A 57,671-nucleotide genomic window follows, 5' to 3' on the forward strand; every position below is an offset into this window, starting at 1 on the left:
GGTGATGGGCAGCACCTGCTCACTCCCCTTGCCCAGCTCCACCTTCTGATTCGCCTCGGCGGGCTCGAGCACCCCCGCCGCCGCGAGCCGCACGTCCAGCAACTGGCTGCCCTTGGCCGCCTCACCGGCCGACAGGCGCACCGACGCGAGCGCCTCGTCCCCCTGGCGGAGGAACTGCGGCAGCGCGGCGTACAGGTTGAGCCCACCGCGCGTGGCGAACTCGGCGGTGGACTCGCCGAAGCGGCCCGAGGTGTCCGCCGCCACGCTCGTCACCACCCAGAGCGTCTGGTTGGCCGGCAGCTTGAAGCGCACCGTGGCCCGCCCGTCCCGGTCCGTCACCACGTTGGGGCTCCAGTACGCGGTGTCGCGCTCCAGGTCCTTCGCCTGCCGCGTGGGCGGCTTGATGGAGGCGAAGGCATGGTCCGGCAGCCCCGCCATCTTCCGCGCGAGCGCCTCGCCATAGCCGTAGCCCTGGAACTCGGAGGAGAAGAAGGTGGCCACGTTGTCGCGGCCCGGCGGGTAGAAGAAGTCCAGCACCTTGGGGCGGAACTCGCTCTGGATGGCGTAGACGGCCTTGTCCACCACGCCCACCGACAGCTGCGCCACCACGCCCTGGCCCTCGTGGTCCGTCACCCGGACGTCGATGACCTGCTCGGTGAGCGGCGTGGCCTCGGCGCGCCGGGGCTGCAGCGTCACGGTGAGGGTGCGCTCGGCGGGGATGATGCGGAAGCCCACCATGCGCTCCTCCCAGCGGCCCTCGGCCGTCGGGTACGCCACCGACGCGTACACCGCGCTGCCGAAGCGCTTCTCCACCTCGAAGGAGTGCACCAGCGTGCGGCCCTTCAGCTCCACCAGCTGCGTGCCGTACACCCCCGAGCCGGAGAGCGTCACCCACACCGGGCCCGCATCCGCGCCACCCGGGCCCCAGCTGTCCGGAAGCAGCGCCACCAGCTGCGCCGAGTCCCCCGGCGCCAGCGTGCCGGAGAGCGACGCCAGCGTGAGGTTGGGCACCCGGGCCACCGGCTCGTCGGCGTCGCCGATGACGAGCGTCTGGTCCTCGCCCGTCCAGGCCTGTCCGTTCTTGTCCTTCACCGTGACGCGAGCCACCACCGCGCCCACGTCCGAGGTGGGCACCTTCTCGCGGTGCACGCCATCCGCGCCCGTGGTGAAGCTCCGCTTGCCCAGGCTCTTCTCGGCGCCATCGGCCTTGCGCAGCACGAACTCCACCTCGCCCGGCGTGGCCCCGTAGGGCTTGCCGCCCAGCGTGGTGGCGCGGATGCTCAGCGTCGCCTCGGAGCCCTTCTTCACCACCGCCGCCGAGTAGCGCGTGGCCCCCAGCACCTCCACCTTGGACAGGAAGAAGGCGGCGCTCGCGTTGGCGAACGTCTGCTGGTCATCCCGCGCGCGCACGGTGAGCGTGTAGCGGTACGGCAGGCGCTCCTCGCCCGGCTTGAGCGCGGGCACGGGAATCTCGAGCTCCGCCTCGCCATTGGCGTCGAAGGTCGCGGCGCTCGCCCAGGGATCCTCCTCCACCCCGCGCTGGGCCACCGTGGAGAACAAGCGCTCGGGGACGCTCAGCTTGCCCTCCGTGGTGGACGCCGAGCCGTACGTCACCGCGCTCCCCTGCCCGCCCAGGCCCGCGTCATCCACCCAGGCCGGAGCGTCCAGCAGCGTGCGGTAGAGGAACACCTCGTACTTCGCGCCCGCGGGCACTCCGCCCGCGTACCGGCGCGCCCGCACCGTGGCCCGCACCGTCTCGCCCGGCACCACCGTCTCCTTCTCCGGCTGCAGTTCCAGGTAGAAGGTGGGCTTCACGTAGTCCTGCACGCGCGCCTCGCCCTGGTGCGGCTGCGAGTCCAGCTCGGCCATCACGCGCAGCACGCCGGTGCCCAGGTCCGTCGGCACCGACATGTTTCCAGAGAAGCTGCCGAACTCGTCCACCCGCGCGCGCGTCTGCACCTCGCGGCCCTCGGCCGAGACGAGCTTCACCGCCACCTCGCGCCGGCGCGGCGTGAAGAGGCGCGCGAGGAAGCTGTCCGGCTGGCGCACCAGGCCGCGGAACTTCACCTCGTCGCCCGGCTTGTAGATGGGCCTGTCGCTGTAGATGAACACGTCGGGCGCCACCGCCAGCGACGAGTAGAAGTCCGTGTCCACGATGGCGGTGTCCCCGCCCACCGTGGCCGTGGCGATGAGGCGCGGCTCCTGGACGGCCAGTGTCACCTCGCCCTTGTCATCCGTGGTGCCGGCCGGACCCTTGCCCGAGGCCAGATACACCTGCACCTGGGCGCCCGGGCGCGGCTTCTGATCCCTCCCCGCCACGCGCACCAGCACCTGCCCATCCGTCTGCTTGAGCTGCACGGTCAGGTCGGTGACGACGAGCACCACCTGCCCCTCCACGCGGCCCTGGACGAGTTGGAGGATGTACATGCCGACGGGCAGCGGCGGGAGCGTCACGCGGCGCTCCTCGTAACCGCTCGAGTAATAGGAGGTGTCGAAGCCCGGGACGCTGAACTCGCGATCGGAGCCACCGAGGTCCAGGTTCAGCCACTGGCTGCGCACCACGGTGAAACCGGGAGGTACGCCCACGAGCTTCTCGGGACCCTCGGACACGCGGGCCAGCGGGCGGCCCGGAGGCGGAGGCGGACGCGAGGGCAGACCCGGCGCCACGGCCTTGCGGAAGTCCTCGTTGAGGGCGAACAGCAGGAACGAGCCCGGCGAGTGCGCGGCGTTGAGGCCGCGGCTGAGCGCGTTGCCGGGGTTCGCCGTGGTGGGGGGCTGCTGCCAGGCGCGCCGGATATCCCCCTGCGCGCGGATGAAGGAGTCGACGTCCGCGGGCTCGAGCACCCGCAGCTCGACGGGCCCCTTGCTCTCGAAGGCCACGTCCACGGCCACGGGCTCGCCGCTGCCGTAGGCACGGGGGACGGTGATGTAGAGCGGCTTGGCCGCCGCCACGCTGGCGGACACCAGCGCGGCCAGTACCGCGATGCGAGCGGAGTACCTCATGAACCAAACCCTCCCGGAACCAGCTTGTCGCCATCCACCGTGCCGCGCAGGCCGATGTACGGCAGCGTCTCCAATTCACGCCGTGCGGCTTCGATCTCCGGCGGGGCCGCGTTCGGCCGCGGCTTCTGCGAATCCGTCTGCTGCTGCGACCAGTACCCATCCGCCATCAACGTCCCGAGCAGCCGCCCGGTGTTGACGCCGAAGGACACCGAGCCCTGTGCGCGCAACCCCTGCACCACCGGGGCCGCCGCGTTGAGCATGTTGGGACCCTGGCCCTCGCACGCCCGGCGCACCCGCGTGAGCACGTCCGGGCTGGAGGCCAGCACGTGGTGGCCGCACAGCGTCGCGGTCTCCATCTTGTTGGGCCCGGAGAAGAGCTGTCCGAGCGCCTCGGCGTCCTCGGGCTGGCCCCACAACAGGGCCACCTCGGAGGGCAGGTTCGCATCGCCCCGAGGCGTCCACACCATCGCCACCTGGCGCGTGCGCAGGGCCCCCACGCCACCCTTGCCAGACCAGAAGGCCTTGAGGGTGTTCTGATCCAACTTCTCGGGCAGCTTGAGCTGGAGCGCGAGCAACACCGGCGTCTCCGCGGGGACGAGCTTCAGCAGCGACTCGGAGAACGGCGCGCTGTCCAACCGGGGCTCGTCCGCGACGGGCCCGGAGATGCCACGGCCCACCAGCCGGTTGCCCTCGACGGCGAACTGCAACCGGATGCCATTGGCCACGCCCACCACGTGCGTGAGCAGCTGCATCTCACGGCCGAGCGGCTCGGGAGCGAAGCCCAGCTCCACGTCCACGTTCTGCGGCGCCTCGAGCTCCAGGTGCGGCTCGCACAGGCCCTGGAGCACCACCGCCGGGTGCCGGGCGAACACCATCCGGTCGTCCGTGCGCGCGGCCCACAGCCCCTGCTCGGCCACGAGCCAGCGCTCCAGCTTGAAGCCACCCGAGGGCACCTCGGCCTCCCCACCCGGGCAGGAGTCGGCCGTCATCTCGGCCCGGCGCACCACGCCGTGCATCGACTCGAAGGCCGCCACGGCGGCGTTGCCGGGCTCGGGGATGATGATGGCGGGAGTGCCCGCGCGGGTCTCACCGGAGAACCACACCACGCGGAACGGCGCGGCCAGGAGCTGCCCGGCCATGACGTCGAACACGGCGCCCTTGAAGGAGGCGCCCAGTTCCTCGCCCCGGGTGTCGAGGAACGCGGCCCAACCGCCCACGAAGCCCTTGCCGAGCGGCTTCTGGAGCTCGTCCTTCAACCACGCGTTGCCGGTGAGCGCCTCGCGCACCTTGCCCGGCGAGTAGACGTCCACCCAGAAGGCCGGGGCGACGGGCTCGGTGGGCACCTCCATCTTCGTCGGCTTGTCGGGCGCGGGAGGAAGGGCCTGCAGGACGGAGCCCGTGGACGAGCCCGTTCCACCGGACACGGTGGGGCCCGTGGTGGCTGGACCCGACGAGGGCCCCGAGCGGCGGCCGATGAGGTAGGCACCCGCGGCCACCGCGACGAGCACGGCGACGCCCACGCCCACGAGGACGGCCCGGGGAGGTCCGCCCCGGGGAGGCGGTGCCGGGGGCGGAGCGCCCGGCGGAGACGAGGGAGGGTTCATCGCATCCACTCCTTGAAGCGGAAGAAGCCGAGGAAGGCGGTGTTCTGGGGCACCGGGCGCCACTCCAGGGGCGCCTCGGTGACGAGCGACTGGAGGACGCCGGTACGGACCGAGGCCCCCTTGTCGCCCGGGTGGTAGACGACGCGCGTGGGGGCATGCGCCTTGTCCTCCGGGCGCACCACGAGCATCAGGTGGAAGATGGGGCCCGAGTCCCGCTCCAGCCGGAAGGCGACGAGGTCTCCGGTGCGAAGCGACTCGCGCGTGGCCTCGTCGCGGCCGAGCGGCGCGAAGCTGTGCGTGAGGAGCGTCTCGGCATCGGCGAAGTCGCCGGGCTGGCCCTTGTCATCGCGCCACAGGGGCGAGTCGAGCCGCTGGGGCTGGAAGCGCCGGTACGCGGCGCGGAAGACGAAGCGCACCAGGCCGGCGCAGTCGCGCTGGGCGGGGTTCCACTGGGAATCCATCCGGCGCACCTGGGCGAGCGCCACCTGGGCCACCTCGCGCCGGAGCAGCACGTCGAGGGGCTCGGGAGCGGGCGAGGCCGCCTGGAGCGACAGGAGCAGGAGCAGCAGGGGCATGACGTCGAGGGAGCCTCAGTACTCCGAGTCCACGCCGCCGCTGGTGAGCGTCTTGACGGCCTCGTCGAGGTTGCGAGGCCACTCGGGGGACTTGGGGGCGGGATCCTGCGAGGGCACGTAGATCTCGGCCTTGCCATCGCCGAGCACGTTCACCCAGGCGAGCACGCGCGTGGTGCCGGGAGTGGCCAGGGGGATGCGCACCATGCGCCGCATCTCCTGGGGCGTGCCACCGTAGAGGACGACGTTGAGGGTGGCCACGGTGTGGGCCTTGTCCCCGCTGGGCCAGTAGTTGGTGGCGATGAGGTAGAGACCCTTGGGGGGAGCGCGGTGGACGTAGAGGTAGGGCCCGTAGGCGGGGTCGTCGAAGTCACCGCCCTGCTCGTTGAGATAGAAGGTGCCGCCGCTGGGGCTCTCGGTGTTGGCCCAGTAGACGTGGGCCATCTTCTTCAGGTCGAGCACCTGACCCGAGCCATCCTGGGCCTGGGAGAGGCTCTCCTGGGTGGGCTCGTAGATGTGGAGGTCGGTGTAGACGCCCTCGGTGTCGCTGGTGAGGATGGCCTTGAGCGGGACGGGAGGGATCTGCGCGTAGCTGGTAGCCTGGGCGCGAGTGGTGCCGGCCTGATTGGTGGCCAGGACGGTGACGACGTTCTTGCCGCTGGCGGCGGGGAACTTGCGCTTGAAGCGCCCGCTGAAGGTGCGCATCAGGTAGCGGTCGCCGTTGATGGAGATGACCACCGGGTCGATGGTGGTGTCGCTGAGGGTGCCCTCGACGAGCAGCATCCGGTCCACCGTCCAGCCGCCAGAAGGAGCGGTGAGGCGCACGGTGGGCAGCGTCTTGCCCTTGCCGATGGGAACACCCTGCTGGCGGGGATTGGCGGTGGGGGCCGGGGCCTGCGTGAGCAGCACGGCCAGGAGTACGGGCAGCATCGAGGGCTCGTCCTGTCGAGAAGAGGATGGACGGCACCCAGCCTGCGGCAGATGGCCCGCGCTTTCAAGCCGATTGGGCCCCCAGTGGGTCACCTTTCGAGTCAGACCCTATAAACATGACTCCGTGGGTTGAGTATGTCAGACGGCTGAGGTAGGGTGGTACCCGTTGACGTCGCGGAGCGACCGGCGGGCAGGAGGGCGAGGGTGGGAAGAGAAGACGCGTACAAGTCCCGGATCAAAGCGATGGGTTGGGCCCGGCTGAGGACCTTCCATGAGCGACTCATTCAGGGGCGAGTGGAGGGATGGGAACCTGGAAAGGCATTCGAGTATTTGGTGCTCCGCGCATTCGAACTCGAGGGCGCCGAAGTGACCTGGCCCTACATCATCGCTCTCTCACCTTTGGAACCGGGTGGAGAGACGGAACAGATCGACGGTGCCGTCTTCGTGGACGGGCTTGCGTGCATCGTGGAAGCCAAGGACACCACCCAATCCACGAGCATCGTTCCCATCGCCAAGATGCGAAACCAGTTGCTCCGCAGGCCAGCAAGCACCATTGGACTGATCTTCAGCCGCGGTGGCTTCTCCCGCTCGGCCACCACACTCGTCAGGTTCGTCGCCCCGCAGACGATCCTCCTGTGGAAGGGCGAAGAGGTCGCTCACGCGCTGAAGCACCGGGCATTCCGAACGACATTGCACCGCAAGTAAGCGCACCGTCGAGCTGGGCCTCGGCCTGCATGACCTCTTGGAGACAAGCGCATGAGAGCCTATGTCGTGGCAGAGAACGAGTTTGACAAGGAACTGGTTGAATCGCTTCTGGCCAGGCGCTTCGGCAAAGGTGCTCGCGAGATCCTCGTTCGTGCGGCCAGCGGCAAGCAGGATGCCTGGTCAAGTGCGCTCTCGCTGCTCTCTGGCAGGATGATACCGACAGCGCTCATCGTGGACGCGGACACCATCGATCACGACCTCACGGAGGAGCAGCGCACGGACCTCGAGTATCTCTTCGGCACGAGCGCACCCAGACACATGTGGCTCATCGTGCTCGCTCAGCCCGAAGTCGAAGCGGTCTTCTTCTCTGAGCGCGCGCTCCTGGAGCGAGCCACGGGCAAGAAGGTCTCGGAGCTCGACATCGCCCGGGCCGCGCTGGGTCCCCGGGCCGCGCTCCAGAAGCTGTTGCCCAGGACGAAGTCGGGTCATGGCGCGAAACAGTTGGTAAAGAAACTATCGGAGTCCGACTTCGAGAAGCTCCTCTCCTCCGAGGTCTTCCGGCCGCTCATCGAGTTCGTCCAGCGCCAGCTCTCGGCCAAGGAGCCGCCCCGAGGCATCCAGCGGTCTTGGGAGGACCCGCGGACCTTCTCTTCCTGAACGACCTGCCAGGTGGCCCCCCTTCCCTCGCTCCATATATTCCTGGCCTCCGGAAGGAACGCGGCTAGATAAAGAGCGGGAGCGGCGGGGACGACATCTTGGAACTGTACGAACGAGCGGAGCTGTACGACATCGCGTTTTCCTACCGGGACATCGGTGCCGAGGTCGATGTCGTGAAAGCCTGGTACGAGGGAATGACCGGCCACCCCAGGCCAGCGCGAGTACTCGAGCTGGGAGCCGGGCCCGCGAGGCATGCCCGCGAGCTCGCGCGGCGGGGCTCGGAGGCCTGGGCGCTGGATATGTCCCCCGCCATGTCCGACTACGCCCGCGCACAGGCGGTCGCGGACGGAGTCCGGCTCGAGGTCGTGACCGCGGACATGACCGCGTTCGAGCTGCCTCGCCGTTTCGACCTGATCCTGTTGATGATCAACTCGGCGGCGCACCTGCTGACGGAGTCGGCCATGGTGCGCCACCTGGAGTGCGTCGCCCGTACCCTCACTCCGGGCGGTGTCTACGTCATGGAGGTGGCCCACCCGGCGGACGACGAGAAATACCCGAACGGTGAGCCCCCTCGGCAGTGGACGGTGCAGCGCGGGCAGACGACCGTCGACATCCGCCTGGGTACACCCGGGGACCCCATCGACCAGCAGAGCCGCGTGCGGACCACCACCGTGGAGCTGAAGGCGAACATCGCCGGCCGCCACGTGTCCTTCGAGGAGAAGCTGCCGATGCGCGCCTGGAAGAAGCAGGCCATCGACGAAGCCATCCAGCGCGCCGGTGGGTTCGGCGCCGTCCGTGTCTACGGTGATTTCGCCCCGGACGCGGCGTTCGAGCGGCCGGACGCCTGGCGGATGGTCTACGTGATGCAACGCGCGGGCGGCCCCCAGCGCTGATCCAGCTACTTCACCAGGGCCCGGTCCTCGGGAGCCAGCAGCCCGAGGCACGTCGCGCAGTAGTGCCCCGTGCTCTCGTCCGCGGACTTGATGGCCTTGCCCTTCGCGTCCGACATCACGCAGCCCTTCACCTCGCAGTGGGGGAAGCCCAGCGTGTGGCCGAACTCGTGCACCGCCACATCTCCCAGCCGGCGCAGCAGCGCCTCCTTCGTCCTGCTGTGCTTCTTGTACAGGTAGGCCGAGAGCACGCAGTTGCGGCCCCCGATGGTCCCCAGGCCCGCGATGCCCCAGTCGGGGATCTTCCCCTTCGTGGTGGAGAGCTCCGCCTCCGTCACCGCGATCACCTTCCAGGCGCCCTCCGGCGGAGTCTCGTCCAGCCAGTCCAGGATGCGCTCTGCCCTCCAGCGGCGGCGCGGCGCGTAGTACGCCGCCTTCGGAAGCTCCCGCCGCGCGTCAATGCGAACCCGCACGTTCATGCGGGCCTGGAGCTCCTGGGCGATCCGCTCCAGGTACTCCTGCTTCACCCTGCCCAGGGGAACGATCGCCACCACGCGCTCCGGTGACGCGGGCGCTTCGGCCGCGACGGCCAGCACTCCTCCCAGCAGCACCGCGACGGCGAACAGGGGACCCAGGCCCCGAAGGTGTTGAGCACGCATCCCCTCAGTGTAGCCTCAGGTGCCGTCCTCTTCTTCCTCGGTCCCGTCCGGCTTCTTCCCACTGAGGATCTGATCGATCTCCGCGTGAGCCGCCCGCGCCTGCTCCGCACCGAGCCGCTTCACCGCTTCCATCTGATCGATGATCCAGTGCGCCCGCTTCTTCAGCGCCTTGGAGCCCGAGGCCGGTGAGCGCTTGCGGGGCGCCGGGAGCATTGACGCGAGGATCGCCCCCTGTGCCGCCGTCAGCTGCGAGGCCGAGATGCCGAAGTGTTCCCGCGCTCCCGCCTCGATTCCGTAGACCCCGTTCCCCCACTCCACCACGTTCAGGTACAGCGTGAGGATGCGGTTCTTCGGCAGCGACGTCTCCAGCCGGTGCGCCAGGATGAGCTCCTTGCCCTTGCGCAGCAGGCTCCGGTCCGTCGACAGCCAGAGGTTCTTCGCCAGCTGCTGGGTGATCGTCGAGGCGCCTCGCCCCAGCTTCCCCTTGCGCATGGCGTCTTCCAGCGCGTTCTCCAGCTCCTTCGTGTCCACGCCCTCGTGCAGGTAGAAGCTCGCGTCCTCCGAGAGCAACACCGCGTCGATGGCGTACTTCGACACGTTCGACAGCCCCACCCAGGACTGCGTCCGCCGCGCCTTGCGGCCGGCCTCCCTCGCCTCCTCCGCGCGCTGCTCCATGAGCGCCGTCGTCTTCGGGTTCTGCTTCAGCAGCGGGACCGCGTCTGGCAGGCGTGCGTACTCGTAGGACACGAACACCACGAGCCCCAGGAAGCCCACCATCAGCAGCGTGCGCAGCAGCCCGCCGCCTCCGCCCTTGCTCCCCTTCCCGAGCTGCTTCGCCTTGCCCGTGGTGGCCAGCTTCGTCTTGCCCGTCGCTGGCTTCACCTTGCTCGTACCGCTCTGACTCAATTTCATCGTACGGCTGGCCATGTGGGCGATCCATCTACATCGAAGATCCCCTGGAGGAAACTTCGTTTCCAGCGGTGCTACTCCCCGTGCGATCACGGCGGGGCTCGCCTCCTCGCCACTCTCCTACCCGATGGAATCCCCACGCCCGATTCCTTCCCTGAAGGAGGGGTTCATGTCCATTCGACTGATGTCCTGGGGTGTCCTCGCCGCGGGTGCCGTCCTCCTCGGTTCGGCCTGCACTCGCACCGCTGATGCCCAGGAGTCGTCCACCGAGTTGCAGGAGAAGACCGGCACCTTCTGCGGGGGCTTCGCCGCCATCCCTTGTGCCGAGGGCTACGTCTGTGTCGACGACCCCTCGGATGATTGCGATCCCAACCAGGGTGGCGCCGACTGCGGCGGCATCTGCCAGAAGGCTCCGAAGAAGCAATGCGAGGATCCGAACCGGACTTACGTCTCGAGGGATCCTGAGCAGTGCGCGGCCATCCGGTTCTTCTGCGAGCCCGGTCTGGCCCCGTTCTTCGATGACTGCGGCTGCGGCTGCGAGCCCGCTCCGTAGTCCCGCGGGTTGGGGGTCAGGGGGAAGACCCTCACCCTGACCCTCTCCCAGAGGGAGAGGGGATTGCTACGGGATGACCTCCACCGCGCTGCCCGAGAGCCGCACCTTCACGTCGACCGAGTCCGGCCGCACGTCCTGCTCGTCGACGATGCCGCTCTTGTTCACCCCCACGCGCAGCGTGTACGTGCCATCCGGAACGTCCGTGATGTCCAGCCACTGGCACGGATAGTCCGCGGAGTACACGTCCGCCCAGCCCGGCGAGATGCCCTGCGACTCATCCTCGGGAACGACCTGTGGCCCCGCGTCCCCGCAGGAGGGCGTCAGGTCCACCAGGAAGAAGCCCTGCTTGCGGCCCACCGCCACCACCTCGCTCCTCACGTCGAGCAGCTCGTAGCTGGCGAACCCGCTGAGGTGATGGTGCTGGTGGCACGAGTCGAACTCGTAGAGGTCCGGCCGCGCCTCGGGGGACGGGATGTGCACCGCGCCGGAGCCCAGGTTCTGGATGGAGACGCCGAAGCGCAGCAGGCGCCGATCCCCCGGAGCCCCCACGCACCGCTCCGTCACCTCGCACGCCTGCTCCGAGAAGCTCCGCGGTTCCACGTACAGCGTGCGCGAGAGCACGTCCGCGTCCACCGTCACGTCCGGCTTGCCTCCGCTCGACAGCCCGCAGGACCTGGGCTCCTTCAGGTACGGCGCGGGAGAGCCGGACGGCACCTTGCCTCCGCCGAAGGCCACCACCCTCCCCGGCCGCGTCGCCAGCGTCGGTGTCAGCTGATCCTGCGGTGGAGCCAGCCCCGCGAGGAGGTCCGCATGTCCGTCTCCGTTGAGATCCCCGGCCCCCACCGCCGCGTAGCGCACGTACCCGGGGAAGCCCGGCCCCAACGTGTCGCTCCTCGGCCAGGCCCACGCCGGGCGCAGCTCGGCGGAGAGCGCCTTCTGGGGGAAGAACGCGTACAGGCGCCCCATCGCCCCCAGCAGGAACTCCGTCCGCTGGCCATCCCCGTCCAGGTCTCCCACGAACACGGCGGGACCCCCGAAGCCCGGAAACACCGCGTCCCCGAGGAGGTTCCAGATCGGCGTCGGCGAGACACCGCCCTCCGGCTGGAACAGGTGAACCTGCACGCGGCCCGCCCTGCTGAGGAGGACCTCGGGGCGTCCGTCTCCATCCTGATCCGGGAAGAACGCCATCACGTCCTCGGGGGCATTCCAGACGCGTGAGGCCGACACGCCTCCCTCGCAGATTCCCGGCGCCTCCGTCCCGCAGCCAAGGAAGAGCTCCGAGCCCTCCGCGGTCACGCGCAGCAGTTCCCCCCGCCCATCGCCGTTGAGATCACCCGCCGGGATGACCCGCGTGGCGATGTCCTGGAAGACGCGCACCTGGGTGAATGGCTCCTGACCACCGGGAGTGGCGCGAAGGATGTACGTCGTCCTCCCCGCGCCCTGAGTCACGACGAGGTCATCGAGCCCATCGCCATCCAGGTCGGAGAGGAAGCCGGACGCGTGGGCTCCGAGGAACGGCACGCGGAACAGGGGCTCCTGGAGCACCGCCCGAAGCTCCGCGCCCCCCGCGAAGACGAGTGTCCCCGCCGACTGTGACCGGACGAGGATGTCGGCGAAGCGATCTCCATTCACGTCGCCGATGGACACCACGCCGTTGCGCCCGTTCACGAACGGGTTGGGGTTGTGCCAGTCCAGCTCGGCGATGACGGGCTCGGAGGAGAAGGACGCTCCGTTGCCAGCGTAGAGGACCAGATGGCCCTTGCCCGTCATCCCCGTGCACGGGGGCGCCGCGACCACCAGGTCCTGCGTCCCATCCCCGTTCACGTCCCCGAGCGCGATGGAGTAGCCAAAGCAGGACTGCCGGAGCGGCTCGGGCACCTCGATCGTCCAGAGCGGCGTCTCGGACAGGACGGGCGGCTCGCCCTGGGAAGGGCCCGGCTCCGGGTCCTCCGGAGGTTCCGGCTCCTGGGAGTGACAGCCCCCCCACATCGCCACCAGCGCGAGCGAGATGAGCACACGGCGCATCCTCATGATCGACCCCTTCCCGGAGCACGGACTCGTGATGGAACCGACGCTACGCCCGCATGCTCCTACGACCCGTGGAAGCGACGGCACGAGGCGCCCGTGGGGACGCCACATATCGGACACGAGGCACGTGCGTGCTATGCACCTGACATGGCACAGGGGCCCGAAACCTTCTCCGAGCTCGCGCAGTACACCCTCGATCGCCACTCCATCCGGCGGTTGCCGGAGCCGTTCTGCCGCCGCCACACGGTGGTGGTGCTGGGCAGGATCGACGCGAAGACGCCCGACGCGCCCGTCACCATCGGCATGCTGGAGCCCGACAACAAGACGCTGCGGCTGCGGCTCGCCGACATCCTGCAGCGGCCCATCCAGCCGGTGAAGCTCAACCGCTACGAGATCGACAAGGCCCTGGAGACCGGCTTCGGCACTGGCTCCCAGGCGAAGGCGGACCTCGTCATCCGTCAGCGTCCCCCCTCTCCGCACCCGCTCACGCCCGTCGAGCTCGTGGACGACATCCTCGCGGGTGCCCTCGAGCGCAAGGCGTCGGACATCCACATCGAGAGCTACCTGGATGACGTGGACCTGCGCTATCGCAGCGACGGCATCCTGCACCAGGCCTACACGGACATGCATCCCCAGTCCGTGCAGGAGGTGGTCAGCCGCATCAAGGTGCTCGCGGGGATGGACATCACCGAGCGCCGCCGGCCCCAGGACGGCCGCATCCGCGCCGTCATCGCCCGGGGCGAGGAGGAGAAGGTCCTCGACTTCCGGGTGAGCGTGGTGCCCAGCCCCGGTGGCGAGGACGTGGTCATCCGCGTGCTCGATTCGAGCGTGGGGCTCGTGCCCGTCAACAAGCTGGGCATGAACCCGGCCATGGAGACGCTCTTCCTCCAACTGCTCTCCAACCCCGAGGGCCTCATCCTCGTCACCGGCCCCACCGGCAGCGGCAAGACGACCACCCTCTACGGGGCGCTCGCGCAGCTCAACGATGGGCGCAAGAAGATCATCACCGCCGAGGACCCCATCGAGTACTACGTCCCCAAGGTGAACCAGAAGCAGGTCAGCCCGCAGATGAACCACGCGGCGCTGCTGCGCGCCCTGCTGCGGCAGGATCCCAACGTGATGCTCGTGGGGGAGATCCGCGATCTGGAGACGGGCAGCATGGCGCTCAACGCCGCGGCCACCGGCCACGTCATCCTCGGCACGCTGCACACCGCCGACGCCGTGGGCGCCGTGGGACGGCTGCGCGGCCTGGAGCTGGACGACTCGGACATCGCGGACTCGCTGCTCGCGGTGCTGGCCCAGCGGCTCGTGCGACGCATCTGTCCCCACTGCGTGGCGCCCGCCGAGCCCACCCGGAAGCAGAAGGAGGTGCTGGGCTCGCTGCTGGACGGCCTCCAGCCCCAGACCGGTCTCGGCTGCGAGGAGTGCCGCCACACCGGCTACCGGGGGCGCACCGGCATCTACGAGCTGCTGGTGGTGGACGCGCCGATGCAGGATCTGATCGCCAGCGGGGCCCACGGCGCCCAGCTCCGCCGCCACGCGCGCGCGCACGGCTTCCGCACCCTGGTCGAGGACGCGCTGGACAAGATCGCCGCCGGACAGACCACGCTCGCCGAGCTGGTGCGCGTGGTGCCCTACCGGCAGATCCTCACCGTGCGCGAGGAGCGCCAGCAGGGTCGAGGCCACCAAGGCTGAGCGCCGCTCGCCCCGGGCCGCTCACCGCCGCAGGAGCACCAGCGCGGCCATCCCCAGCGCGAGGAGCACCAGCAGAACCCCGAGCGCCCGCGAGGGAAAGGCGGAGACCTTCACGGAGGCGCGCACCGGCGCATGGGGAAGGGGCTCGGGCGGCTCGTACGGCTCCTTCCGGATGCTCAACCGAAGCTGGACCGACGCGGACAGGTTGCGCCCGAGCTCCTCGGGCCGCACCGGCTCCCCGTTGATGATGAGACGCGGGCGCTCCGGGGAAGCCGGCCCGGGAGTCTCGGAGGGCGGTAAGGGGGGAGCCGTCATCTGCCCACCACTCTAGCCCGCGGGGCGGCACAAGCCAGTTCGCCTGGCACCCTGGCGAGGGAGGAGCCTTCCCCGCGTCCTTCCCCGTCCCCGACCCCTCTACCTGGGAATAACATCACAATCCCGGCGCGCTCTCCTGCCAGGCGTTAATCTCGGGGCATGTGGCGGATCCTCAACCCCAACAAGCTGAAGATGCCTTCCGCGGAGGAGGCCCTGCCGGGCCGCTCCACCCGGATGGCGGTCCCCAAGAAGCACTTCGTCAATGGCGCGCCATTGGAGCCCCCCTTCCCCGAGGGCCTGGAGCAGGCCGTCTTCGGGCTGGGCTGTTTCTGGGGCGCCGAGCGCAAGTTCTGGCAGACGCCCGGCGTGTACTCCACCTCGGTGGGCTATGCCGGAGGCCACACGCCCAACCCCACCTATGAAGAGGTGTGCTCCGGCCGCACCGGCCACACCGAGGTGGTGCTCGTGGTGTACGACCCGAAGAAGGTCTCCTTCGAGACGCTCCTCAAGGTCTTCTGGGAGAGCCACGATCCGACGCAGGGCATGCGCCAGGGCAACGACGTGGGCACCCAGTACCGTTCGGCCCTCTACTGGTACACCGATGCGCAGAGGAAGGCCGTCGAGGCCTCGCGTGACGCCTACCAGAAGGTGCTGACGACGGCGGGCCACGACACCATCACCACGGAGGTGCGCCAGGCGCCCGAGTACTACTACGCCGAGGACTACCACCAGCAGTACCTGGCGAAGAACCCGAACGGGTACTGCGGTCTGGGCGGCACGGGGGTGAGCTGCCCCGTGGGTGTGGCCGCCGCGCCCTGACGGCGGCCCCCGAGGCCGTGCGCCCTACTCCGAGCGCATGGCCTCCACCGGATCCAACCTCGCGGCACGCGCCGCGGGGTAGATGCCGAACACCAGGCCCACGCCCGAGCTCATCACCAGCGAGAGCATCACCGCCCAGCCGGGCACCACGGTGTTGAAGCCCAGCACCCAGCGCGAGAGGAAGGCCAGGCCGAAGCCCAACCCCACGCCGATGGCGCCGCCCAGCAGCGACAGCATCACCGCCTCGGTGGCGAACTGCCCCAGGATGCGCCACTTGCGCGCGCCCAGCGCCTTGCGGATGCCGATCTCCTTCGTCCGCTCCGTCACCGACACCAGCATGATGTTGAGGATGCCGATGCCGCCCACCACGAGCGACAGCAGGCATACCCCGAAGCTGGCGATCGTGATCACCTGCGACAGGTTGTTGAAGGTCTCGGTCATCGACTCGTTGGTTCGCACCTCGAAGTCGTTGGGCTCCAGCGGCGCCACGTCGCGGCGGCGGCGCAGCAGGTTCGTCACCTCGTCCTGCGCCTTCTGGAGCAGATCGGGCTCTCGCGCCTGCACGGACAGGCCCACCGAGCGCACCTTGCCGTAGAGCTGCTCGTGGGCGCGCAGCGGCATGATGATGACATTGTCCATGCTCTGCAGGCCCAGGAAGCTGCCGCGCCGCTGCAGCACGCCCACCACTGTGAAGGGCCGGCCCTTGATGCGGATCTCCTGGCCGATCGGCTCCGTGGCCGGGAAGAGCGCGTCCACCACGTCCACGCCCACCACCGCCACCTGCCGCCCATCCACCGCGTCCACCTCGCCGAAGAAGCGTCCCCGGGCGATGGTGATGCCGCTGGTGTCGATGTAGCTGGGCGTGGCGCCCGTGATGCGCACCGACGGGCGCGTCTCCGTGGTGGCGGTGGAGACCTTCTGTCCACCCTCGGTATCCGCCGCGGACACCGTGCCCACCGAGGGGCACGACTCCTGGATGGCCCGGAGGTCCTCCAGCGTCAGGTCCTTGCGCTTGGAGTACTTCTGCCAGTTCACCCGGCCGAAGCCCGAGGGCCACTTGCTCACCTGGAAGGTGTTGGCGCCCAGCTGGGACAGATCGTTGTTCACCTTGAGGCGCAGGCCCTCGATGAGCGCCATCATGGTGATGACCGTCGTCACGCCGATGACGATGCCCAGCAGCGTCAGCAGCGAGCGCAGCGGGTTGCCCAGGAAGGTGCCCAGGGCCAGGCGCAGGTTGTCGGCCACCGCCAGCAGGTTGGCCTCGAAGCGTCGGAACATTGTGCTCACTCGTAGCGAAGCGCTTCCACGGGGTCCAGGTTGGCGGCCCGCGCCGCCGGCCAGATGCCGAACAGCAGCCCCACCAGCGCGGCGAAGCCCACTCCGCCGAAGACGGTCATCAGTTGCACGTCCGCCGCCAGCGGCGTGATGAGGGACACCACCTTGGCCGTCCCCAGTCCCACCAACGTCCCCAGGAGTCCACCCACCGCGGACACCGCGGAGGCCTCCATGAGGAACTGCAGCACGATGGTGCGCTTGCGCGCCCCGAGCGCGCGCCGGATGCCGATCTCCCGCGTCCGCTCTCGCACCGACACCAGCATGATGTTCATGATGCCGATGCCGCCCACCAGCAGGGTGATGAACCCCACGCCCATCGCCACGCCGTAGAGCGCCCCGGTGAGCTGCGCGTACGTCTGCGCTAGCATCTCCGGGCGGTTGATGGAGAAGTCGTCCGGGGTCCCCGGCGGCGTGCCTCGCACGCGGCGCAGGATGCCCACGAGCTGGTCCTCCGCCTTGCGGATGTCATCCGGGTTCTCGATGGACATGGCGATGCTGAAGCCCCGGCTCTTGCCGAACGTGGCGTAGAACGTCTTGAAGGGCACCAGCACCGTCAGATCCTGATCCTCGTCCAGCAGCTTCCCCTTGCGCCCCAGTACCCCCACCACCTGGAAGGGCCGGCCCTCGATGCGGATGGAGCGGCCAATGGGATCCAACCCCGGGAAGAGCCCCTCGGCCACCGTGGCGCCGATGACCGCCACCGGCCGGGTGACGGCATCGTCCGCTTCGGTGATGAAGCGCCCGGCCGTCGCCTCATGGCCGACGATGGCGAAGTACTCGTGCGTCACCCCCGTGATGTCCACCGCCGAGAGCTGCTCGCCACCAAAGCCCACGTCCGCGCTGCGGGACACCATGGGCGAGATGCCGGAGAGGTAGGTCGACTGCGCGCGGATCTGCTCCAGCTGCGGCAGGGTGAAGTGCTTGCGGTTGCGGTACATCCACCAGTCCCCCGTCATGACCCAGGGGAACCTGGAGACGTAGAGGGTGTTGGAGCCCAGGGAGGCCAGCTGCTTCTCGAAGGAGCTGTTGAGCCCCTGGATGATGCCGACGATGGCCAGCAGCGTGGCCACGCCGATGCCGATGCCCACCGTGGTGAGCACCGTGCGCATCCGGTTGGCTCCGAGCGAGAAGAACGCGATGCGCGCCCCCTCCAGCACATCCACTCGCGCCGTGCTCTTCATGCGCCCCCCGCGGCCTGGATCGGCGGCGCGTGCGTGTCACCGTGGGCCACCTCGCGCCCGATACCGTCCGCGACGATCTGCCCGTCACTGAGCCGGATGGCCCGCGGGCAGCGCGCCGCCAGCTTCGGCTCGTGCGTGACGAGCACCAGCGTGTTGCCCGCGCGGTGCAGCTCCTCGAACAGCCGGACGATCTCCTCTCCCGTGGCCGAGTCCAGGTTGCCCGTGGGCTCGTCCGCCAGGAGCATGGAGGGCTCGGCCACCAGCGCCCGGGCGATGGCCACGCGCTGGCGCTGACCACCCGACAGCTCGTTGGGCCGGTGGTGCATGCGGTGATCCAGGTGCACCTTGGCCAGTGCCGCCTTGGCCCGCTCGCGCCGCTCCTTGGCCCGGATGCCCCGGTACACCAGCGGCAGCTCCACGTTGGCCAGCGCCGTCTCGCGGGGCAGCAGCTGGAAGGTCTGGAAGATGAAGCCGATCTCCACGTTGCGCACGATGGCCAGCTCATCGTCCGTCATGCGCGACACGTCCTTGTTGTTGAGCATGTACCGGCCGCTGCTGGGTGTATCCAGACAGCCCAGCACGTTCATCAGCGTGCTCTTGCCCGAGCCGGACTGGCCGATGATGGCCACCCACTCGCCGCGCGAGATGCCGAAGGAGACGCCCCGCAGCGCGCGCACCTCCTCGCCACCCACGTGGAAGACACGGGTGACGTTCTGCACATCGATGAGCCAGGGGGTCCTGGCGCCGTTGGCCTCGCTCACGACTTCTTCCCACCCGGTCCGCCCTGCTGCGGCTCGCGGATCGCATCGCCGTGCTTGAGCTCCTTGGACAGCGTGCGGTACGGGCCCTCCACCACCTTGTCCTCCGGCTGGATGCCCTCGAGGATCTCCAGGTCCGTGTCGGAGGCGATGCCCGTGCGCACCCGGCGCACCTGCACCTTGTTGTCCGCGTCCACCACGAAGACGACCTTGGCCAGCGTCTCCGCGCGGCGGGCCACCGACAGGCCCCCGCCCTCCACCGCCGGCTTGTAGTCCGGCAGGCTCTTCTCCGGGCGCACCGTCACCGACTGGATGGGGACGAGCACCGTGTCGTCACGCGTCTCCGCGGAGATGCGCACCTCGGCGCTCATGCCCGGCAGCACCCGCGGCGGCCGCGAGTTGAGCGCCACCGTCACCGGGAAGGTCGTCACCTCCGCCTCCGTACCCGGGTTCTTGATGAGCGCCTTCTGGGCGATCTCCACCACCGAGCCCTGGTAGGACTCGCCCTCCAGCGCGTCCACGGAGATCTCCGCGGGCTGGCCGGGCTTGAGGTGCACCACCTCGTGCTCGCCCACCTCGAACTTCACCTCCATGATGTTGAGCGCGGCGATGGTCATCACCACGTCCTCGGAGAGGTCCGAGCCACGCACCCGCTCGCCCACCTCGCGCGACAGCTCGATGACGTTGCCGTCGATGGGGGACAGCATCGTCGTCTTGGAGAGGCTCGTCTGGGCCTCGTCATACACGGCGGAGGACTGGGCCAGGCGCTGATGGGCCGCCGACACGCGTGCCACGGCCGAGTCCCGGGCCGCCCTCGCCTGCTCCACCTCGGCCGCCGAGGCCAGGCCCTTCTTGCCCAGCTCCTCCACGCGGGCGAGCTCGGCCGTGGTGCGGTCCGCCTCCACCTGGGCCACCTGCATGTCCGAGCGCGCCGCGTTCTGGGCCGCCAGGGCCTGCTTCACCGTCGCCTCGTACCGCTTGCGATCGATGCGGCCGAGCACCTGGCCCTTCGTCACCCGATCTCCCTCCTTCACCAGCAGCTCCATGAGGTCACCGGAGAGGCTGGAGGAGATCTTCACCGTGGTGGTCGCCTGCACCTTGCCGGCGCCGGTGATGGTGCGGGTGATGGAGCCCTTGCGGGCCTTCGTCACCTGAGCCTCCACCATGGGAGGGGGCCGGTCCTTGAGCCCACCGGCGGTGATGGCCGCCCCACCAAGGAACAGTCCGCCTGCGATAGCCGCCTTCCACCACTTCATTTCGCTTCTCCCGGGGCCAGAGTGCCCATGGCCCGCATCAATCCGAAGCGGGCGATTTCGACGTTGATCCGATTCTCCAACAAGGTCAGCTCCGCCTGCGTGAGCTTGAGCTGCGCGTCGCGCACCTCCAGCGTCGAGCTGACGCCCGCGTTGAAGCGCTCCTCGGCCAGGGAGAGGGCGTCGGAGGCCGCCTTGCGGTTGGCCTCGGCCAGCTCCGTGGAGGTGATCTGCGCCTGCAGCGTCACGTGCGCCTGGCGCACCGAGCCCTCCAGCTCGCGCTCGTTCTGCTGCAGGTTCAGCTCGGCCACCCGGCTCTGGTACTCGGCCCGGCGAGCCTGCGCCTGCGTGGAGAAGCCATTGAAGATGTCCCACGACAGCCCGACGCCACCCGACACCGAGTTCTGCAGCTTCGGCTGGGTGAAGACGATGTCCGCGTTGGGGCCGCCACGAGAGTAGGTGCCCTGCAGGGTCAGCCGCGGCAGGTATCCGGCGCGGGCGATGCTCTCTTGCAGCTCCGCCGCGCGCAGCCGCTCCCGCAGCGCCATCAGCAGCGGCCGGCGGGTCCTCGCCGTCTCCAGCGCCTGGTCCAGGGCGGGCGCCGGAGCGGCGGGCTGGTTCAGCACCCCCGGATCCACCGCCTCCACGACCTCCGCGCCCGGCATGGCCAGCCACGCGGCCAGCCGCGTCTGGTCCGTGGCGAGCTGCGACTGCCGCGACACCACGGCGATGCGGTCATTGCCCAGGTTCACCTGCGCGGACAGCTCCTCGGCCTTGCCCACCCGGCCCGCCTGGAAGAGCGCCCGGGCGCGCTCGAGCTGCTGCTCGCTGCGCTCCACGTTCTTCTGCAGCACCAGGATGGTCGCCTGGGAGCGGAAGAGCGCGTAGAAGCGTTGGATGCCCTCCAGCTCGGAGGTGTCCTGCTGCTCGAAGGCCTCGCCCCGCTGCGCCTCCAACTGGGCGCCGCTCTGCGACAGCCGCGCCCAGACGGCCCGATCGTAGATGCTCTGCTGGAGGGTGACGGAGAGGCCGAAGCTGGGGATCAGCGACTCCGGCACGTCGATCACCTGCCGCTCGAAGCCGCCGTCGACGGCCACGATGTCGGTGTAGCGCTGGGGGCCGTTGTAGTCCAGGTTTGCCCCCGTCTGGAACCGCAGCTGGGGCAGCAGCGACGAGCGGGCGATGCGCACGTCCTGCTCGGCGGAGGAGACCTGCAACAGGGCGGTCAGCGCCTGGACGTTCTCCCGGCTCCGGGCCCGGGCATCCTCCAGGGTCACGGGGGTGGCGGCGAGCACCGCCGCGAGCACGAGCGCGCTCATCGTCCACCTCCCGGACCACCCCGGCCACCCGGCTCTCCGGCCATCATCGCCGGCAGACCAATGGAGAACACCCCCACGAACAACAGGTAGAGCGCCAGGCACAGCAGCAGCGCCCGGCCCTTGCGCATCCCCGTGGCCGAGGAGAAGCCCAGCCCCATCAGGCCGACGCTCCACAGGTTGAAGAAGTCCACCGCCCCCAGCACCTTCTTCATCTTGGGGGACAGCCCCTCCAACACCGCCAGGCTCGCGGGCACCAGCTCCGGCACCCGCTCCAGGGAGAGCGAGTGCTGCGCCAGCGCGCACACGGTGAAGATGAGGTGGTAGAGCGCGATGGGCATCATCGCCAGCGCCGCCACCGACATGAGGCCGCCGAAGGGCGCGGACCTGTCGAACAGCCACGCGAACACCCACAACGCCGCCGCCAGCAGCAACGTCAGCATTGGCATCACGAAGACGCCCTTGGCGATCCCCGCCACCAGCGCCTTGCGCGACGCGGTCTGGATCTCCTCGGAGACTTCCGTCTCCGTCAGCCGATCGAGCCGGCCGGACATCTGCAACTCCTGCACCACCGCGGGACCGGCATTCCAGCGGAGGGAAAAGGCGGTCCCGGAGGCGGACACACAGACGACGAGAAGGAGAAGAGGCCACAGCCAGCGGCGGGCCTCCACGGCGGCGCCTGTCGCATCGAGCGGATCCAGGAGCACGCGGGCGGGTTGGGCGATTGAGCTCATAAGGTGCGTTGTCGGGGCAACGGGATGTACGCCCAGACAGGGTCGCTATTGCAAGCCGGACGACAATTGCCGCCTAACAGGGGGGCAAGCAGGCGGATTCCGGAGAATCCGCCCCACCGGGGGTGGGTGCTGTAGTGACCTGTAGCGGAAATTTTGCCGCGAAGATCCGGAGGGTGTATGTGCTCGCCTGCTCGCCCGCCGGAGTCCGAATGGTCGACAGCACGGATCTCGCTCAGGTTCTCCACGAAGCCAATGACATCGCTCAGAGCGTGGCACAGAAGCCTACCTCGGCCCACGTGTTGCTGGCCCTCTTCACGGTGGAGAACCGGGCGCAGCTCCTGCTCAAGGAGAAGGGCGTCGACGAGGACAGCCTGCTGGAGACGATGACGTCCCAGCCCACCGAGCAGGACGGGCTGGTGCGCGAGCTGTTCATGCGCGCCCGGGAGATCGCCCAGAACAGCGGGGCGCGCGAGGCGGACTGCCTCCACCTGCTCGTGGCCTTCACCCGGGTGCGCTGCGCCGCCAGCGAGCTGCTGACGCGGGCCGGCCTGCACCTCATCAACCTGGGCAACACCGCCCTCTCCTATTGTCTCAGCGGGAGCACGCCGCGGCGGTTCCAGCCGGGCCGGAGCACCACGATGACGGCGGCCATGCCCCGGCCGACCCGTCCCCTGGGGGCCCCGCCCTCGGCGCCGCCCGCCTCCGCGCTCGCGGTGAGCATGCCGCGCCCCGCGCTCGCACCGCCCCGGGCTCCGTCCCGGCCCGCGCTGTCCCCGCGCGACCTCATCGACGAGGTGAACGAGGACGTGCCGGAGGCCGCCGCTCCCACGCCGGTGCCCCCGGTGCCGACGCGCACGCCTCCTCCGGTTCCCGTCTCCCTGGCTCCGGCGGCCACGCCCGTGGCGCCTCCGGCTCCCGCGCCCGCCCTGCCCTCCCCTGGGCCCGCCGCGCCGCGCCCGGCCGCTCCGGCCCGCGCCGCCGCGCCGCTGGTGCTCGACGAGAAGCGCTTCCCCCTGCTCACCTCGCTGGGCCGCAACCTGAGCCGGCTCGGCCAGGAGGGGAAGTTGGATCCCGTGGTGGGCCGCGCCAAGGAGATCGAGGAGGTCATCGACATCCTCGGCAAGCGGCGCACCAACAACCCGTGCCTGCTGGGCGAGGCGGGCGTGGGCAAGACGGCCGTGGTGGAGGGCGTGGCCCAGCGCATGCTGGAGCTGCGCGGCTCCCTGTCCGAGAAGATCCTCATCGAGCTGGACATGGCCTCGGTGGTGGCCGGCACGCAGCTGCGCGGCTCCTTCTCCGAGAAGCTCAACGCCCTCAAGGACGAGGTGCGCCGCGCCGATGGCCGCGTGGTGGTGTTCATCGATGAGATCCACACGCTGGTGGGTGCGGGCTCCACCGGCGAGGGGCCGCAGGACGCCGCCAACGAGCTGAAGACGGCCATGGCGCGCGGCGAGTTCCCCTGCATCGGCGCCACCACGCACGAGGAGTACCGCAAGTTCATCTCGCAGGACCCCGCGCTGGAGCGGCGCTTCACCCCGGTGGTCGTGCACGAGCCCTCGGTGCCGGAGACGGTGGAGATCCTCCAGGGCATCATCGGCCGCTACGAGGACCACCACGGGCTGCGCTACGCCCCGGAGGCGCTGGAGGCCGCCGCGTCGCTGGCCTCGCGCTACGTGACGGACCGCTTCATGCCGGACAAGGCCATCTCCGTGGTGGATCTGGCCGGCTCGCGCAGCCGCCGCGAGGGCAAGGAGCTGGTGGAGGCCTCGGACGTGGCGCGCGTGGTGGCGAAGATCGCCGGCCTGCCCGAGGAGCGTCTGCTGATGACGGACTCGGCGCGGCTGCTGAGGCTGGAGGCGGACCTGGGCGAGCGCGTCATCGGCCACGAGGAGGCCATCTCGCGCATCTCCCGCGTCATCCGCCGCAACTACGCGGGCTTCGCCTCGCGCCGTCCCATGGGCTCCTTCCTCTTCCTGGGCCCCACCGGCGTGGGCAAGACGGAGATGGCGCGAGCCCTGGCCGAGGTGCTCTTCGGCAGCAAGGACTCGCTGGTGCGCCTGGACATGAGCGAGATGGCCGAGAGCCACGGCGTCTCGCGCCTCATCGGCTCGCCCGCGGGCTACGTGGGCTACGGTGATGGAGGCCAGCTCACCGAGCCCGTGCGCCGCCGGCCCTCGTCCGTGGTGGTGCTGGATGAGATCGAGAAGGCCCACCGCGAGGTGCAGCTGCTCCTGCTCCAGGTGCTCGAGGAGGGCCGCCTGACGGACGGCAAGGGCCGGCACATCGACTTCTCCAACACCGTCATCGTCATGACGACGAACCTGGGCGCGGACGCCTTCCAGCGCGCCAGCCGCGCCCTGGGCTTCGGCACCCCGGAGCAGAAGGGCTCGGCCACCTCGGACATGGACGCCGCCAGCGCCGCCGCGCGCCAGGCCCTCCCCCCCGAGCTGTGGAACCGCATCGACGAGCGCCTGCCCTTCCGGCCGCTGTCCGAGGCGGAGGTGGCGCGGATCGCCCAGTTGCTGCTGGCGGAGAGCAGCCGGCGGCTCGTCACGGAGAAGGGCATCGAGTACGTGGCCGAGCAGGACGTGGTGAGCCACCTGATGAAGGCGGGCGGGTTCGACCCGAAGCTGGGTGCGCGGCCGATGCGCCAGGTGGTGCAGCGGTTGGTGGAGGCGCCCCTCGCCGAGCGGATCCTCGCCGGCGAGTTCATGGCGGGCGACCGGGTGCGGGTGGCCGTGCAGGATGGAGAGCTGCAGTTCCTTCGAGAGAGCCGCTGAGCCGTGAGCCCCCCGCGCGCCAGTCGCCCTCGGGTGGTGGTGGTGGGCATGGGCCGGTTGGGAGGAGCGCTGGCCCTCGCGCTCGCCGCGAAGCGCTGGCCCGTGCGTGTGCTGGCGCGCTCCGAGGACGGTCGGCGCCGCGCCGTGGAGCTGGGGCTGAGGCTGGCCTCCGAGAGCGATGTGGCCCAGGCCCGGGTATGCCTGCTGTGCGTGCCTGACAAGGCCGTGCCCCTGGCCGCCGAGGAGTTGAAGCCCCGGCTCTCGCGTGGGGCGGCCCTGGTGCACTGCGCGGGCGCGCTCTCGCTGGAGGCCCTGGGCGCTCCGCGCGGACGGGTGCTGGGTTCGTTCCATCCGCTGGTCGCGGTGTCGGATCCGCGTGACTCGCTGGCGGGGAACTCGGTGGCCCTCAGCACCCGCTCTCGCTGGCTGCGCGAGGTGCTGGAGCGGATGGCGAAGGACGCGGGACTGCGCGCCCTGCGGGTACCGGAGAAGCACCGCGCCGCCTATCACGCCGGGGCCGTGCTGAGCGCGGGGGGCGTGGTGGCAGCGCTCTCCGCGGCGGTGGAGGCGTTCCGCGTCGCGGGCATCTCCGAGGAGGATGCACTCGCCGCGCTGCTGCCGCTGACTCGCTCGGCGCTGCGCGGCGTGGAGGCGCGAGGACTGGCGGCCGGGTACACCGGCCCGATTGCTCGAGGGGATTCGGGCGTGGTGGCAGCGCATCTCGCGGCGCTCCCGCCCGTGGCGGGCGAGGTCTATCGGCCACTGTCACGGCGTGGAGTGCAACTCGTGGGACACCGTCTGCCTCCAGAGGCCCGCGCCGCTCTGGAGAAGCTGCTCGACTCCGAGACTCCTCGACGGAGGTAGTCTGGCGGCGGCCGGCTCCGGAAAGAAGCCGCACACACAGAGGGCGACTGGTGGCTACGTACAACATCTCCCTGGCGGATCTCCGGCAGGACATCGCCGGAGTCATCCCGGCCGAGCTCGTCCTGAGCTGGAACGGGCAGGACAAGACCTCCGTCCGACACGACCAGCTGCTGGCCCCCTTCCGGACACACGGCACGATCGTTTCCGCCGATTCGGCGGGACTGTCCAGGCTGACCCAGCGTTACACCCTGGCCCAGGTCATGAAGCTCGTCTCCGAGCCCAAGGAAGTGCTCCACTCCTACGGGACGGCGATCGGCGGTGAAGCCATCGGCATCTGGGCGGCGGACAACTCGCAGATGTTCTTCCCCGAGGCGATCGCGCCGTCACGCGTCGTCGCGCAGATGCTCGCGGTGCAGGCCAGGGTCAAGGCCCTCCAGGTCCAGATCGGCATCGGCATCCACACCTGCGAGTGCTTCAAGGTCGGCGGTGGACTCTTCGGTGAGGGGGCTGACTTCATCGAGGCCATCGCCGAGGACGAGACCTCGGGAGGAGAGATCGTCCTGTCGAAGGCCATCCACGAGCGTCTCTCGGGCCCGGTGCGCGACGCGGCCCGGGTGCGCGGAGATCTCGAGAAGAAGGGCTCGTTGTGGTCGATCACGGACTCCCCAGGCTCCCTGGATGCCGTTGAAGGCAACAACCCCCACTACCCGACGCCTTTCGACGCGGCCTTCTTCCAGCGGCTGCGCTCGGCCTCCCTGGCGGAGCTCGGCAAGGAGGAGTTTCCCGAGTACCGGACAACCCGGACGGTGGTGTTCGTGAAGGTCGCCCACAGGCCTCACGAGTTCCTGCTGGACTCGTTCACCGACATGTCCCTCATCGACCTCGCGATCCGTCGCATCGCGTCGTCCCATGGGGCCGATGTCGTGAAGTCCAACGGCACCCTGGCCATCGTCCTCTTCCCCGAGGGCCGTCAAGCCGTCGCCTTCGCGCGCGACATCATCGAGGAGAATCGCGCCCTCGGTTTCAATGCGCACGTCGGATTGACCCATGGCGAGGTCTACCTCTTCCCCCTCGCCAACGGTGAGCGCGAGATCGCCGGCAATCCCGTCAACATCGCCTCCAAGCTCGCCGAGGACTCGGGTCTGGAGGGTGTCCTCGTCGAGGACTCCGTCGCACTCGGGGATGTCTCGCGGAAGGGCGAGCCTTTCCGGTTGAATCTCTCGAAAGTCGAGCTGATCGGACGTCGCTTCCCCGTCTGAAGCGCACCTGTTTCTGGAACGTCAAAGGGGCCAGCCGGGTGATCCCGGTTGGCCCCTTTGCTGGGTCCACGGTGTTGGATCCCTATACCCTCACCCCAGCCCTCTCCCAGAGGGAGAGGGTGATCTCAACCCGAGGTCTCCTGTGAACTTCAGCTCAGGATGATGCGCGGTCCGTTCAGCGCCTGCCGCACCACCGCCACCGCCTGCTCCGACGCCGCCTCCGCCTCCGTCAACCGGCGCAGGCAGACCTCGCCCTTCGTCTCCACCGCCTTCTTGAGGTCCGTCAGCAGCACCGTCGCCGCCTTCAGCATCTCCTCGTTCTGCGGATTCGGCGGCGCTCCCTTCCCCGCCTTCTCCTCCATGTACTTCGTGAACCGCCTCACCGCGTCCACCGTCTTGTTCGGATCGAAGTTCGCCAGCAGCGGCTTGATGCGCTCCGCGTTCACCTTGATCAGCCTCAGCGCCCCCACCTTCCCGAATCCAGGGTGCAGCAGGCTCAGATCCGACTGCTCGAACGTCCCCAGCAGCCCTTCCTCCGGCGCCTGCACCGAGTGCGGCACCACGTCCACGAACAGCGCCAGCGGCGGCGCCCCCTGCGTGAACGCTCCGATCTCATCCTCGTCCACCGGCGGGAAGTTCTGCGGCGAACCGATGAACAGCAGCGGCAGCACGATCTCTCCCCAGAACTCCTCCGGCGCCGCCCCCGTCCCGCCCACCGTCGCGAACATGTGGCCCATCAGCTCCGCGATCCGCGGCGCCCGGTCCATCTGCTCCGCCAACGCATGGCTCGGATCCAACCGCTGCAGCGACTGCACGATCTGTCCCTCGAACTGCTGGCGCGCCTCCGGCGGCAGCTGCGTCCGGCCCAGCGCGTCACGGATGTCCCGCGCCAGCGCGTCCGGCTTCGTCTCGAACGCCGTCTTCGCCTTCGCCGAGTCCAACACCACGAATTGCAGGAACCCCGGATCGAACAGCCGCTGATAGTCCGCAGGCCCCATCTTCGGCCCCGACGCCCCCAGCGACTGCGTCGCCCCAGGCGCGAACTTCACCTGCGCCAGCGACTTGCGGATGTCCGCCGCCAGATCCTCCAGCTTCCCCAGCTTCCCCTGCGACAGCGCGTCCATCACCGCCCCGAACGGCGACAGCATGATGATCGCGTCCGGGAAGCCCAGCGTCGCACCCTCCGGCGAGTCCCGGTTCGGGAACCAGAAGGCGCCGTGCTCGGTGGCCATGCGCTCGGCGAATGCACCGGCCAGGCCCAGGGCCAGCCCCTGGTGGTTCGGGTTGTTCACCTGGAAGGCTCCGCCGAGCAGCTTGATGGCGGACGCCTCCACCTCCGACCAGGGGACCTTGAGAAGATCCACCGGCTTGCCCTCGAGCTGCTGGAGGGCGGCGGCGACCTGCGCCTGGGCGGATTGGACATGCGGAGGGGCGGGATGAGCCATTTCGGGTTCCTGTTCCGGGTACGAGATCGTGACTTGAACGGTCGACCCCCTTACCCCGAAAACCAAGTTCATCGCCACGATTTGTGACCGCACCTAGGATGGGGGCGCATGCCGCGTCGCCTACCCACCCTCCTCCTGTTCATTCTCTCCCTCTCCGGGTGTGCATTCGTCACACCCCGCTTCCCCCAGAACGTCCAGACGAGCTTCGTCCGGGAGGACATGCGCAAGCTCACCACGAGCTCCCTCGTGCTCTACTACCCGGCCGACCTGCGGCCGACCGCCTTGCGCATCGCGGCACGCGTCGAGGACTGCGTCGAGCGTCTTCGCACCCTCACCAAAAGCCCCCGCAAGCGGGACCGGGCGCTCGTCTACCTGACGAGCGCCGACTTCAACAACGCGTACGTGATGCCGGACTACTCCAGCATCCCCCAGCAGATGGTGCTCCCCTCGCATATGTCGCTGGAGCTCTTCAACCTGCTGGGCTTCGGCCCCGCCGAGCTCGGCGAGGTGGGCTGCCACGAGTCCGTCCATTACGTGCAGATGCAACAGACGGATGGTCTGTGGTGGCTCGTCAACACCCTCACCGGCGGCCTCTTCCAGCCCAACACCTTCACCGAGTCCTGGTTCCTCGAGGGACTCGCCACCTTCTATGAGGGACGGCTGGGCCGCTCCTGGGGCCGTCCGCACAGCCCCGTGTGGCAGGGCTTCTTCGAGGCCGCCTCCCAGGCCCGTGGCGGCGACTTCCACCCCGGCTACCTCTCCCCCGAGCACCGGGAGATGGATCCCTTCGGCGGCAACTACCTCGTCGGCAGCGAGTTCATCTCCTGGCTCGCGAACAAGTACGGCGAGGACAAGCTGTGGCAGCTGGTGGAGTCCCAGGGTGAGTCCGTCTTCTCCCCCCTGGCCGTGACGCTGCGCTTCAAGGGGGTCTACGGCCGCACCATCGGCGCGCTCTTCGACGAGTTCTCCCAGGAGCTCGCCCAGCACCAGAAGCGCCGCGAGCGCCCCTCCACCCAACAGGTGCTCGCCCCCGAGGTGGGCTACTTCACCCGGCTCGCGGCCTCGCCGGCCGACGGCGCCATCGCCACCCTCGAGGTGGGCCGCGAGCAGGCCGTGCGCCTCGTCCTGCGCGAGCGCGATGGCTCCGTGCGCTTCAGCCGCCACCTCGCCCAGTTCCTCCCCGGCCGCCGGTGGATCGCCACCAGCCCCACCGTCATGAGCGGCCTGTCCTTCACCGCCGACGGCGGCTCCCTCTTCCTCCTCGCCTCGGACCTCGACCGCGTGGGCAGCTACCTCGCGCGCGTGTGGCAGGTGGATGCCCGCACCGGCGAGGTGGTGAAGACCTGGGAGGACATCGAGGGCATGGGCGGCGGCGTCACCCCGGATGGCAAGGCCTACGTCTATGTCCATGTCTCCCAGGACACCGCCAACCTCTACCGCCTGGATCTCGCCACCAACGCGCGCACGCCGCTCACGCGCTTCGAGGGGCGCCAGTCACTCGGCCCCGCCTCCGTCTCCCCGGACGGGCGCATCGTCTTCCCCCGCATGACGGACAACGGGTGGAACCTCGCGCTGCTCGAGCCCGATGGCACCGTCCGCGCCCTCACGGATGACACGCACTTCAACTATGCCCCCCGCTGGCTGGACGCCCAGCGCGTCGTCTTCGTGCGCGAACACGAGGGTCGCTGGCAGGCCCATGTCCTCGACGTCACCGGCGGCGAGCCCACCCGCATCACCGACGCCCCTCACCTGGTCATGGACGTGGCCCCCCTCGGAGGCTCGGACGTCGTCTTCCTCAACCGCGACGCCTTCGACTTCTCATTGGATCGCGCCCCCATCACCCCGGTCGCCGCCTCCGAGGCCCTCGCCCAGGATCCCTCCCCCACTCCCGCTCCCCCCGAGGCCCTCCCGCCCGCGCTGGCCCCCTTCCTCGGGCACGAGCTGAACATCCTCTCCGACGAGCCGTACTCGCCGATGGAGCACTTCTTCTACCCGGAGCTGCATGCCCCATTCGCCTACGCGCTGCCGGAGACGAACGACGCCGACGACACGGAGATCGTCGGCTACGGCGGCGTGGCCCTGGCGGGACAGGATCGGCTGGGCTTCCACCAGTACGCCCTGCTGGTGCAGATCGACTCGAAGCTGCGCGACCCCAGCGTCTCCTTCAGCTACGGCAACGCCCTGCCCGCTCCCTGGTACGTGCAGCTCAACGTGGCGCGCACCGTGGTGGCGGGCCGGAGGGATCTGCAGGCCTCCCTCTTCATGTCTCGCGAGTTCTGGACCACCCCCGTGTCCTTCGGCGTGCTGGCGCTGCGCCGGGACTGGTACGCCACCTCCAGGCGGCCCGGGGTGCGCTCCTCGCTCCTCGGACCGGAGGCCTCCGTCTCGTACTTCGCCGGAGAGAGCACCTCCTATGGTGGCACGCAGCGGGGCCTGGGCCTCTCGCTGGCTGGCGGCCTGTACCCCGTCACCTTCGACGAGGCGAGTGCCCCCTTCGGCGACGTGCGCGCCACGGTGGACCTCTTCGTCCCGGGGCTCCCCCTGCTCAAGCGCGACAACCTCCAGCTCACCGCCATCGGCCGCTACCTCCCCAGCGCCCCCGAGGGACTGCTCCAGGTGGGCGGCATCCAGCTCGGCAACCCCCTCCTCCAACTGCGCCAGGGCCCGGAGGACTCGCGCGACGTGCCGCTGCGCTTCCAGCCGGGCACCTCCTTCTCCGAGTACCTGCGCGGCTACGAGGACTTCGCCCTCAGCGCGCGCAGCGTCGTCATCGCCAACGCGCGCTACCGCTACCGGCTGATACTCGACTACGGCTGGTCCACCTTCTTCTGGCTGGGGCCCTCCTTCTTCCTCAGCCAGGTGGAGCTGGAGGCCTTCGGCAGCTGGGCTCGCACGGACCTGCGGGCCAACCACCGCGCCGCCGGTGGCGCCGTCTTCCTACACACCACTTTCGGACAGTCCGTGGGCCTCTCCCTCTTCTACCAATACGCCCGGCGCTTCGATGACGGGCTCGGGGACCTCCACCTGGTGGGCTTCTCGCTGTAGGCCCCACCTTCCGGGGCACTCCCACGTCCACCAGCCAACGTCTTCCGGCATTCCGGGGCCTGCGGTGAAGGTGGGATTGAGCCTGCTCCCTTGCATCCCCGGCACGGCGACCGCAGCTTGCCCCACCCTTTGAGAAGGTACTCAACGGCGAGGCGCATTCGTGCCTCACCTGAAGGAAGAGCACCTATAGAGGGCCACTCACGCAGAGGTCATCGCGGATGAGAACGAGTGCCAGCCCCGCTCCAGAGTCCGTCCTGGTGGTGGATGACGAGCCGTCCCTGCGCACCATCCTGGCGTTCATCGTCCAGCGAGTGGGTGCCGTCCCCGTGCTGGCGCCGGACGCCGCCACGGCCCGCCAGCTCGCCGCGAAGCACTCCTTCGCGTGCGCGCTGATCGACAAGAACCTGCCGGGCGAAAACGGCCTGGACTTCCTCAAGTGGCTGCGCTCCGTGCAGCCCGGGTGCAACGCCCTCATCGTCACCGCCTACGGCAACGTGGACAGCGCCATCGAGGCCCTGCGTCTGGGTGCCTTCGACTACCTGCTCAAGCCCTTCGAGGTGGATGGGCTGGAGCACCGCCTCAAGCTGGCCCTGGATCAGTGGCGGCTGCGGCAGGAGCACGAGCGCATGCAGGCCATGCTGGTGCAGGCGGACAGGCTCGCCTCGCTGGGGCTGCTGGCCGCCGGCGTGGTGCACGAGGTGAACACCCCCCTGGCCTACATCCTCTCCAACCTGGACTGGCTCGACGAGGAGCTGCCCTCCCTGCGCGAGGGGCTGAAGCGCCAGGGCCGTCAGGGGACGGGCACGGAGCTGACGTCCCTGGCCGAGCGCCTGGCGGCGGTGGAGTCCACCCTGCGCGACATCCGCGAGGGCGCCGAGCGCGTGCGCCACATCGCCCGCGACGTGAAGGCCTTCGCCCGGCGCGAGGACGACGAGAGCGTGCTGGTGGATTTGCGTGAGGTGCTCGAGGCGGCGCTGAAGATGGCCCTGGTGCACATCCGCTACCGGGCCCGCGTGGTGCGCGACTACCAGGACGTGCCCCTGGTGAAGGCCAACGAGGCCCGCCTGGCGCAGGTGTTCCTCAACCTGGTGGTCAACGCCGCCCAGGCCATTCCCGAGGACGGGGGCGATCATGAGATCCGCGTCCGGCTGTGGACGGGCCCCAACGGCGAGGCGTGCGCCGAGGTGACGGACACCGGCACGGGCATCGCCCCCGAGCACATGGCGCACCTCTTCGAGCCCTTCTTCACCACCAAGCGCTCGGGCGAGGGCACGGGGCTGGGCCTCTTCATCTGCAAGTCCATCGTCGAGTCCGTCGACGGCTCCATCACCGTGGAGAGCCGCCCGGGCAAGGGCACCACGTTCCGCCTCGGCCTGCCTCCGCACGTGAGGGCCGCCCGCGCCACGCTGTCCGCGGAGCGGGAGAGCAGCGCCGCGGCGTCCTGAGCCGGCTCACTCCTGCAGCCGGAAGAGCCCCACCGGCCCGGTGCTGGTTCCCGCCGTGAAGAAGGCGGCCTCGTCACTGGCGGGGCCGAACGCCACGCCATCGAAGATGCGCGTGGCGCCCACGCCCACTCCGGAGCTCCCCAGGCCCGCGCACCCGATGGGGTGTTGCGCCGCGGAGCACCCCTCCGTCCCCATGAAGTCGGAGCGGTGGGCCGGCCGTGAACTGGACGTGCGCAACACCACCGCGCCTTGCGTGCCGTTGTCGAAGCCCACGAAGAGCGAGCGCGAGGTGGCCACCAGGAGCGAGAGGGCGGTGTTCGCCGGGTTGTCGAACTGGGTGAGCAGCGAGTCCCCCTTGGAGTTGGGGGCCACGAGCGACCAGTCCCCTGGATCGCAATCCGTCGAGGAGCCCGTGCTCGCCGGATCGCACGCGAAGAGCTGGGGCCCCACCGTGGTGTTGCGCGCCAGGTAGAGCCGTCCCTGGAACACGGCGAGCTGGGGAACGGCCTTGTCCGAGGGCTCGAGGTTCGCGGTCTTCGTCGTCGTCCTGCTGGTGCGCGAGCTCCAGGCCGCGATCGCGGGTGTGCACGCGCTCCAGTCCGCGGGCGCCGAGTCGTAGGGCCGGGGGGTCGGCGTCGTCGAGCGGATGCAGCCTCCGTTGTTCACCACGTAGAGCCGATCATTGAAGGCGGCCAGGGTGTCGATCATCTGCATGTTGGCCTTGTTCGACGGCGAGCCGCTCTGGCCGATGCCGGGCATGCGCTCGGCCATCAGGTTCTCCACATGAATACCCGCGATGGCATCGAGCCCGGGCGCGGACGTTGGAAGGCTCTTGATGGCGAGCAGATAGGGCCGGTTGCCACCGGTGTCCGGGAAGCCCAGGTAGAGCCGGTCGTGGAAGAAGAGGGCCGAGGAGAAGCCTCGCGTCTGCCCTCCGAGGAGGGCCGAGAGATCCAGGAAGCGCATTCCCAGCGGACCGCCGGTGTCCTGCGTGAGGTAGATGTAGTCAAGGTCTCCCTTGCTCCGAGCTCCGCCGATCCCCAGCCACTCCTGCGTCCCCACCCGGCCGGCGAAGAAGAAGCCCCGGCCATCCTCGTTGTCCGGACCGCACGAGGCGGTGTTGGACGTGCAACCGACCGCGCCGATGGAGGAATAGGGCGCCGCGGCCGTGTTGTCGCTGGCGTTGCCGCGGACGTCCTTCGAGAAGGAGAAGGTGAGCACGCCGTCCTCCGTCGTGTCCGGATCGACGCTCACCGCCCGGGTTCCATCACGGTTGGGGCCGAGCACGAGCCGGCCCTGGTAGGGGAAGACCTGGGCGAAGGACGAGCCATCCTGGAGGGGATCGGCACGCACGAGCTCCACCTCGAAGAGGAGGACCTCTCGCGAGGAGACCTCGCCGGAAGTCACGGGTGAGCCCGAGAGCCCATCCGTCCCGCTCGCGCTGGCGGAGAAGAACACCCTTCCCAATCCGATGGCGCGATAGTTCCAGGTGAACGTGGTGCTGGCCCCACCGTCGAGATCCACCGGCGTGAGCGCCGGCTCGCTGGTGGGCACCACGATGCCCCGGCTCACCCTCGGACTGGTGAGCTGTACGCCCAGGGCCCGGGTGCTCCCGGTGTTCCTCACGGTCAGGTCCACCGAGAAGATGCTGCCCGGTCTGGCGCGAATGGGAGTCGAGAACGTCACGGACAACGCGGAGGGCCGCTGCACCTTCACCGTGGTGGCGACGACCGGGGCCTCCAGCTGGGTTCCTTCCGTCTCCTCCCGGCCACGGGCCCACGCCCGGAAGACACACGTGCCCTCGCCCGTTCCGGCGAGGGTGGCGCTGAAGAACCGGCTCTGCCTCCCGGGAATGGTCACGAGCGTCGGATGCGGCCCTTCCACGAGCGACACCGTCCCATCGCACCCGGACACCATCTCCACGGCCGTCACATCGAGCACCGCGGTGTCGCCCGAGTTCTTCACCTCCAGCTGGAGCTCGAACCGCTGCCCCACGTTGACCACCGGCGCCGAAGACGTGAGCACCGCGGTGAGCTCCGGACGGTTTCGTATCTGGAGTGGCCCCTCCTCCACGGTGAGCACCGGCAGCTCCATTCCCGTCGTCTCCTCGCTGCCCCGGACCTCCACCGTGAAGCGCAGCTCCCCGGACGAGATGGCACCGAGCTCCCAGACGAAGAACGCGCTCGTGCCCGGACCGATGTCGGCGGGCTCGGGCCGCGAGCCGAGCTCCACCCTCCCCTCGCCCACCAGGCTCAGCACCGGGGTGACGGCGAGCGCGGCCGAGCCCCCCGTGTTCTCCACCGTCACCACCAGCCGCGTCCGCCCTCCCACCCACACGTGGTCCGACTCCACCACGGCCCGCGCTCCGAGCACCGCCAGCGGCCGATCCGAGGACAGGTACGCGCGCGGCAGCTCCACCCGCCGACCCAGGGGCCCCCTCACCGACAGCGCATGCCAGCCGGGCGCGAGTCCCTCGGGCACCCGGGCCCGCAGCGTGTGCTCATCCTCCAGGGCGACGTCCTCGAGGGCCACCTCGTCGAGGAAGGCGTCGAAGCGGGCATCCTCCGACACCAGCTCCGAGCCGCCGATGTGCTGGGTGACGAGCGACAGGAAGTTCTCGCCCTCGATGACCACGGGTACGGAGGAGGTGTTCAGCCCCCAGCTCGGGACCATGCGCAGCGGACGCGGGTCGTACTCGGAACCCGGATCGCTCGCACACGCGGCCCCGAGCGCCCAGAGGGCGAGGAGCACGAGGAACCGGGGGAAGCCACGGTCAGAAGAGCGCAAGGCGATACCCCAGGTGCAAGGAGCCGCCCCGCAGCGCGCCGCGCAGCACACGCAGGGACGGATCGTCGAACCAGCAGAAACGCGCCTCGAGGAAGGGCTGTCCCGGTCCGAGCGGGATGCCGGCCCCCACCATCGCCTGCGCCCCGAGCACCCAGGTGTCCTCCTCCAGCACGGGTCCACCTCCCGTCGACGCACGGCTGCGCACCCGGACCAGCGCCGGGCCCCCCGCCACCCAGCCCTGGAGCCCGTCCATCCCCAGGGTGCGCAGGCCCACCGCGGCGGTGACGTCCAGCAGCTCGTTGAGCCCCAGGAAACCGGGCACCCGCTCCCCCCCCGTGCGAGAGAACCGCAGGTAGCCGGTGTCGAGCATCAGCCCCAGCACCGGCCACTGGCGCACCGGCCACACCTCCAACCGAAGCCCCGCGGAGGGCGCGAGCACGTCCGCGAAGTTCGTCACCACGCCCGCATGCGGCGCCACCAACAGCATGGGGCGGCGGCGCAGCAACGGGAGCGTTCCTCGGCCGAGCACCCCGCCCACCCGCACCTCCAGCTCGGCCAGGCCGTCCACGTGCACCGTGGGCGGCACGTACCGCAGCTCGTACGTCCCCGGCCCCCGCGACACCAGCGTGCCCTCCTGTCCGCGGGAGAGAGAGGTCTCGGGCCGCGGCTCGCGCACCGGATTGCCGAAGCGATCCACCACGGAGATGTGCCAGGTCGCCTCCGACTCGCCATCCGCGACGAGGAACGTCCGCCGTGGCTCCACCGTCACCCGCGCGGGCGCGGCGGCCCGCAGGGATACGCTCCGGCTCAGCACGGGCGTGGAGCCGCCCTCCGCGAACAGCCGCAACTCCAGCCGCTCCCGCGCGCCGAACCCGGGCGCGACGCCGAGCGCTCCCGCGTACTCTCCCGGCTGGCGCTCGGTGAGCACCACCCCGTCCCCCACCTCGGGCTCGAGCCGCAGCCCGACACGCGCCGGGTTGCCGGCGGCATCACGGGCGGAGACCTCCACCGCCATCCGGACCTCCTCCGAGGCCACGATCTCCTCCCGATCCACCCTCATCTCGAAGCGCTGGGCCGGACCGGGCACCGCCGACACGTGCACGTCCACCGACCACCTCGGCTCCCTGGGAACCGAGCCCTTCAACTCCAGCTCTCCCATCCGCCCCGGCGGCACGGTCCACCGCACGATGGACACGCCCGGCTCCTGCTCGACCGGCGCGCTCACCGTGCCGCGCGAGACGGAGAAGGAGAATGCCCCCGGACGCGCCGGGCCACCCGCTGGCCTCACGTCATGGAGGCGGATGACCACCGTCTCCTCGCGGTCGGCCAGCACCTCGCGGCGATTCGCGACGGCATGGAGGTAGGGCTGGGGCGGCAACCCGAGGTCGATGCGCCTGCGTCCGAAGAAGGCCTCGCCCACCCCGGGCGGCACGGCCACGGGGATGCGCGCCAGCCCCGATGCGTCCGCCAGGACCGGCCCGAACGTCCGATCCCCCACCTGGAGCGTCACCGGCGCACCGGCCCGCGTGCGCACCTCGGCCTGGCCCTGGCCCCAGAGTGGAAACAGCGACCACCCCTCCAGCTCCCCTCCGGGTCCCCGGGCCGTCGCCGCGAGGACGACCACCTCGGGAAGACTCTGCCGGGGGGGCACGTAGGTGGCGCGGAAGACGCCCGGCCCCACCCGCTTCACCGCCCCCACCTCGCCAGTGCTGGCGATCAGCTCCAGGCCTGTGGCGGCCGGATCCACCTCGATGCGCACCTCCGCCTCGAGATCCGTGCCGAGCAGCAGATGTCCCGGGGTGCACAGGATGCGGATGGCCCCCCCCGAGGATCTCCGGACGGCGTCGGCTCCGGCCGCGCGGACCGGCCACAGGCCAGCCCCCAACCCCACGAGCAGCAGCAGGAGCGACACCGGGCGCGAGCACATGACGTCAGGGCTTTCTCCAATGGAACTTCACCGAATCCTCCCGTGGAGGTCCGGCACGCGCCGGTGGCCGACAGGCGAGCAACATCTCGCGAGTCGCTCCGCCGGGCTCCTTCGCCAGGACCCTCACCTGGGAGCGGCCCTCGCGGCGCGGAACGTTCGCCTGGAAGGAGCCGTCGACGGAGACTTCCGCGGGCTCGCCCTCCACCAGCACCTCCGTTCCCACGCGCACCTTCCCCTTGAGGGACAGGCACAGGGACTTACCGGCCGAGGCCTTCGCCGCGACCTCGAGCAACACGTCCAGCGGGATGGGCTCCGCGGCGAGCGGTTTCCCGCCATCGAGCACCACCGACCGATGCCCGGCACCCACCTGGACGGTGGCTCCCGCGGACGACAGGTTCACCATGCCTCCCCGGGTGCTCACCGCCACCACGGTGCCTCTGCGCAGCAGGGTGAAGCGCGCCTCCCGGGCCTCGGCCACCGTGCCGCTCTCCACCTGCACGTGCAGCACCCGGTCCCCCTGGCCCCGGTAGTCCACGTCGATGAGGCCTCGCTCCAGCCGGAGTGCATGGCTGGTGCGCGACATCACGCCCATGCGCACCTCGGACTGTTCCTGGAGGGTCAGCCGCGAGGCCTCGTCTCCCATCCGCAAGTCCGCCCGGGCACCGGGGCCGGTGCGCACGGAGTCATCGGGCTCGAGCGCGTCTCCCACGCGCAGCTCCACCCATCCCTCGCCCTGCGTCCTCTCCACCACGCCCTCCACTCCAACGACCGTGGCGCGCACGTCCGGCACCACGACCGGAGCGGGCCGCGAATCCAGGGGCGGCGCCACGGCGACGGCCGGCACGGGCCGAGAGGGGGCCGTGCCGAAGCGCTCGAAGACGAACCACGCCCCCGCGGCCAGGAACGCCACCAGACTCAGCCCCAATACCAGGGCCCGGCCAAGCGCATCACGTGATGAGCTCACGACCCGCCTCCCTCCCTGCTCTCTCATCCCGCGCCCTCCACATGAGGTGCTCCCTTCCCTCGCCCGAGTGACTCACGCGAGGTGCGCCTCCCCGCTGGCCGCGGGAAGGATGACGGTGACGGTGGTGCCCTTGCCCTCGGCGCTCTCCAGCCGGATGCGGCCGTGATGGGCCTCGATGATGCGGTGGGCCACCGACAGCCCCAACCCCACGCGCCCGGGCTCGTCCTTGGTGGTGAAGAAAGGATCGAAGATGCGCTCGCGCAACGACTCGGGGATGCCCTTGCCGGTGTCCTTCACCGACAGGCATACCGCATCCCCCTCCACCGCCGCGAGCCCCACGGACAGGGCGCCTCCCGCCGGCATGGCGGTGAGGGCATTGCGCAGCAGGTTCGTCACCACCTTCTGGAGCTGATCCGCATGCCCCAGCACCCGCGGCACTCCCGCGGAGATGTCGCAATTGAGCGAGACACCGCGCGACTGGAGATCCTCGCGCACCTCGTGGAGCGCGGCGCGCAGTGGCTGGACCGGATCCAACGGACGGCCCGCCCCCGCGCGCTCCTGCTCCGCCATCTGGCGCAGCTCCCGGATGATGTTCGCCATGCGGCGGGCCTGCTCGAGCGCCATCCTCAGGCTCTGTCCCACGTTGGACTGGGCGGGAACCTCCTCGCACGACAGGGACAGCAGGCCGAGGATGCCGGTGAGCGGGTTGTTGAGCTCGTGGGCGATGCCGGCGCTGAGCGAGCCGAGCGCCGCGAGCCGCCGGGTGCGGGTGATCTGATCCTGCGCCTCGCGCAGCTCCCGGGTGCGCTCGTCCACGCGCTGCTGAAGCTCCTCGCTCCAGCGCCGCAGCTCGGCCTCGCGCCGTTGCAGCTCGCCGGCCATGTGGTTGAAGGAGCGGGCGAGCAGGCCGAGCTCGTCGCGGCCCTCCTCGGGGACGCGCTGATCATACCGGCCGGCGGCGAGCGCGGCGACGCCCTCGGAGAGCCGGGCGACGGGCTGGCTCACGCCCCGGGAGAGCACGAGCCCGAGCACGCCGGTGACGGCCAACGCCATGAGGGCCCAGAAGACGGTGGAGCGCCGGACGTGCTCGGCGGGAGCGAAGGCCTCGCTGGCCTTGCGTCCCACCACCGCGCCCCAGCCGAGGTCCGGCACGGGAGCGAAGGCGGCGAGGTATTCGACACCATCCACGCCGCGCACGGTGCGCACCACGGAGGCACCGCGGGAGAGCCCCTCGGCCACCAGCCCGCGCTCCTCCTCGCTGAGCCCGGGGTGCTTGGAGGTGGAGGCGACGGGCAGACCCTGGTGGTCCACGATGAAGGCCCGCCCCCCTTCCCGGGCCAGCTCCTCCACGCGGCTGCTCAGCTCGGCGAGTGACAGCTCCGCCAACAGGAGGCGGGTGGCGCCCTCGCCCGCGCGCACCGCGAGCGCCACGCGACCCTCCGTGGCCTCGGGGGTGCGGTACGGAGGGCCGATGGCCGCGCCGGTGGACAGGGCGGCCTGCACGGGCGCCTGACGCGAGAAGAGGGCCAGCGAGCCCTCGGTGACGCGCTGGCGGCCATTGCCCTCCTCGGAGCTGAAGACGGCGGGGGCGATGGCGCGGCCCTGCGCGTCCACCAGCACGAGCAGGTTGAGCATGCCGAGCTGGCGCAGGGGGATGCTCAGGACGGAGGAGGCGTCCTGGGACCCGAGCCGTTCCAGCGGGAGGTACTCGGCGGCGAGGCGGAGGTTGTCGACGCCCAGGAGGACGAGCTTCTGGCAGGAGCGCGCCAGATCCGTGGCGGCCTGGGTCTGGAGACCGCCCACCAGGTGGTGCAATTCATCGCGGTTGGCGCGAAAGGAGAGCCCCCCGAGCAGCAACACGGGGACCACGCCCACCAGGGCGAGCACGAGCATCAATCGAGAAGCGAAGCGCACGGGCACGGGCCGTTCCCCTGTCCAGCAGACGCGGAGGATTGCAGCACAGGGAGCGATTCGAATCCGACCCGAGAGCGACCCGGCGTCACGCCGTGAACGGGTCTCGCCGTCCGACGTTCGAAACCGGGAAGAATCGGCCGGGCGCTTTCCACTTCAGGACGTCTGGGGCTGGACTTTCATCCGGCCATGGGCCGGCGATTCCGTCCCGCTTGTGTGCTGACGTCACGGCACGACGGGTGGACATGAACCACCCGGGGCGAGCACCCTTCGAGGAAAGGCCACTCGGTGGTTGCCGTCGGAGGTGTCCCCTGCGGTCGCGATCCGCTGCTCGCTACTGTCCGTGGTGGAGGTTCAACCTCCGTGCTCTGGCGTGGATGACGTTGTTGATGGTGGCCGGCTGCGCCACCGTCGCGCCACATGCATCCCGGCGCTCGCTCCTGCCAGGACTGAGCCACCGCGCACTGACACCTACGCCCTTCACACACTCGAAGGCCCAGGCAGCCACGACGAGGGGCCCCCACTCCTCTGTGCCGGACGCGTCGGGCATCGACGACGAGGACGGAGACGTCGACACGGAGGAGAGCACCCTCGAGGAAGTCGCGGATGCCCCCGAGACTCCGCCTCGAGCACAGGGGCGCCACGCGGCGGACAACGGAGACGAGCCGTTGTTGGGCGACTGGGGCAAGGGCTGGACGGGCTGGCCCGACGGCGTGGGCAATGGGCGCCCCTACACCGTGCCCATGAGCGTGGACTACTTCCAGGGCTTCCTCGCTCACGTGGGCGTGCCCACCGACGCACTGCCCGAGGACGGGCGCACCCTCTCACCCGAGCAGGCCCTGCGGTTGCTGCCGTATCTGCTCTCCACGCCGGTGACCCTGGGTAACTTCGCCCAGCGGCGCATGGCGGCCTGGCTGCTGCTGGAGGTGGCCACGGGCGAGCGGTCCGTGTCGCGCGAGGAGTTGCACGCGCGCATGGACCGCTTCCACCGGTTGCTGGTGCTGCGGCCGGACGGCTACCTGGTGCTGGCCGTCACGGGTGAGGCCAAACAGAAGGTGGGCGAGTTGGAGGTGGCCCAGGACGGCACGCTGCGCGCCGGCCGCTATGAGGTGGGCCCCTTCTACGCCCTCGAGAGCAGACGCTTGTGGCCGGTGGATGCCGCGCTGGAGGTGCCACGGGGGGCACTACCGCTCGGTACCTACGAGCCGGATGACGGCGTGCTGCTGCCCGCGTTGGAAGGGGCGGCCCTGGCGCTGGCGGACACGGTGGAAGGCCTCTACCGCCTCACCATCCACCCCATCGAGACCATGGAGGGCCTCGTCCGATTGCCGGGCGCGGTGCGCGAGCTGGTGCGCAACGCCCCCGAGTACTGGGAGTCCTTCCGGCACAAGCCCTCCGGAGAGCAGGTGCGGGGCGTGTCGCGGGTGGTCACCGGCGTGGTGCTGATGGTGGGCACCGCTGGGGAAGGCGCGGTGCAGGCCGCCACGTGGGGGAGCCGGATGGGACGGCTCGCCGTACCCGTCTTCTCGCTGACGGGAGAAGGCGTGCTGGCGCTGCGGCTGGTGGCGGTGCCCGGCCGGGTCATCGCCGTGGCGGGCCAGGCGCTCAGCGCCACGTACGTGCTGCACATGGCCAGCGTGGGCGTGGCCGTGGCGGGCGGTGGCACCTGGACGCCGCCCGTGGGAGGGCCGGGCCGGTGGGTGACCAAGCACGAGCGCATGTCGGACCGCTCACGCAAGTTCCAGAACAAGGTGACGAAGGCGCCCGCGGGTTGGGTGTACCGCGTCCTGTTCGGTGGCGAGCAGGCGGACTTCGACGGCTTCGCGGAAGGCGTGCTGCTGGAGACCAAGGGCCTGGGCTACGACAAGCACTTCGACATGAAACTCAACCCCAAACGGTATTTTCAAGGGGCGAAGCGGCTCGTCAGGCAAGCTCAGAGGCAGTCGAGAGTGGCCAACGGTGTACCCATCCGCTGGCATGTGGCCGAGCCCAGGATGGTGGACATCCTCAGAAAACTGTTCGTGGCAAACAGGGTCAAGGGCATTGACGTGGTCTACACCCCGCCATAGCAATGCGTCATGTACTCGCAAGATTCCTACGACGCGGGAGTCTACTGGGCGTGCCGCAGGGAATCCGCCGAGGAGTGCGCCCGTCGCGCGGAGTCCTTCTTCCGCCTTCTTTCGTCCTGTGACCCCATCTATGCCGACTGGTTCGAGCAGGCGAACTCACTCAAGAAGGCACTCCAGCTCCGATTCGAGCCCAACTACGAAACGTTTCTGCGCTTCTTCAAGAAGAAGGCGTACCAGAACGGCCCGGGAGAGATTTCCTTCTCGGCATGGACAGGGCACGAGGAGGACGGACGCGGCGGCGCGGTGAGCCTCACGTGCGGCGCCTGCTCGAAGTTCTACAGCAACGTCTGTTTCCTCTACCTGCCCTGGGCGGGACCGGAAGAGGAGCGTGTACTCACCGTGCCCGTTCTGACCCAGGTGATGCGTGCCTTGATTCTGGCCTGGGAACCGGATGATGGTGGAGTCTTCTCGGACGCCTACCAGAGACTGCGAAACGAACCCGTGGGCCCTCCCCGTACGGGCTGGCTGATGTATTTCTCACGCCGCCGAGGAGAGGTGCCGGCCCTGCCAGAGCCCGTACGTGTCGAGCCGGTGGAGGACAAGGGCACACTCGTCATCCTCACTCCGGAGCGCTTCACCGTGGACGACCCGGCACACGTCGCCCTGGCCAGTGAAGTACGCGCGGTGCTCGACCGAGCGGGATTGCTGAAGGAGTACGAACCGGCCCCCGCCCATTGACCGGGGTCGGGGGCCCGTTTCCGTTCCGCCGCCCCTCAGTACACGACGAGCGGGTGCGGGGCGTAGTAGCCGACGATGGTGAGCACCGGCAGCTTGGGGGCCGCCTCGTCGTCGTCGTCGCCGCTCGAGGTGATGCGCATCCCGTCGAAGCGCGCGAGCACCACGAAGTCCTTGCCCGGCGCGAAGAAGGGATCCGGCTGCGCCAGGCGGCCGAGGGCCTCACGGCCGGTCTCGTCGGCCAGGTTGTCGAAGCGCTGCACCGTGGTCGAGCTCTGCTCCCGCTCGCTGGTGGAGAGCTGCCCGCCCAGGTTGGCGCGACCCAGCATCCCCGCGTCGCCACCCACCGTGCCGGAGCGGATCGACGCCGTGTCCTTGCGCGTCGAGTACCCCACCGGCTGCTCACTGGCCACCGACGTCAGCCCCTGCTCGACGAGCCACACCGTGGGCTTGTCCCCCTCGCTGCGCACGTCCGCCACCTGGGCGCGCAGCAGCAGGTAGCGGCCCTTGTACACCTCGGGCTGCGCCACGGCGGCCGTCAGCCCGAAGATGGGCACCTTGCGCGCGTGCAGCAGCCGCAGGTCTCCCTCCACGCTGCCTCCACGCTGCGCCACCACCTGGGCCAGCAGCTGCGCTGCATCCGGCCGGGTCCGCAGCTCCTCGGCCCACGCGTTGCCCAGCACCGCGCCCAGCAGCGTGAAGTGGGTGCCCTCCACGCAGGACTTCAGCGCCGTCCAGGCATCGTCGCGCGAGGTGGGCAGCAGCCTGCGCGCCGCCGCCTCGCACTGCGCCGGAATCGTGAAGCGCGTCGCATACGCCTTGGGCTCCACCAGCGGCGCGGGCTCCGTCCGGGCCGCGGGCGCTGGCCGCCCCTGCGCCGCGAACGAGTCGGGCACCGCTGTCTCCTCCACCGTGTGCGTGTGCCTCGTCGAGCCACACCCCACCACGGCCAGCGTGCACAGCAGGGCCGCGCTCGAGCGCGCGGCCACCTTCGAGAGCTTCTGGAGGGTCGACATGGTTCCTCGTTCCATTCCGCCGGCCGCCATCACAGCGACCCCGCGGACTTGTCCGGCTCCTGGGTCGGGCGGGACAGGGAGGCCACCGTCGCCCTCATGGTGACGTCCTGCAGCAGCTCGGACAGTTGGTGGTAGCAGTGCCGCGCGGCCGGCGCGAAGCGGCCCTTCGCGTCGATGATGGGCAGCTTCCCCTCCAGGCCACAGGCGTCCTCGGTGGTGTCGGCGTACTTGCGCTCGCACAGCGCCACGAGGTTCTTGTCCGTCGCGCTTCCCGAGGGCGGCTTCGCTGCCTGCGCGCACAGCGTGTGGCCGATGTCCTTGAGCGTGCGGACGTTGCTGGCCGCCTGCGCCTGCACATCGGTGGAGGACGGAGCGGTCACCTCGGCCTCGAAGACACATTCGCGGCCCGCCCGCAGCGTCTCCACCGTGCAGGCCCAGGCCGTTGGCGACTCATCCGCCTTGGGAGGCGCGGCGAGCGCATCGGGCGACAGCTTCGCGCCAGGGGCGTCGGGAGCCGAACAGAGAAGGGCAAGGATTACAGCGGTGATCATGGTGCCCCCAGAGTAGGACCAACTCGTCTCGTACTCAAACCCGACCCCGGGGCGCCAGGCAACCGGGAGTTCGCCTCGTGCATGGTGGCAATCACTGACTAGCTTCCATTCGTTGCAACCAGACATCTGGTGACAGGTGTCTCGGGGTCCGGCGTCCCCGGGCCAGGGCCGGAGGATGGCGTGCTCCGGAGGGGGGTGGCCCATGCGGTCTTCCGTGCGAAAGCGTGCCGTCACGCGGCTCCTGTTGGTGTGTGTCCTGCTGTGCTCCTGCGACGGCCCGGTCATCCTCCGGGGACCCGCCGCACGGCCCGATCTGGTCGAGGGTCCACTGCCGGTGAAGCTCTCCATCCAGGCGGTGGATCCCTCTGGAGGGGCGCTCACCTACACCTGGAAGCAGTGGCCCGAGTCTCCCGAGGGGACGTTCAGTGATCCCGGCTCGCCCTCGCCCACCTGGCTGGCTCCGGTGGTGCGGACGACGAAGCTCTTCACGCTGCGCGTCACCGTGGCGGACGCGCACGGAGGCACCACGCAGGCCGAGGTGCAGGTGAAGGTCCAGCCCCCGTCGGAGCGGAGCAATCGAGCCCCGGTATTCGCCGGGGAACCCGGGGCGTCTCCCTCCCAGGTGAGGGCCGGGGACACCCTCACCCTGTCGGCGCTGGCGCATGATCCGGACGGAGATGCCCTCACGTACCTCTGGCGCCAGCTCGGGCCCGGGCCCCAGGGCACCTTCGTGTCGGGCCCGGAGGGAGCGAGCGTCACCTGGTACTCGCCCGAGGTGGGCACCGGGACGGACTTCTCCTTCGAGGTGCTCGTCTCGGACGGCCATGGCGCCCCGGTACGCCGGATGGTGACCGTGCCGGTGCGGATGCCCAGGTACGCCGAGGACATCCAGGTGCTCTGGGACTCGCTGTGCACCCGGTGTCACGGCCGGAGCGGCGGGTTGGATCTCTCGCCGGGCCAGAGCCACGCGGCGCTCGTCGGGGTGAAGGCCCTGACCCGGGGCTGCACCGACTGCCTGCGGGTGGACCCCGGCAACCCGGAGGAGTCCGCGCTCGTGATGAAGCTCTCCGGCACGCGCTGTGGCAGCCGCATGCCGCGCAACGACCCGGACTACTTCGACACCCACCCGGGCGAGCTCGTGCGCATCCGCTCGTGGATCCTCGGCGGAGCGGCGGAGGACTGATCCCCCTCCCCTGTCAAGCCCGCTCGCCTGCCCACCGGGACTCCAGGCGTATGCTTCGTTCTGGAAATTCCGGTTTTGGACAGTTAGACTGGGCGGCCCGTGGCTGCGCGAGACTCACAGTCCTGGGGCCATCGATTGTGGCCCGCGGCGACGTTCCAGTTCGCCCTCATCGCCAGCGTGACGCAGCTGAAGACGGCTGCCAACGCGCTCGTCCTGTCACGCTTCGAGTCGCACACGATGCCCTACCTGTACCTGGTGGGCGCGTTGCTCGTGGCGGCGCTGACGGTGCTTCCGCGCAAGGAGCCCCACGCGCGCAGTGAGTCCCTCAGCATCCTCACCGGGGTGGGAGCGCTGATGGTGCTGGGGCTGGCCACGGGCGTGTCCGTGGGCCAGCGGATTCCGGCGCTGGTGCTGTACCTCTTCGTGGACGCCTTCACGACGTTCATCTCCCTGCGCTTCTGGGGGCGGATGGCGTCGGCCTTCGACGCGCGAGAGGCCCGGCGGGCCTTCACCGTGCTCAACGGCATCGGCATGGCGGGAGGCATGCTGGGGGGACTGCTGGTGCAGGGACTGGCCGAGCGGCTCGGCACCGCGGCCATCGTGGCGGGCGGAGCGCTGTCCCTGTGCGCCGCGGCGGTGGCCATCCACTTCCACCAGAGCGAGGCGCCCCAGCCGCGCGGCCGCCACCTGGCCCCCTCCGTCGCGGCCTGGGAGTACCTGGCCACCAGCAGCTATGCCCGCGTGCTGGCAGCGCTCGGGGTGAGCTTCGCGCTGCTGTCCTCCTTCGTGGACTACCTCTTCCGCCTGCGCGTGGCGCGCACCCTCAGCGAGGACGGGCTGGCGGCGCTCTTCGGCTCGCTGCAGCTGTGGATCGGCCTGGTGTGCGTCATCTTCCAGCTCCTGCTGGCCGAGCGGCTGCTCAAGCGGCTGGGGCTGATGCGCTACCTGGCGCTGCTGCCGGGAGCCATGGCGCCGCTGGCGGTGGCCTCGCTGGTGACGAAGGAGCTGTGGCCGGTACACCTGCTGCGGCTGCTGGAGAACGCGGTGAACTACTCGCTGCTGCCGGTGGGCGTGCAGCTGCTGTACGCGGCGGTGCCGGACACCGAGCGCGAGGCGCTGCGCGGCGCGGTGGACGGGCTGCTGCGCAAGGGCGGCACGGTGCTGGCGGGCGTGCTGCTCATCGGCGCGGGCCGCTCGGCCGACGGCCGCACCATGGCGCTGGCGGTGGTGGGCCTGTGCGGACTGCTCGGCGTGCTGCTGCTGCGCCTGCGGCCGGCCTACGTGGAGGCGCTGGGTGAGCAGGTGGGCGCCCAGGACGAGGAGGAGCTGGGCCGGGAGGATCGCCGGTTGCTGGTGGAGGCGCTGGGCTCGAGCGCGCCGGATCGCGTGCTGCACGCGATGGAGATCATGGCGCAGGAGGGGCTGCCCCTGCGGCCCCACCTGCCCGTGCTGCTGCGCCACTCGCACGAGCGGGTCCAGGAGCGCGCCGTGACCCTGGCGCAGGAGCTGGAGGCCACCGAGACGGCGCCGCTGCTGGAGGAGCTGGTCACCCAGGGCACCCGCCGTCCCAGGGACAGCGCGGTGTGGGCGCTGGCGAAGCTGGCGCCGGAGCGGGCCGAGGTGCTGCTGCCACCGCTATTGCAGAGCCCGGACGTGGGGCTGCGCTGCGCGGCCATTGGCGCCCTGCTGAGCACCCGGTGGCGCGCGGCGGCGCTCGTGTCGCTGGGAGCGCTGGCGGCGCGTGGCTCGCAGGCCCCGGTGGCGGATCGCCGCGAGGTGGCCCGGCTCTTCGGCCGGCTGGGAGATCAGAGCTACACGCCCATGCTGACGACGTTCCTGGGCGATCTGGACAGCTCGGTGCGGCGGGTGGCGGTGCGCTCCGTGGGCGAGGGCGGCTACGTGAAGCTGGCGCCCCGGCTGCTGACGTACCTCACCTGGCGCGAGGAGCGGCGCGAGGCGCGCGAGGCCCTGGCCGCCCTGGGCGACGAGGTGACGCCGCTGCTGGAGGCCACGCTCAATGACCTGTCCGCGCCGCTGACCATGCGGCTGCAGGTGCCGCGCGTGCTGCGCCGCATCGGGACGCCGGCGGCGTTGCACGCCCTGCTCTTCTCCAACGTGCGCGACGATGCCCGGCTGCACTTCCGCATCGGCGCGGAGCTGTCGCGCCTGCGCGACGAGCACCCCGAGCACCCGGTGGACGAGGATCGCGTCCGCGAGGCGCTCGTGCGGCGCCGCGACGTGTACCGGGCCATGGTGGGGCCCTTCCGCGACTTGCGCGCGGAGCTGGGGGACCACTCGCTGCTCACGCGCGTGGTGGGAGACCGGTTGGATCAGGCGCTGGAGCTGTCCTTCTTCCTGCTGGGCCTGCTGCACCCGCCCCAGGTGATGCGGCGCGTGCACCAGCACGTGGCGGGACAGGACGCGCGGCGGCGGGCGTACGCGCTGGAGCTGCTGGAGACGCTCACCAACGAGGAGGACCGGTCGCTGGTGCGGGAGCAGGTGGAGTCGCACCACCGGGATCTTCCCCCGGGCACGCCGGGCCAGTTGGAGGCGCACCTCGCGTGGCTGTGCCGCAGCGAGGATGTGATGCTGCGCGCGTGCGCGCGCTACGTGGCGGGAAGGATCGGCATGGACCTGCCGCCCGCCCAAGAGGGAGACATGAGCCAGGCGACGGTGCAGAAGCTGTTCCTCCTCGAGGAGGTGCACGTCTTCTCGCAGAGCGACGTGGACGACGTGGCGGCGGTGGCGGCGATCGCCCGCGAGGCGCGCTTCCGCGCGGGCGAGCGCGTCTACAGCCAGGGAGATCCGGGTGACGCGCTCTACGTCATCATCGAGGGCTCGGTGGACGCGCTCAGCAACGGCGAGCACGTGCTGCGGATGAAGGCCAAGGAGACGTTCGGCGACCTGAGCCTGCTGGACGGCGCGCCCCGCCCCAACGACATCATCGCGGTGGAGGACACGCGGGTGCTGGTCATCGACCGGCGCGACTTCCTCGATCTGCTGGCGGACCGTCCGGAGCTGCTGACGGGCTTCTTCCGCGCGGTGAGCCAGCAGATGCGCGCCTTCATCCAGTCGGCCGAGACGCGCCAGACGGGCGAGGTGGTGGAGCTGAAGAAGGAGGAGGGAGCGCCCCCGGAGCCGGAGCAGAAGCGGCCCCTGGCGGGCTAGCCGCGAGGAGGTGGGTGGCGGCCACGGGGATGACGGGCCGGAGGAAGCACTTCACCAGCGGGAGCACCGCCAGCGCCCGCCCCACCGCGAGCCCACTGAGCACCCAGGGCTGCCGCTCCACGCTGGCGGCCGGGGAGAACAGGGGCCGGGTGTGTTTCGTCCACATCGAGCCGTACTTGCCGAACGGTCCCCACCGCAAAAGCGGAATGCGCGAGGCCAACCACCCCCAGCCTCGCAGGAACCAGGGCTCTCGCGGCTCCGTCTCGGCCCAGGCCCGGGCGCTCTTGCCAGCGGTGTAGACCACGAACCACCAGGCGCCCCAGAGGGACAGCATCACCGGGAAGAGCAGCGTCCCACCCGGGATGACCTTCTTGGCGGCCCAGAGCAGCGGCAACCCGAGGGAGAACACCACCAGCGCCTGCCAGCGGCGCCTCATCTTCTTCCCCAGCCACTGGGTATTGAGCCGGACGCGCGGGGTGAGCGGTTCATCCTCTGGCACCTGACCCATCTTCAGGCTCAGCTCGCGGGTGAGCGCCGTGTGGTAGTCGCGCGAAAGGGCGATGACGATCCACTGGGGAATCTGTAGCGAGGAGTAGAGCGCCGCCCAGTACACGAACTGCCTGTTCCACGCGTCGGGCCTGAGGGACTCCACGGCGTCCTCACCCGAGGAGCCCGAGCACGACACCGCCAGCGCCAGGACGACGACCGCCTGGGTGACACACACCATCAGGTACCGCCGCCGGACCTCCCTGTCCGCCAGGAGGACCCGCATCAGGTGGAACGGCAGGCAGAGGCCATGGACGAACTGGCCCACCCGGTCCGTTGGGGCTGAAACCTTCCCGGGTTGGAAGTGTCCGGCGCCTCGACGCACGTCCTCCCATACCGGCCGCTCGGGAGCGGAGGACGGCGCGGAATCAGGAGGTGGGACGTCCTTCTGACGGCTCAGCACGCCGCGGACGCTAGCACGGCGTGACACGAGAGTGCCCGCCACCCCTTTTTGACGATCCCCGGGGGGAGGTGTGCTATTCGCGCGGGCGTATCGCCAACAATCCAGGTGCCCTCATGCATCGAGAGTCCGTTTCCAAGCCGGTGTCGGGTGGGATGAGCCCGTGGCGCCGTGCTTCCGGTGTGGTGGCGCTCGCCCTTCTGGGCACGCTCACCGGCTGCGACAAGAATTCCACCCAGGAGAACAAGCCCGCCGAGACGGCCCAGCCGTCGCAGCAGGCTCCCGCGACACCGCCGGCGCCGAAGCCGGTCACGGTGACGGTCCTCGTCACCGGCAGCCCCAACGGCCAGCTGCTGCCGCGCACCGAGGGCGAGAAGACGACCCCCGGCGCCGCGGAGCTGCTCGGCTGGTGGACAGCCAACGAGAAGCACTGTGCCGGCCAGGTGAAGGAGGACGGCAAGGCGGCCTGTAAGGATGGCGCCACGCTGGCGCTGTCCATCGGCGACTCGTGGAACGGCCCGGCCATCTCCACCTTCTTCTATGGAGAGCCCACCTCGGCGGTGATGGGGCGCATGGGCTTCGCCGCCTCGGCCCTGGGCAACCACGAGCTGGACTACGGGCGCGAGCAGTTCCAGAAGAACCAGCAGCTGGGCGGCTTCCCCTTCCTGGCGGCCAACCTGAAGGTGAAGGACGCGGCGCTGGCGCAGGGCTGGGAGCTGCCGGCGTTCAAGGTGTTCGATCGCCAGGGCCTGAAGGTGGGCGTGGTGGGCCTGACGTCGCCCAAGACGGTGACCACGGCCATGGCCGGGCGCGCCGAGGGGCTGGAGACGATCTCCGACGAGCAGGCGCTGTCGAGCGCGGTGCCCGAGGCGCTCAAGGCCGGTGCGGACACGGTGGTGGTGCTGGCGGACGAGTGCCCCAGCGACCTGCAGGCGGTGGTGGGCAAGCACCCCGAGTGGAAGGTGTCGCTGGTGGCCGGTGGCCGCTGCGCGCAGCCGGTGGACACGAAGGAGGGCAACACCACCTACGTGTCGCTGGGACTGGGCTTCGACAAGTACCTGCGTGCCGCCTACACCTTCGATGCGTCCAAGCCGGAGGGTGAGCAGGTCACCGGCGTGGAGACGAAGGTGGTGGAGGTGACGGGTGGCGAGGGAGCTCCGGCGCCGGACGCCGAGGTCGCCAAGATGGTCGCCGACTACAAGACGCGGCTGGACACGGCGCTGGGCGAGGAGATCGGCTTCGCGAAGAAGGGCTTCGACAAGGGCTCCAAGCAGCTGGCGAGCTGGGTGACGCGCGCCATCCAGGAGCAGCTGAAGACGGACGGGGTGGTGCTCAACCGCAAGGGCCTGCGCGAGGGCCTGCCGGCGGGCAAGGTGACGAAGGGCAGCGTGTACTCGGTGCTGCCGTTCGAGAACTCGATGATGGTGGTGAAGGTGAAGGGGGACGAGCTGGTGAAGCAGCTGTCCAACCCGGAGGCGGTGTTCTCGGGCTTCACGGCGGCGGGCAAGGGCAAGTTCAAGGACGCCAAGGGCAAGCCGGTGGATCCGAAGAAGGAGTACACGGTCGCGACGATCGAGTACCTCTACTTCGGGGGAGACGGCTTCGGGTTCGAGCAGTTGGATCCGAACCCGGGCGAGACGGGCATGTCGTGGCAGACGCCGGTGATCGACTGGACGAAGGAGCAGGCCACCACCGAGGCCAAGCCACTCGACAAGGTGGTCAAGTAAAGCGGACGACCTCCGACGAGGTCCCCGGGGTCCGGTGTCCCCCCCTACCCCTCTCCCTCCGGGAGAGGGACGGGGTGAGGGTACCGGGCCCCTCGTTTTTTCACCCGTGCTTCCACCGGTCCCGAGCGGCCCACAGGGCCTCGAAAGCGGCCACGGCGCCCATCTCCAACCGGACATCGACGACATCCGACAACTGGGTGCGCCCCGGGTTGATCTCCACGGTGGGGAGCCCGCGAGCCGCGGCCTCGAGCACGGGTCCGTTGATGTACGGGAACAAGCTCGAGGTACCAATGGAGAACACCACGTCGAAGCCGCGGAAGAGCGCCCGCTCCATCAGCGCCACCTTCGAGGGAGGCAACAGCTCCTCGAAGAGGACGACCTCGGGGCGCAGCACGGCGCCACACCTGGGACACGACGGGCACGGCGCCAGCTGGGAGTAATCCGCGACGCGCTCGGAGAACGAGCAGCGCGTACAGCGCAGGTCATGGATGTCGCCGTGGATGTCGATGACATGCTTCGAGCCCGCGGCCTTGTGGAACCCGTCGACGTTCTGGGTGAGGACCCAGCAGTGCTCGAAGCAGCCCTCGAGGAGCGCGAGAACCTCATGGGCGCGGTTGAAGGAGGCGCCGCGGCAGGCCTGCTCGATCCGGTGGATGTGGTGCCAGGTCAGCTCGGGCCGGCGCCGGAACATGCTCCCCGAGAGCGCCACCTCGATGGGAATACCCTCCTCGGTGTGCTCGTCATTGTAGAGCCCACCGATGCCCCGGTACGTGGGGATGCCCGACTCCGCGGAGATTCCGGCGCCCGTGACGAACAGCACACTCCGGGCCCGGGACAGGTGCGCGATGACGCGCTCGAGCGCTGTGTCCATGAGGGGAGCGTCGCAGTGCTGGCGAGCCCCTCGCAAGCCCGAACCCGGAGGAGAGTAGACCCCGAGGCACTCGGCTACCCGGCGCAGGCCTCCTGGGCCACCGCCTCGCCGAGGGCGACGTACGCGGGAGGAGCATCTCCGGCGGGCAGCTCGAGGATGAAGGTGGCGCCCTGCCCCCGCCCGGCACTGACGCAGGAGAGCGAGCCATGCATCTCCTCGGCGGCCAGCGCGCTGATGTGCAGCCCGAAGCCGTGCCCGTCCTTCTTGGTGGTGAAGCCCTGGGTGAAGAGGCGCGGCAGGTGCTCCGGGGCGACCCCTATCCCGGTGTCGGCCACCTCGATGCGCAGCCGCCCTCCCGTCCCCGGCCCCACCCGGAGCGTGAGCAACCTCTCCGGGCTGTCCCCCTCCAGGAGCGCGTGGCGCGCGTTGCTCAAGAGGTTGAGCAGGATCTGCAACAGCTTGTGCCTGTCCCCCCAGACGGGCGGCAGCGGGACATACTCGCGCCGGACCTGGATGCCCACCTGCTCGAAGGAGAGGGAGTGCAGGCGCAGCGCGTCGTCGAGCAGCTCGGGCACCGGCAACGACTCCACCACCTCGGAGTGGCGCGCGTGCCGCTGCTGCATGCTCACCACGGCCTTGATGTGATCCACGCTGGAGCACAGCGTGTGCATCTCCGTCAGCGCCGCCTCGCGCTCCTGCGCGAGCTGGCGTGAGAGCAGCTTCAGGTAGGCCGGGAACTGCCGCCCTCGCGGGTCGCTGGTGAAGAAGGCGCCCAGGTCCGCCGAGTGCTCGTCCAGCAGTTGCGCCGCCCGGCCCATGCTGGGCACGTGCATGCCGAGCAGCCGCTCCGTGACCACACCCGCCGCGACATTCACGCTGTTGAGCGCGTTGCCCACGTTGTGCAGCACGCCCGTGGCGATCTCCGCCATGCCCGCCTGGCGCGACACCTCCAGCAGGCTGCGGTGCATCTCGCTCAACCGGGCCTCGGCCTGCTTGCGCACGGTGATGTCGCGTCCGATGAGCGTCGTGCCCACCACGCGCTTGCCCTCCCCCCATACGGGACTGAGGAGCAGCTCCATCGTGAAGGTCCCCTCCCCCAACGAGATGAGCTTCTCCTGCCTCACGCGCTCTCCGCCGAGCGCTCGGGCCAGCAGCTCGCGCCAGAACCCCTGATCCTCCCGGGTGGAGAGGTTGAAGGCGGGCTCGCCCGGCAACAGCTCCCTGCCCGCCAGCTGCCGGAAGAGCCGTCTCGCCGTGTCGTTGGCGGTGAGCACGCGCTCCTCGGCGTCCAGGGAGAGGATCAGATCATCGGTGCTCTCGATGAGACTGACCAGCTTGCCCTCGCTCTCGCCCAGCGTCCGCAACGTCCGCTCGACCGTGGCCTGCGCCTCGTCCCGAGCCAGGACGAAGAGCCAGCCCACCGCCCAGGCGCACAGGACGTAGAAGGCCGCGAAGGCACACCGCCCCCACTCGGAGAACGTCGGAGCGTCCACGGCGTACAACGGGAAGACGAGGCCCACGCTCACGCTGGTGAGCGCGGAGAAGAGCAGGCCCAGGCGCCATCCCACCAGGTAGACCGATACCACCGGGATGAGCATGATCGAGGCGTGCGTGGCCAACGCCAGGCTCCTCATGTGGAGGATGCTGATGAGGATCCCCAGCGTCATCAGGGTGCACAACAGCAGCGCCACGTACCGGGTCGAGGACGACTGGCGCAGCTGCATCAGCGCCGCCCCGAAGCCCACCAGGCAGATCCAGCACACCGCGACGATGCCCCAGGGCGAGCCCGGCTTCGACCACAAGTACAGCAGGGCCAGCAGATCACACGCGAGCAGGCCACAACACACCCCGACGAGCAGCCGGGCCCGGCTGAGCTCGACCGGAGGCGCCCGGCGCAAGGACTCCGAGAGAAACCCATCCAACGGCGCGATGAACCACGCATGCGGATCCTGGCCCATCATGTTGCCCCCCAGTCCAAGTCTGTTCCGGAGAGCATCGGCTCCCCTCCCGGGGAGTTCAAACGCCCGGACGGCCATCTGCGGCAATCCGGATAATCCCCGTGGATCCGGCAAGCGTGGGTGCGAGTTCGGAGGGGACTCTGGCGTCCCCGAAGAGCGCATGACGTGGACTGGGAAACACTACGCGCCGCCGGATGATCTCCCCCGGGAGCGGGAATCGCGTCGCATCAGGCGCTGTGGAGCTCGATGGGCAGGGACTGGCGCGTGGGCAGGTGGACCGTGAACGTGGTGCCGTGCGCGGGAGTCGATTGGACCTCGATGCGCCCGCCGTGCGCCTGGACGATCTGGCTCACGATGAAGAGACCCAGGCCCACCGAACCCCGGCCATCGCTCCGGCCCCGCCGGAAGGGCTCGAACAAGACCGGCAGGACGTCCGGGGGAATGGCGGGACCGGTGTTGTGGACCTCGAGGTGGCACTCGCCCTGGTGGGCGCTGACGTGAAGCGTGACCGGTGACTCCGGATGGCCGTACTGGAGCGCGTTGCCCAAGAGGTTCGAGAACACCTCCGCCAGCCGATGGGCGTCCCACGCTCCGCACACCTGCTCGGCGACGAACTCGATGTCCCGGTTGGGGAACACGGTCCGGGCCTCGTCGATGACGGTCCGGGCGACGTCATCCAACCGCGTCTCCGCGATGTCCAGCGGCAACCCTCCCTGCTCACGGACACGGGCGTACTCGAGGATCTCGTCCACGAGATGCCGTGCACGCTCCACGCTGGAGAGGATCCTCCGGACGCTCACCACATCGCCGTCGCGGAGGGAGCCCCGCCTCGAGAGCGACTGGGCCGCGAGCGAGATGGCGCCCAGTGGATTCTTCAGATCATGTGCGATGACGGGGAGGAGGCGCGCGAGCATCGGGTCCCCCGCGACGTCCCGGCTCCCGGCCCCAGGGGTGCTTCGCGACTGGAGACGGGCCACCTCCTGCCGCAGCTCGACCTGGGAGAGCGCGTTCTGCGCGGCATCGGCGATGACGCCGAGCAGGAACAGCTCCCGCTCGGTCGCCTTGTGCGTGCGGGCCCAGTAGGCGCCAATGGCACCGAGGGGTCGCTCGTGTCCGATCGGCATCATGGCGAGGCTCTTGACGAACGTGGGACGGTACGCCTCGATGGGGATCCGCGAGTCGACGTACACGTCCTCGATCACCGCCGTCCGACGGTGCAGGATCGCCCACCCGGAAATGCACTCCGTCGCGGGAAACCGGCGTCCCTTCCAGAGGGGCGTGGGAGCCTCCTCCTCCGCGTAGTAGACGTACTCGCCATCGCACAGGACGAAGGAGACACCATCGGAACCCAGGAGCTGCTTCACCTGGGTACAGACCCGTCGGGCCACCGTGTGGACATCGGGAGCCTGGGACAGGGAGCGAACAGCCTCCAGCAGAAGAAGGGCGTCCTGGAACGAGACTCCCGCGATCTCAGCTCGATCGCTCAAATCCATGCGCATCCGCCCCTGGTGCTCCGCGTAGGGTTGGGAGTCCGGGGCCACCGCGCTCCAGGCTCAGAGGAGGAAACGGCGGCGGTCCGCGACCGCGTTCCCAGGCCCCGAAAGCCGCCACTGGTCGCCTGGTGGCCATGCCATGAAGCATGGGAGCGACTACACTGCGGCCCCACGCTGCTGGCATGTCTCGCTCCCTCGCTCCTCCTACTCCGGCGCCTCCCCTGTCCCTGGTCCTCGACACCAACGTGGTCCTGGACATCCTGGTGTTCGACGACCCCTTCTCCCGACCCCTCGTGGAGGCCCTGACGTCGGGCCGGGCCATCGCGTGGGCCGATGCGGAGACCCTGGGAGAGCTGGAATATGTCCTCGCCTACCCCTCCTTCGCGCTGGACGAGGCGGCCCGGCGGACGGCCTCCGAGCGCTACCGGAGCCTCCTGCGCATGGCGCCCGAGGCCACCGGTGCGCCACCGCCCCTGCCCCGCTGCCGGGACCGGGCTGATCAGAAGTTCCTCGTCCTCGCGGCGCGCGTCGGAGCCCACTGGCTGGTGAGCAAGGACAAGCGGGTGCTCGCGCTCGCCGGACGGCATGACGTGCCGTTCGACATCCTCACCTCCCGGCGGGCCTCGGAGCGGCTGCGCCCGACCGAGCGCTGAGCGACGGAGCCCGCGTCAGGGCACCCGCTCCGGGTCGCGCCGCTCGGCGTCCCGCACCGTTTGCCGAAGCTCGGAGATGCGGCGCCGCGCCCACTCCGGCGCGAGCTCGAGCTCCTCCGGGAAGAAGAGATCCTCTCCGACTCCGTCGACGCGGACCTGGATGAGCGGATCCTCCGGGTACTGGACCGCCGGGTCGTCGAACACGAGCGACACCACCACGCCGGTGCGGCCGAGGAACAACTGGCTGAGGGTGCCATCCGACGAGGCGCTGACGATCTTCACCGTCTCGCCGATCCGCACGGGCGCACCTTCCACGTCCTCCAACAGGATGAGAGAGGGATCCTGGATCATCATGGTGCGAAAGACCGGGGAAGGAGGGACCGCGAGACCGCGAGCGTCACGACGGCGACGATCGCCCAGGCCGACAGGTGGTAGCCCAGGACGTGCCGCCAGCCCTGGGAGCACGCCAGCTCTCCCACGAAGGCCCCCGTCACCCCCACGGACAGGCCCGCCAGCAGGGCTCGCAACGGGCGGAAGGCGGCGCTGCGCAGGAAGACCACGGCCACCACCAGCGGGATGAGCCCCACGCCGACGTGACTGGCCGTGCAGACCCAGCCCGGCAGGGTGGGCTCGGCATGGACCGAGCCCCGCGTGAAGACGAGCGACGCGGCGCTGGCCAAAGCCATCCCCACACCGAGCAACCTCAGGCGGTACCCGCGCGGCGCGAGCGAGCCCCAGGCACACACCGCGCTGGTGAACCACAGCAGCGCCAGCAGGGGCGCGCGGCCAAGCAGGAAGGCGCCGGAGGTCGCGCCCAGGGCGAGCATCACCCCGGCCACCGCCGCCGTCATGATCGCCGAGGCCGCGAACACCCACGCGGCCTCCGTGCGCCAGTTGCGCACCGGCGGGTTGCGGGCCAGCTCCCCGCGAGCAGCGGCCAGGGCCCGTTCGCGCGCGG

The 57,671-nt window shown here is 70.0% G+C and carries 44 protein-coding genes (2 of these 44 cut by a window edge); 17 read left to right on the forward strand and 27 right to left on the reverse strand.

Translation table 11 applies throughout. The features are described 5' to 3' along the window. The 4 genes in view from JRI60_RS29885 to JRI60_RS29900 are tightly spaced (at most 15 nt apart) and all read right to left on the reverse strand, a layout consistent with a single transcriptional unit that may run on beyond the window. On the reverse strand, positions 1–3,003 hold the 5' portion of the coding sequence (locus JRI60_RS29885; protein ID WP_204219285.1) for an alpha-2-macroglobulin family protein. It extends 1,716 nt beyond the left edge of the window; the window shows 3,003 of its 4,719 coding nt (coding positions 1–3,003); it begins with the start codon at positions 3,001–3,003; its stop codon lies off the left edge, out of view. After that, entirely contained in the window at positions 3,000–4,607 is a 1,608-nt protein-coding gene (locus JRI60_RS29890; protein WP_204219286.1) for a hypothetical protein, read from the reverse strand. The genes JRI60_RS29885 and JRI60_RS29890 overlap by 4 nt, the downstream gene beginning before the upstream one ends. Beyond that, positions 4,604–5,182 (reverse strand): DUF1175 family protein, encoded by a 579-nt coding sequence (locus JRI60_RS29895; protein WP_204219287.1) that lies wholly within the window; start codon positions 5,180–5,182, stop codon positions 4,604–4,606. The genes JRI60_RS29890 and JRI60_RS29895 overlap by 4 nt, the downstream gene beginning before the upstream one ends. Before the next feature lie 15 nt (positions 5,183–5,197). Continuing rightward, positions 5,198–6,109: a DUF2135 domain-containing protein gene (locus tag JRI60_RS29900; protein ID WP_204219288.1), complete on the reverse strand. Its 912-nt coding sequence runs from the start codon at positions 6,107–6,109 to the stop codon at positions 5,198–5,200. 204 nt (positions 6,110–6,313) lie between these two features. Here JRI60_RS29900 and JRI60_RS29905 point away from each other — a divergent pair, with 204 nt between their 5' ends. From JRI60_RS29905 to JRI60_RS29915, 3 genes are all read left to right on the forward strand, one after another. Then, positions 6,314–6,814, forward strand: a complete 501-nt coding sequence (locus JRI60_RS29905) for a restriction endonuclease (protein WP_204219289.1) — start codon at positions 6,314–6,316, stop codon at positions 6,812–6,814. Positions 6,815–6,865: 51 nt separating this feature from the next. Next, positions 6,866–7,471, forward strand: a complete 606-nt coding sequence (locus JRI60_RS29910; protein WP_204219290.1) for a hypothetical protein — start codon at positions 6,866–6,868, stop codon at positions 7,469–7,471. A gap of 98 nt (positions 7,472–7,569) precedes the next feature. Beyond that, entirely contained in the window at positions 7,570–8,364 is a 795-nt protein-coding gene (locus JRI60_RS29915; RefSeq protein WP_204219291.1) for a class I SAM-dependent methyltransferase, read from the forward strand. Positions 8,365–8,369: 5 nt separating this feature from the next. On the opposite strand, the gene JRI60_RS29920 is transcribed toward JRI60_RS29915, so the two are convergent. Further along, entirely contained in the window at positions 8,370–9,020 is a 651-nt protein-coding gene (locus JRI60_RS29920; RefSeq protein WP_204219292.1) for an archaemetzincin, read from the reverse strand. 15 nt (positions 9,021–9,035) lie between these two features. Beyond that, positions 9,036–9,947 carry a monofunctional biosynthetic peptidoglycan transglycosylase gene (mtgA, locus tag JRI60_RS29925; RefSeq protein WP_430384328.1) on the reverse strand — a complete coding sequence of 304 codons (912 nt, stop codon included), beginning with the start codon at positions 9,945–9,947 and terminating at the stop codon, positions 9,036–9,038. 151 nt (positions 9,948–10,098) lie between these two features. Between mtgA and JRI60_RS29930 the strand changes: the two genes are divergently transcribed. Further along, a complete protein-coding gene (locus tag JRI60_RS29930) occupies positions 10,099–10,482 on the forward strand; it encodes a hypothetical protein (protein ID WP_204219293.1) in 384 nt (127 codons plus the stop codon). 66 nt (positions 10,483–10,548) lie between these two features. On the opposite strand, the gene JRI60_RS29935 is transcribed toward JRI60_RS29930, so the two are convergent. After that, positions 10,549–12,513: a lysyl oxidase family protein gene (locus tag JRI60_RS29935; protein ID WP_204219294.1), complete on the reverse strand. Its 1,965-nt coding sequence runs from the start codon at positions 12,511–12,513 to the stop codon at positions 10,549–10,551. A 144-nt stretch (positions 12,514–12,657) separates the two neighbouring features. On the opposite strand from JRI60_RS29935, the gene JRI60_RS29940 reads away from it, so the two are divergent. Further along, positions 12,658–14,205 carry a GspE/PulE family protein gene (locus tag JRI60_RS29940; RefSeq protein WP_204219295.1) on the forward strand — a complete coding sequence of 516 codons (1,548 nt, stop codon included), beginning with the start codon at positions 12,658–12,660 and terminating at the stop codon, positions 14,203–14,205. Between the two features lie 21 nt (positions 14,206–14,226). Here JRI60_RS29940 and JRI60_RS29945 read toward each other — a convergent pair whose 3' ends face one another. Continuing rightward, positions 14,227–14,520, reverse strand: coding sequence for a hypothetical protein (locus JRI60_RS29945; protein ID WP_204219296.1), 294 nt, complete (start codon positions 14,518–14,520; stop codon positions 14,227–14,229). Positions 14,521–14,679: 159 nt separating this feature from the next. On the opposite strand from JRI60_RS29945, the gene msrA reads away from it, so the two are divergent. Then, positions 14,680–15,339: a peptide-methionine (S)-S-oxide reductase MsrA gene (gene msrA / locus JRI60_RS29950; protein ID WP_204219297.1), complete on the forward strand. Its 660-nt coding sequence runs from the start codon at positions 14,680–14,682 to the stop codon at positions 15,337–15,339. Between the two features lie 24 nt (positions 15,340–15,363). Here msrA and JRI60_RS29955 read toward each other — a convergent pair whose 3' ends face one another. From JRI60_RS29955 to JRI60_RS29980, 6 genes are read right to left on the reverse strand one after another with little or no spacing between them, the layout of a single operon-like run. Further along, positions 15,364–16,593, reverse strand: coding sequence for an ABC transporter permease (locus JRI60_RS29955; RefSeq protein WP_204229150.1), 1,230 nt, complete (start codon positions 16,591–16,593; stop codon positions 15,364–15,366). A 29-nt stretch (positions 16,594–16,622) separates the two neighbouring features. Then, on the reverse strand, positions 16,623–17,855 hold the full coding sequence (locus JRI60_RS29960; protein ID WP_204219298.1) for an ABC transporter permease: 1,233 nt from the start codon (positions 17,853–17,855) through the stop codon (positions 16,623–16,625). Beyond that, entirely contained in the window at positions 17,852–18,616 is a 765-nt protein-coding gene (locus tag JRI60_RS29965; RefSeq protein WP_204219299.1) for an ABC transporter ATP-binding protein, read from the reverse strand. The genes JRI60_RS29960 and JRI60_RS29965 overlap by 4 nt, the downstream gene beginning before the upstream one ends. After that, complete coding sequence (locus tag JRI60_RS29970) at positions 18,613–19,869, reverse strand: efflux RND transporter periplasmic adaptor subunit (RefSeq protein ID WP_204219300.1); 1,257 nt, start codon at positions 19,867–19,869, stop codon at positions 18,613–18,615. Before JRI60_RS29970 ends, JRI60_RS29965 begins: the two co-directional genes overlap by 4 nt. Then, positions 19,866–21,185, reverse strand: coding sequence for a TolC family protein (locus tag JRI60_RS29975; RefSeq protein WP_204219301.1), 1,320 nt, complete (start codon positions 21,183–21,185; stop codon positions 19,866–19,868). Before JRI60_RS29975 ends, JRI60_RS29970 begins: the two co-directional genes overlap by 4 nt. Continuing rightward, positions 21,182–21,916 (reverse strand): YIP1 family protein, encoded by a 735-nt coding sequence (locus JRI60_RS29980; protein WP_204219302.1) that lies wholly within the window; start codon positions 21,914–21,916, stop codon positions 21,182–21,184. Before JRI60_RS29980 ends, JRI60_RS29975 begins: the two co-directional genes overlap by 4 nt. A gap of 209 nt (positions 21,917–22,125) precedes the next feature. On the opposite strand from JRI60_RS29980, the gene JRI60_RS29985 reads away from it, so the two are divergent. From JRI60_RS29985 to JRI60_RS29995, 3 genes are read left to right on the forward strand one after another with little or no spacing between them, the layout of a single operon-like run. Then, complete coding sequence (locus JRI60_RS29985; protein ID WP_204219303.1) at positions 22,126–24,696, forward strand: AAA family ATPase; 2,571 nt, start codon at positions 22,126–22,128, stop codon at positions 24,694–24,696. A 3-nt stretch (positions 24,697–24,699) separates the two neighbouring features. Next, a complete protein-coding gene (locus JRI60_RS29990) occupies positions 24,700–25,560 on the forward strand; it encodes a DUF2520 domain-containing protein (protein ID WP_204219304.1) in 861 nt (286 codons plus the stop codon). Positions 25,561–25,610: 50 nt separating this feature from the next. Next, positions 25,611–26,819, forward strand: a complete 1,209-nt coding sequence (locus JRI60_RS29995; RefSeq protein WP_204219305.1) for a hypothetical protein — start codon at positions 25,611–25,613, stop codon at positions 26,817–26,819. Between the two features lie 149 nt (positions 26,820–26,968). Here the strand turns inward: JRI60_RS29995 and JRI60_RS30000 are convergent, their stop codons facing one another. Continuing rightward, on the reverse strand, positions 26,969–28,264 hold the full coding sequence (locus JRI60_RS30000; protein WP_204219306.1) for a hypothetical protein: 1,296 nt from the start codon (positions 28,262–28,264) through the stop codon (positions 26,969–26,971). 108 nt (positions 28,265–28,372) lie between these two features. On the opposite strand from JRI60_RS30000, the gene JRI60_RS30005 reads away from it, so the two are divergent. Continuing rightward, entirely contained in the window at positions 28,373–31,309 is a 2,937-nt protein-coding gene (locus tag JRI60_RS30005) for a hypothetical protein (RefSeq protein ID WP_204219307.1), read from the forward strand. Between the two features lie 218 nt (positions 31,310–31,527). Next, positions 31,528–32,754, forward strand: a complete 1,227-nt coding sequence (locus tag JRI60_RS30010; protein WP_204219308.1) for a sensor histidine kinase — start codon at positions 31,528–31,530, stop codon at positions 32,752–32,754. A 6-nt stretch (positions 32,755–32,760) separates the two neighbouring features. On the opposite strand, the gene JRI60_RS30015 is transcribed toward JRI60_RS30010, so the two are convergent. The 4 genes from JRI60_RS30015 to JRI60_RS30030 all read right to left on the reverse strand — a co-directional run bounded on the left by JRI60_RS30015 (position 32,761) and on the right by JRI60_RS30030 (position 40,352). Continuing rightward, positions 32,761–35,541, reverse strand: a complete 2,781-nt coding sequence (locus JRI60_RS30015; protein WP_204219309.1) for a hypothetical protein — start codon at positions 35,539–35,541, stop codon at positions 32,761–32,763. Beyond that, complete coding sequence (locus tag JRI60_RS30020) at positions 35,528–37,468, reverse strand: hypothetical protein (RefSeq protein WP_204219310.1); 1,941 nt, start codon at positions 37,466–37,468, stop codon at positions 35,528–35,530. Before JRI60_RS30020 ends, JRI60_RS30015 begins: the two co-directional genes overlap by 14 nt. Positions 37,469–37,472: 4 nt before the next feature. Continuing rightward, on the reverse strand, positions 37,473–38,432 hold the full coding sequence (locus JRI60_RS30025) for a FecR domain-containing protein (RefSeq protein ID WP_204219311.1): 960 nt from the start codon (positions 38,430–38,432) through the stop codon (positions 37,473–37,475). A 72-nt stretch (positions 38,433–38,504) separates the two neighbouring features. After that, positions 38,505–40,352, reverse strand: coding sequence for an ATP-binding protein (locus JRI60_RS30030; RefSeq protein WP_204219312.1), 1,848 nt, complete (start codon positions 40,350–40,352; stop codon positions 38,505–38,507). Positions 40,353–40,873: 521 nt separating this feature from the next. Here JRI60_RS30030 and JRI60_RS30035 point away from each other — a divergent pair. Continuing rightward, complete coding sequence (locus JRI60_RS30035) at positions 40,874–42,412, forward strand: Tox-REase-5 domain-containing protein (RefSeq protein ID WP_204219313.1); 1,539 nt, start codon at positions 40,874–40,876, stop codon at positions 42,410–42,412. Between the two features lie 9 nt (positions 42,413–42,421). After that, positions 42,422–43,150: an immunity 52 family protein gene (locus tag JRI60_RS30040; RefSeq protein WP_204219314.1), complete on the forward strand. Its 729-nt coding sequence runs from the start codon at positions 42,422–42,424 to the stop codon at positions 43,148–43,150. 35 nt (positions 43,151–43,185) lie between these two features. Here the strand turns inward: JRI60_RS30040 and JRI60_RS30045 are convergent, their stop codons facing one another. Together JRI60_RS30045 and JRI60_RS30050 are read right to left on the reverse strand one after the other, a co-directional pair. Further along, entirely contained in the window at positions 43,186–44,163 is a 978-nt protein-coding gene (locus tag JRI60_RS30045; protein ID WP_204219315.1) for a hypothetical protein, read from the reverse strand. 29 nt (positions 44,164–44,192) lie between these two features. Next, on the reverse strand, positions 44,193–44,714 hold the full coding sequence (locus JRI60_RS30050; protein ID WP_204219316.1) for a hypothetical protein: 522 nt from the start codon (positions 44,712–44,714) through the stop codon (positions 44,193–44,195). 202 nt (positions 44,715–44,916) lie between these two features. Between JRI60_RS30050 and JRI60_RS30055 the strand changes: the two genes are divergently transcribed. Further along, on the forward strand, positions 44,917–45,897 hold the full coding sequence (locus JRI60_RS30055; protein WP_204219317.1) for a PKD domain-containing protein: 981 nt from the start codon (positions 44,917–44,919) through the stop codon (positions 45,895–45,897). A 99-nt stretch (positions 45,898–45,996) separates the two neighbouring features. Continuing rightward, positions 45,997–49,065 (forward strand): cyclic nucleotide-binding domain-containing protein, encoded by a 3,069-nt coding sequence (locus tag JRI60_RS30060; RefSeq protein WP_204219318.1) that lies wholly within the window; start codon positions 45,997–45,999, stop codon positions 49,063–49,065. Here the strand turns inward: JRI60_RS30060 and JRI60_RS30065 are convergent. Next, complete coding sequence (locus JRI60_RS30065; RefSeq protein WP_204219319.1) at positions 48,962–50,014, reverse strand: hypothetical protein; 1,053 nt, start codon at positions 50,012–50,014, stop codon at positions 48,962–48,964. The two genes, JRI60_RS30060 and JRI60_RS30065, sit on opposite strands and share 104 nt — an antisense overlap. A 113-nt stretch (positions 50,015–50,127) precedes the next feature. Here JRI60_RS30065 and JRI60_RS30070 point away from each other — a divergent pair, with 113 nt between their 5' ends. After that, positions 50,128–51,738, forward strand: coding sequence for a bifunctional metallophosphatase/5'-nucleotidase (locus JRI60_RS30070; protein ID WP_204219320.1), 1,611 nt, complete (start codon positions 50,128–50,130; stop codon positions 51,736–51,738). 100 nt (positions 51,739–51,838) lie between these two features. On the opposite strand, the gene JRI60_RS30075 is transcribed toward JRI60_RS30070, so the two are convergent. From JRI60_RS30075 to JRI60_RS30085, 3 genes are all read right to left on the reverse strand, one after another. Next, positions 51,839–52,609, reverse strand: a complete 771-nt coding sequence (locus JRI60_RS30075; protein WP_204219321.1) for an SIR2 family NAD-dependent protein deacylase — start codon at positions 52,607–52,609, stop codon at positions 51,839–51,841. Positions 52,610–52,683: 74 nt separating this feature from the next. Then, positions 52,684–54,570 carry an ATP-binding protein gene (locus tag JRI60_RS30080; RefSeq protein WP_204219322.1) on the reverse strand — a complete coding sequence of 629 codons (1,887 nt, stop codon included), beginning with the start codon at positions 54,568–54,570 and terminating at the stop codon, positions 52,684–52,686. Positions 54,571–54,794: 224 nt separating this feature from the next. Further along, positions 54,795–56,054: a GAF domain-containing sensor histidine kinase gene (locus JRI60_RS30085; protein ID WP_204219323.1), complete on the reverse strand. Its 1,260-nt coding sequence runs from the start codon at positions 56,052–56,054 to the stop codon at positions 54,795–54,797. 188 nt (positions 56,055–56,242) lie between these two features. Here JRI60_RS30085 and JRI60_RS30090 point away from each other — a divergent pair, with 188 nt between their 5' ends. After that, a complete protein-coding gene (locus tag JRI60_RS30090; protein ID WP_204219324.1) occupies positions 56,243–56,713 on the forward strand; it encodes a PIN domain-containing protein in 471 nt (156 codons plus the stop codon). Between the two features lie 15 nt (positions 56,714–56,728). Here JRI60_RS30090 and JRI60_RS30095 read toward each other — a convergent pair whose 3' ends face one another. Both JRI60_RS30095 and JRI60_RS30100 read right to left on the reverse strand, forming a co-directional pair. Continuing rightward, positions 56,729–57,064: a Carotenogenesis protein CarS gene (locus JRI60_RS30095; RefSeq protein WP_204229151.1), complete on the reverse strand. Its 336-nt coding sequence runs from the start codon at positions 57,062–57,064 to the stop codon at positions 56,729–56,731. Further along, positions 57,064–57,671 carry the 3' portion of a DUF1109 domain-containing protein gene (locus JRI60_RS30100; RefSeq protein ID WP_204219325.1) on the reverse strand. Its footprint extends 52 nt past the window's final position, so 608 of the gene's 660 nt are visible here — the last part of the coding sequence; its start codon lies beyond the right edge, outside the window; the stop codon is at positions 57,064–57,066. The genes JRI60_RS30095 and JRI60_RS30100 overlap by 1 nt, the downstream gene beginning before the upstream one ends.

Source organism: Archangium violaceum (assembly GCF_016887565.1).
GTDB classification, from domain to species: Bacteria; Myxococcota; Myxococcia; order Myxococcales; family Myxococcaceae; genus Archangium; species Archangium violaceum_B.

Bases quoted from the DNA above. Each gene is read 5' to 3' on its own strand.
- JRI60_RS29890 (WP_204219286.1), bottom strand. From the start codon at position 4,607: ATGAACCCTCCCTCGTCTCCGCCGGGCGCTCCGCCCCCGGCACCGCCT.
- JRI60_RS29895 (WP_204219287.1), bottom strand. From the start codon at position 5,182: ATGCCCCTGCTGCTCCTGCTCCTGTCGCTCCAGGCGGCCTCGCCCGCT.
- JRI60_RS29900 (WP_204219288.1), bottom strand. From the start codon at position 6,109: ATGCTGCCCGTACTCCTGGCCGTGCTGCTCACGCAGGCCCCGGCCCCC.
- JRI60_RS29910 (WP_204219290.1), top strand. From the start codon at position 6,866: ATGAGAGCCTATGTCGTGGCAGAGAACGAGTTTGACAAGGAACTGGTT.
- JRI60_RS29920 (WP_204219292.1), bottom strand. From the start codon at position 9,020: ATGCGTGCTCAACACCTTCGGGGCCTGGGTCCCCTGTTCGCCGTCGCG.
- mtgA (WP_430384328.1), bottom strand. From the start codon at position 9,947: ATGGCCAGCCGTACGATGAAATTGAGTCAGAGCGGTACGAGCAAGGTG.
- JRI60_RS29930 (WP_204219293.1), top strand. From the start codon at position 10,099: ATGTCCATTCGACTGATGTCCTGGGGTGTCCTCGCCGCGGGTGCCGTC.
- JRI60_RS29935 (WP_204219294.1), bottom strand. From the start codon at position 12,513: ATGAGGATGCGCCGTGTGCTCATCTCGCTCGCGCTGGTGGCGATGTGG.
- JRI60_RS29940 (WP_204219295.1), top strand. From the start codon at position 12,658: ATGGCACAGGGGCCCGAAACCTTCTCCGAGCTCGCGCAGTACACCCTC.
- JRI60_RS29945 (WP_204219296.1), bottom strand. From the start codon at position 14,520: ATGACGGCTCCCCCCTTACCGCCCTCCGAGACTCCCGGGCCGGCTTCC.
- msrA (WP_204219297.1), top strand. From the start codon at position 14,680: ATGTGGCGGATCCTCAACCCCAACAAGCTGAAGATGCCTTCCGCGGAG.
- JRI60_RS29960 (WP_204219298.1), bottom strand. From the start codon at position 17,855: ATGAAGAGCACGGCGCGAGTGGATGTGCTGGAGGGGGCGCGCATCGCG.
- JRI60_RS29970 (WP_204219300.1), bottom strand. From the start codon at position 19,869: ATGAAGTGGTGGAAGGCGGCTATCGCAGGCGGACTGTTCCTTGGTGGG.
- JRI60_RS29975 (WP_204219301.1), bottom strand. From the start codon at position 21,185: ATGAGCGCGCTCGTGCTCGCGGCGGTGCTCGCCGCCACCCCCGTGACC.
- JRI60_RS29980 (WP_204219302.1), bottom strand. From the start codon at position 21,916: ATGAGCTCAATCGCCCAACCCGCCCGCGTGCTCCTGGATCCGCTCGAT.
- JRI60_RS29985 (WP_204219303.1), top strand. From the start codon at position 22,126: ATGGTCGACAGCACGGATCTCGCTCAGGTTCTCCACGAAGCCAATGAC.
- JRI60_RS30000 (WP_204219306.1), bottom strand. From the start codon at position 28,264: ATGGCTCATCCCGCCCCTCCGCATGTCCAATCCGCCCAGGCGCAGGTC.
- JRI60_RS30005 (WP_204219307.1), top strand. From the start codon at position 28,373: ATGCCGCGTCGCCTACCCACCCTCCTCCTGTTCATTCTCTCCCTCTCC.
- JRI60_RS30010 (WP_204219308.1), top strand. From the start codon at position 31,528: ATGAGAACGAGTGCCAGCCCCGCTCCAGAGTCCGTCCTGGTGGTGGAT.
- JRI60_RS30020 (WP_204219310.1), bottom strand. From the start codon at position 37,468: ATGTGCTCGCGCCCGGTGTCGCTCCTGCTGCTGCTCGTGGGGTTGGGG.
- JRI60_RS30040 (WP_204219314.1), top strand. From the start codon at position 42,422: ATGTACTCGCAAGATTCCTACGACGCGGGAGTCTACTGGGCGTGCCGC.
- JRI60_RS30045 (WP_204219315.1), bottom strand. From the start codon at position 44,163: ATGTCGACCCTCCAGAAGCTCTCGAAGGTGGCCGCGCGCTCGAGCGCG.
- JRI60_RS30050 (WP_204219316.1), bottom strand. From the start codon at position 44,714: ATGATCACCGCTGTAATCCTTGCCCTTCTCTGTTCGGCTCCCGACGCC.
- JRI60_RS30055 (WP_204219317.1), top strand. From the start codon at position 44,917: ATGCGGTCTTCCGTGCGAAAGCGTGCCGTCACGCGGCTCCTGTTGGTG.
- JRI60_RS30070 (WP_204219320.1), top strand. From the start codon at position 50,128: ATGCATCGAGAGTCCGTTTCCAAGCCGGTGTCGGGTGGGATGAGCCCG.
- JRI60_RS30075 (WP_204219321.1), bottom strand. From the start codon at position 52,609: ATGGACACAGCGCTCGAGCGCGTCATCGCGCACCTGTCCCGGGCCCGG.
- JRI60_RS30080 (WP_204219322.1), bottom strand. From the start codon at position 54,570: ATGATGGGCCAGGATCCGCATGCGTGGTTCATCGCGCCGTTGGATGGG.
- JRI60_RS30090 (WP_204219324.1), top strand. From the start codon at position 56,243: ATGTCTCGCTCCCTCGCTCCTCCTACTCCGGCGCCTCCCCTGTCCCTG.
- JRI60_RS30095 (WP_204229151.1), bottom strand. From the start codon at position 57,064: ATGATCCAGGATCCCTCTCTCATCCTGTTGGAGGACGTGGAAGGTGCG.